Origin of the sequence: Kitasatospora sp. NPDC002965, assembly GCF_040611255.1 — a bacterium.
Taxonomy (GTDB): Bacteria; Actinomycetota; Actinomycetes; order Streptomycetales; family Streptomycetaceae; genus Kitasatospora.
This window is the reverse complement of sequence record NZ_JBEXNT010000077.1, coordinates 1-44,539: the sequence shown is the minus strand read 5'-3', so window position 1 is coordinate 44,539 and position 44,539 is coordinate 1. Positions and strand designations below refer to the sequence as shown.

General features: G+C 74.4%; 42 protein-coding genes. 28 read left to right on the top strand and 14 right to left on the bottom strand.

Going from position 1 to position 44,539, the window contains the following annotated elements; all coding sequences use genetic code 11:
- Nucleotides 1-130: 130 nt before the first annotated feature.
- Nucleotides 131-751 carry a hypothetical protein gene (locus ABZY91_RS26330; protein WP_355405497.1) on the top strand — a complete coding sequence of 207 codons (621 nt, stop codon included), beginning with the start codon at nucleotides 131-133 and terminating at the stop codon, nucleotides 749-751.
- A 117-nt stretch (nucleotides 752-868) separates the two neighbouring features.
- On the opposite strand, the gene ABZY91_RS26325 is transcribed toward ABZY91_RS26330, so the two are convergent.
- Both ABZY91_RS26325 and ABZY91_RS26320 read right to left on the bottom strand, forming a co-directional pair.
- Entirely contained in the window at nucleotides 869-1,792 is a 924-nt protein-coding gene (locus ABZY91_RS26325) for an aminoacyl--tRNA ligase-related protein (protein WP_355405496.1), read from the bottom strand.
- Nucleotides 1,793-1,947: 155 nt separating this feature from the next.
- Nucleotides 1,948-3,636, bottom strand: coding sequence for a condensation domain-containing protein (locus ABZY91_RS26320; protein WP_355405495.1), 1,689 nt, complete (start codon nucleotides 3,634-3,636; stop codon nucleotides 1,948-1,950).
- Nucleotides 3,637-3,859: 223 nt separating this feature from the next.
- Here ABZY91_RS26320 and sbnA point away from each other — a divergent pair, with 223 nt between their 5' ends.
- The 11 genes from sbnA to acpS all read left to right on the top strand — a co-directional run bounded on the left by sbnA (nucleotide 3,860) and on the right by acpS (nucleotide 15,253).
- Nucleotides 3,860-4,855: a 2,3-diaminopropionate biosynthesis protein SbnA gene (gene sbnA / locus ABZY91_RS26315; RefSeq protein ID WP_355405494.1), complete on the top strand. Its 996-nt coding sequence runs from the start codon at nucleotides 3,860-3,862 to the stop codon at nucleotides 4,853-4,855.
- 3 nt (nucleotides 4,856-4,858) lie between these two features.
- On the top strand, nucleotides 4,859-5,908 hold the full coding sequence (sbnB, locus tag ABZY91_RS26310; RefSeq protein WP_329952622.1) for a 2,3-diaminopropionate biosynthesis protein SbnB: 1,050 nt from the start codon (nucleotides 4,859-4,861) through the stop codon (nucleotides 5,906-5,908).
- A gap of 41 nt (nucleotides 5,909-5,949) precedes the next feature.
- Nucleotides 5,950-6,897, top strand: a complete 948-nt coding sequence (locus ABZY91_RS26305) for an ornithine carbamoyltransferase (protein ID WP_355405493.1) — start codon at nucleotides 5,950-5,952, stop codon at nucleotides 6,895-6,897.
- 68 nt (nucleotides 6,898-6,965) lie between these two features.
- Nucleotides 6,966-7,907: a 3-oxoacyl-[acyl-carrier-protein] synthase III C-terminal domain-containing protein gene (locus tag ABZY91_RS26300; RefSeq protein WP_329884319.1), complete on the top strand. Its 942-nt coding sequence runs from the start codon at nucleotides 6,966-6,968 to the stop codon at nucleotides 7,905-7,907.
- Nucleotide 7,908: 1 nt separating this feature from the next.
- Entirely contained in the window at nucleotides 7,909-9,300 is a 1,392-nt protein-coding gene (locus tag ABZY91_RS26295) for an ATP-grasp domain-containing protein (RefSeq protein ID WP_329884317.1), read from the top strand.
- Nucleotides 9,297-10,577: a type III PLP-dependent enzyme gene (locus tag ABZY91_RS26290; RefSeq protein ID WP_329884315.1), complete on the top strand. Its 1,281-nt coding sequence runs from the start codon at nucleotides 9,297-9,299 to the stop codon at nucleotides 10,575-10,577. The genes ABZY91_RS26295 and ABZY91_RS26290 overlap by 4 nt, the downstream gene beginning before the upstream one ends.
- Nucleotides 10,578-10,735: 158 nt before the next feature.
- Nucleotides 10,736-11,011: an acyl carrier protein gene (locus ABZY91_RS26285; RefSeq protein ID WP_329884313.1), complete on the top strand. Its 276-nt coding sequence runs from the start codon at nucleotides 10,736-10,738 to the stop codon at nucleotides 11,009-11,011.
- A gap of 3 nt (nucleotides 11,012-11,014) precedes the next feature.
- On the top strand, nucleotides 11,015-11,923 hold the full coding sequence (locus tag ABZY91_RS26280; protein ID WP_355405492.1) for a hypothetical protein: 909 nt from the start codon (nucleotides 11,015-11,017) through the stop codon (nucleotides 11,921-11,923).
- Nucleotides 11,920-12,576 carry an acyl-CoA dehydrogenase family protein gene (locus ABZY91_RS26275; protein WP_355405491.1) on the top strand — a complete coding sequence of 219 codons (657 nt, stop codon included), beginning with the start codon at nucleotides 11,920-11,922 and terminating at the stop codon, nucleotides 12,574-12,576. Before ABZY91_RS26280 ends, ABZY91_RS26275 begins: the two co-directional genes overlap by 4 nt.
- Nucleotides 12,573-13,730 (top strand): acyl-CoA dehydrogenase family protein, encoded by a 1,158-nt coding sequence (locus ABZY91_RS26270; RefSeq protein WP_355405490.1) that lies wholly within the window; start codon nucleotides 12,573-12,575, stop codon nucleotides 13,728-13,730. The genes ABZY91_RS26275 and ABZY91_RS26270 overlap by 4 nt, the downstream gene beginning before the upstream one ends.
- Nucleotides 13,727-15,253 carry a holo-ACP synthase gene (gene acpS, locus ABZY91_RS26265; protein WP_355405489.1) on the top strand — a complete coding sequence of 509 codons (1,527 nt, stop codon included), beginning with the start codon at nucleotides 13,727-13,729 and terminating at the stop codon, nucleotides 15,251-15,253. The genes ABZY91_RS26270 and acpS overlap by 4 nt, the downstream gene beginning before the upstream one ends.
- Before the next feature lie 48 nt (nucleotides 15,254-15,301).
- Here the strand turns inward: acpS and ABZY91_RS26260 are convergent, their stop codons facing one another.
- Nucleotides 15,302-16,303, bottom strand: a complete 1,002-nt coding sequence (locus tag ABZY91_RS26260) for an adenosine deaminase (protein ID WP_355405488.1) — start codon at nucleotides 16,301-16,303, stop codon at nucleotides 15,302-15,304.
- A gap of 255 nt (nucleotides 16,304-16,558) precedes the next feature.
- Between ABZY91_RS26260 and ABZY91_RS26255 the strand changes: the two genes are divergently transcribed.
- The 5 genes from ABZY91_RS26255 to ABZY91_RS26235 all read left to right on the top strand — a co-directional run bounded on the left by ABZY91_RS26255 (nucleotide 16,559) and on the right by ABZY91_RS26235 (nucleotide 22,772).
- Complete coding sequence (locus tag ABZY91_RS26255) at nucleotides 16,559-16,840, top strand: DUF6158 family protein (protein WP_329884301.1); 282 nt, start codon at nucleotides 16,559-16,561, stop codon at nucleotides 16,838-16,840.
- 145 nt (nucleotides 16,841-16,985) lie between these two features.
- Nucleotides 16,986-18,374 carry an NADP-dependent succinic semialdehyde dehydrogenase gene (locus ABZY91_RS26250; RefSeq protein WP_355405487.1) on the top strand — a complete coding sequence of 463 codons (1,389 nt, stop codon included), beginning with the start codon at nucleotides 16,986-16,988 and terminating at the stop codon, nucleotides 18,372-18,374.
- A 352-nt stretch (nucleotides 18,375-18,726) separates the two neighbouring features.
- Nucleotides 18,727-19,185, top strand: a complete 459-nt coding sequence (locus ABZY91_RS26245) for an RICIN domain-containing protein (RefSeq protein WP_329884297.1) — start codon at nucleotides 18,727-18,729, stop codon at nucleotides 19,183-19,185.
- Between the two features lie 320 nt (nucleotides 19,186-19,505).
- On the top strand, nucleotides 19,506-20,894 hold the full coding sequence (locus ABZY91_RS26240; RefSeq protein ID WP_329952613.1) for a DUF2079 domain-containing protein: 1,389 nt from the start codon (nucleotides 19,506-19,508) through the stop codon (nucleotides 20,892-20,894).
- Between the two features lie 132 nt (nucleotides 20,895-21,026).
- Nucleotides 21,027-22,772, top strand: a complete 1,746-nt coding sequence (locus tag ABZY91_RS26235) for a DUF2079 domain-containing protein (RefSeq protein ID WP_355405486.1) — start codon at nucleotides 21,027-21,029, stop codon at nucleotides 22,770-22,772.
- Nucleotides 22,773-22,906: 134 nt separating this feature from the next.
- Here the strand turns inward: ABZY91_RS26235 and ABZY91_RS26230 are convergent, their stop codons facing one another.
- Both ABZY91_RS26230 and ABZY91_RS26225 read right to left on the bottom strand, forming a co-directional pair.
- Entirely contained in the window at nucleotides 22,907-23,188 is a 282-nt protein-coding gene (locus ABZY91_RS26230; RefSeq protein ID WP_329884291.1) for a hypothetical protein, read from the bottom strand.
- Nucleotides 23,189-23,216: 28 nt separating this feature from the next.
- Nucleotides 23,217-24,236 (bottom strand): Ku protein, encoded by a 1,020-nt coding sequence (locus ABZY91_RS26225; protein WP_355405485.1) that lies wholly within the window; start codon nucleotides 24,234-24,236, stop codon nucleotides 23,217-23,219.
- 231 nt (nucleotides 24,237-24,467) lie between these two features.
- On the opposite strand from ABZY91_RS26225, the gene ABZY91_RS26220 reads away from it, so the two are divergent.
- Entirely contained in the window at nucleotides 24,468-24,680 is a 213-nt protein-coding gene (locus ABZY91_RS26220) for a hypothetical protein (RefSeq protein ID WP_355405484.1), read from the top strand.
- Nucleotides 24,681-24,877: 197 nt separating this feature from the next.
- On the top strand, nucleotides 24,878-27,112 hold the full coding sequence (locus ABZY91_RS26215; protein WP_355405483.1) for an MMPL family transporter: 2,235 nt from the start codon (nucleotides 24,878-24,880) through the stop codon (nucleotides 27,110-27,112).
- Nucleotides 27,113-27,163: 51 nt separating this feature from the next.
- On the opposite strand, the gene ABZY91_RS26210 is transcribed toward ABZY91_RS26215, so the two are convergent.
- Nucleotides 27,164-28,477 (bottom strand): metallophosphoesterase, encoded by a 1,314-nt coding sequence (locus ABZY91_RS26210; protein WP_355405498.1) that lies wholly within the window; start codon nucleotides 28,475-28,477, stop codon nucleotides 27,164-27,166.
- 287 nt (nucleotides 28,478-28,764) lie between these two features.
- Here ABZY91_RS26210 and ABZY91_RS26205 point away from each other — a divergent pair, with 287 nt between their 5' ends.
- The 3 genes from ABZY91_RS26205 to ABZY91_RS26195 all read left to right on the top strand — a co-directional run bounded on the left by ABZY91_RS26205 (nucleotide 28,765) and on the right by ABZY91_RS26195 (nucleotide 32,714).
- Nucleotides 28,765-30,225, top strand: a complete 1,461-nt coding sequence (locus tag ABZY91_RS26205; RefSeq protein ID WP_355405482.1) for an amino acid permease — start codon at nucleotides 28,765-28,767, stop codon at nucleotides 30,223-30,225.
- Between the two features lie 204 nt (nucleotides 30,226-30,429).
- The gene (locus tag ABZY91_RS26200; RefSeq protein WP_329884281.1) at nucleotides 30,430-31,323 is read left to right on the top strand and encodes an EI24 domain-containing protein; all 894 of its coding nucleotides are present in this window, start codon (nucleotides 30,430-30,432) and stop codon (nucleotides 31,321-31,323) included.
- A gap of 704 nt (nucleotides 31,324-32,027) precedes the next feature.
- A complete protein-coding gene (locus ABZY91_RS26195; RefSeq protein ID WP_355405480.1) occupies nucleotides 32,028-32,714 on the top strand; it encodes a transglycosylase SLT domain-containing protein in 687 nt (228 codons plus the stop codon).
- A gap of 120 nt (nucleotides 32,715-32,834) precedes the next feature.
- Here ABZY91_RS26195 and ABZY91_RS26190 read toward each other — a convergent pair whose 3' ends face one another.
- On the bottom strand, nucleotides 32,835-32,960 hold the full coding sequence (locus ABZY91_RS26190; RefSeq protein WP_355405479.1) for a hypothetical protein: 126 nt from the start codon (nucleotides 32,958-32,960) through the stop codon (nucleotides 32,835-32,837).
- 14 nt (nucleotides 32,961-32,974) lie between these two features.
- Nucleotides 32,975-33,124, bottom strand: a complete 150-nt coding sequence (locus ABZY91_RS26185; RefSeq protein WP_355405478.1) for a hypothetical protein — start codon at nucleotides 33,122-33,124, stop codon at nucleotides 32,975-32,977.
- Between the two features lie 5 nt (nucleotides 33,125-33,129).
- Here ABZY91_RS26185 and ABZY91_RS26180 point away from each other — a divergent pair, with 5 nt between their 5' ends.
- The 5 genes from ABZY91_RS26180 (at nucleotide 33,130) to ABZY91_RS26160 (ending at nucleotide 39,035) form a co-directional block, all read left to right on the top strand.
- Nucleotides 33,130-33,495 carry a hypothetical protein gene (locus ABZY91_RS26180; protein WP_355405477.1) on the top strand — a complete coding sequence of 122 codons (366 nt, stop codon included), beginning with the start codon at nucleotides 33,130-33,132 and terminating at the stop codon, nucleotides 33,493-33,495.
- A 68-nt stretch (nucleotides 33,496-33,563) separates the two neighbouring features.
- Nucleotides 33,564-34,205 carry a GNAT family N-acetyltransferase gene (locus ABZY91_RS26175; protein ID WP_329952605.1) on the top strand — a complete coding sequence of 214 codons (642 nt, stop codon included), beginning with the start codon at nucleotides 33,564-33,566 and terminating at the stop codon, nucleotides 34,203-34,205.
- A 61-nt stretch (nucleotides 34,206-34,266) separates the two neighbouring features.
- Nucleotides 34,267-35,310 (top strand): glycosyltransferase, encoded by a 1,044-nt coding sequence (locus ABZY91_RS26170; RefSeq protein ID WP_355405476.1) that lies wholly within the window; start codon nucleotides 34,267-34,269, stop codon nucleotides 35,308-35,310.
- A gap of 257 nt (nucleotides 35,311-35,567) precedes the next feature.
- The gene (locus tag ABZY91_RS26165) at nucleotides 35,568-38,510 is read left to right on the top strand and encodes an FAD-binding and (Fe-S)-binding domain-containing protein (RefSeq protein ID WP_355405475.1); all 2,943 of its coding nucleotides are present in this window, start codon (nucleotides 35,568-35,570) and stop codon (nucleotides 38,508-38,510) included.
- A gap of 114 nt (nucleotides 38,511-38,624) precedes the next feature.
- Nucleotides 38,625-39,035: a PaaI family thioesterase gene (locus tag ABZY91_RS26160; protein WP_355405474.1), complete on the top strand. Its 411-nt coding sequence runs from the start codon at nucleotides 38,625-38,627 to the stop codon at nucleotides 39,033-39,035.
- Nucleotides 39,036-39,065: 30 nt separating this feature from the next.
- Here ABZY91_RS26160 and ABZY91_RS26155 read toward each other — a convergent pair whose 3' ends face one another.
- The 3 genes from ABZY91_RS26155 to ABZY91_RS26145 form a co-directional block, all read right to left on the bottom strand.
- Nucleotides 39,066-40,073, bottom strand: a complete 1,008-nt coding sequence (locus tag ABZY91_RS26155) for an MBL fold metallo-hydrolase (RefSeq protein ID WP_355405473.1) — start codon at nucleotides 40,071-40,073, stop codon at nucleotides 39,066-39,068.
- Between the two features lie 163 nt (nucleotides 40,074-40,236).
- Nucleotides 40,237-40,704 (bottom strand): CBS domain-containing protein, encoded by a 468-nt coding sequence (locus ABZY91_RS26150; protein WP_355405472.1) that lies wholly within the window; start codon nucleotides 40,702-40,704, stop codon nucleotides 40,237-40,239.
- Nucleotides 40,705-40,804: 100 nt separating this feature from the next.
- The gene (locus tag ABZY91_RS26145) at nucleotides 40,805-41,770 is read right to left on the bottom strand and encodes a slipin family protein (RefSeq protein ID WP_355405471.1); all 966 of its coding nucleotides are present in this window, start codon (nucleotides 41,768-41,770) and stop codon (nucleotides 40,805-40,807) included.
- 133 nt (nucleotides 41,771-41,903) lie between these two features.
- Here ABZY91_RS26145 and ABZY91_RS26140 point away from each other — a divergent pair, with 133 nt between their 5' ends.
- Complete coding sequence (locus tag ABZY91_RS26140; protein WP_329952599.1) at nucleotides 41,904-42,719, top strand: uracil-DNA glycosylase; 816 nt, start codon at nucleotides 41,904-41,906, stop codon at nucleotides 42,717-42,719.
- Nucleotides 42,720-42,792: 73 nt separating this feature from the next.
- Here the strand turns inward: ABZY91_RS26140 and ABZY91_RS26135 are convergent, their stop codons facing one another.
- The 3 genes from ABZY91_RS26135 to ABZY91_RS26125 all read right to left on the bottom strand — a co-directional run.
- Nucleotides 42,793-43,677: a CHAD domain-containing protein gene (locus tag ABZY91_RS26135; RefSeq protein ID WP_355405470.1), complete on the bottom strand. Its 885-nt coding sequence runs from the start codon at nucleotides 43,675-43,677 to the stop codon at nucleotides 42,793-42,795.
- A 195-nt stretch (nucleotides 43,678-43,872) separates the two neighbouring features.
- The gene (locus ABZY91_RS26130) at nucleotides 43,873-44,259 is read right to left on the bottom strand and encodes a hypothetical protein (RefSeq protein ID WP_329952597.1); all 387 of its coding nucleotides are present in this window, start codon (nucleotides 44,257-44,259) and stop codon (nucleotides 43,873-43,875) included.
- A 99-nt stretch (nucleotides 44,260-44,358) separates the two neighbouring features.
- Nucleotides 44,359-44,539 (bottom strand): hypothetical protein (locus ABZY91_RS26125; RefSeq protein ID WP_355405469.1); only part of this gene is annotated, 181 nt, incomplete at its 5' end.

The following is a 44,539-nucleotide window of genomic DNA, read 5'->3' as shown; positions in this document are numbered from 1 at the left end:
GCGTAGGCGCCGAGCCGGTTGGCGTACGCCTCGCAGTCCCGCTCCTGGCTGCCCGAGACGTGCGCCTGGAGGAAGGCGGCGGCCAGCCGGTCGCGCCGCCACCCGGGAGCTCCAGGCCACCCGCCCCGGCGTGCACATCCTCATCACGACGCGCCGCCGGCTCACCGAACGGCTGGGCGCCAACCGGGACATCCAGCCGCTGCCGCTGGAGCAGGCGCCCGGCGAGCCGCTCTCCGCGGCGCCGGCCGTCGAGCTGTTCCTGCGGCACGTCGGCACGGAGTCCCGGGCCGCCGCCGAGCTGGAGAAGGACCTGCCGCTCATCGCCGAGCTGTGCCGGCGGCTCGGCGGCCTGCCGCGCTACATCGAGTTCGCCGCCGAGTGCCTGCGCGCCGTCCCGATCCGCCTGATGCTCTCGTACGGGCCCACGCCGGAGATGCTCTGGTCCAACGACCACGCGCTGCTGCGCCACCAGCGGTCGGTGACCGACTCCATCCGGTGGAGCATCGACCTGCTCAGCGACGACCACCGGGTCCTGCTGGAGCGGATCGCCGCCCTGCCCGCACGGCGGTTCGTCCTCGACGAGGTCACCGCCGAGTACGACCGGCTGGGCCGGGGCACGTCACCGAACCCGCTCACCCTGGTCTCGGACCTGCTGGACACCTCGCTGCTGCTGCCCGAGCCGGCCCACCACTACCACTACCGGCTGGCCCCGTTCGTCGCCGAGGTCCTGCAGCGCGGCGGCCGGGCCTGAGCTCCCCCCGGGCCCGCCGGTTCCTCCGGGGCCCGGTTCCACGAGGCCCGCGACCTGCACCGGGGCCCGGTGGTCCGGCGGTACGCCGCCCGACCACCGGGCCCTTCCGGTGCCGGCTCAGCCGAAGTCGGGCCAGTCGTCGAGGTTGTCGCCGTGCGCGTGGATCAGCGCGGAGAGGGTCCGTTCGAGGCCGAAGGCCATGCAGGAGCTGTGCGCCGGCCCCTCCCCCGCGAAGTCGATCGCGAACCGCTCGCCCAGGTGCTCCTTGTGGCAGTTGGCGGAGGCGATCGCGGTGCCCGGGTCACCGTCGCGGACCGGCGCGTGGAACTCGTACTTGAGGTTCTGCTGGAGCTGGCTGGAGCGCATGAACCGGTCTCCGGGGCCGAAGAACGGGTCGCTGGCGACCTCGACGGCGACCTTCAGGCCGAGCCGGGCGAACAGCGCCTCGCAGCGGGCGATCCAGGCGTCCCGCCACTCCCACGCCTCGTCCTGGCCGGCGACCACGACGAACTCGCGCATCCGGAAGGCCCGGAAGCGGCCGTACTCGCTGGTCGCCTCGTGGCGGTAGCAGTGGCCGACCGCGTCGAAGAAGCGGGCCTCCTCGATGGTGCCGTCCGCGATCTGCGGATAGACGCTGTAGCAGACGGCCGGCGCCAGCACGACGTCCGTCTCCGCCCGCGATCCGGGCGCCCGGTCGGCGGCCCGGCCCTCCTCGGACGCCCCGCCGACCCGCAGGGCGTGCACGGTGCCGAGCAGTTGCGGGAAGGACTCGGCGTACTCGGCGCGGTCGATGTTCGCGCGGGGGACGACCGGCGGGTACCAGGCCGGGCCCGACGAGGCCGAGGGGTCGACCGCGGTCAGCTCCGTCTGGAGCCGGGTCAGTACCGACTCGAACTTCGCGGTGAAGCCCAGCAGTCCGGGTACCCCGGTGGGCAGCACCCAGCCGGCCGCGGTCAGCTGCTCCAGCCGGTCCGGCGCGCCGCCGTCGGGGCCCTCGGTGCCGGGTGCGCCGAGCCCGTGCCCGGCGGTCGTGGTTGCCATCGTGAGAGTCACGCTCCTTTGGGAATGCGCGGGGTGCGCGGAATGCGCGGGGTGCACCGGGTGCGCGCGGTGCGCGGGGTGCGCCGTGCGGCGGGGTCGTGCCCGGTGGTGCGGTGACGTGCGGTGACGTGCAGGGTCGTGGGGCGCCGAGGCGCCTACCAGCCGGCCTTTCCGGCGATCACCTCGTAGGCGCGGTCCAGGCCGGCCATCAGCTCGGGGATCTCGTTCACGTGGAGGGCGACGTCGAAGGCCTTCTCCAGCTCGACGGTGTACTCGACGGCGAGCAGGGAGTCGACTCCCAGGTCGGCCTCGAAGGAGTCGGCCGCCTCGACCGCCTCGGGCGCCACGGAGAACACCGCGACCGCGACGTCACGGATCCGCGCGATGCGCTCGGCACGTGCGGTGCCGCTGCTCGTGCTCTTCATCGTTCCACTCTCGCTTCCGGGGATCGGTGGCCGCCGCCGGTCCTCCGGCAGCCCGCGCAGATCGCGCAGGGCGGCGGGAAGGGTGCCTGCGACGGCCGAGCGCAGCAGGGCCAGGTAGTCCGCGGCCAGCTGCCTGGCGGTGTGCTCGGTGAACAGGGAGGTGTTGTACTTGAGCTTCGCCTGCACGGTCGCGGCCCGCCGGGTCACCTGGAGGGTCAGCTCGAACTGGCCGTGCTGCTGCGGCAGGTAGTACTCCGCGACGCGGAGCCCGGCGTGCTCCACGTACCGGCCCGGTTCGAGCGCGGCCGCGATGGGGTCCGCCTCGGCGGGCTCGTTGAGGACGAACAGCACCGGGACCAGCCCGGGCCGGCCGGGGTCGCGCGGCAGGTCCACGATCCGGGGCAGCAGCGCGAACGGGTAGTCGCGGTGCATCAGGCCCCGCCACAGTCCGGCGGCGGTACCGCGCAGGACGGCGTCGAAGGAGTCGTCGGGGTCGAGCCGCGCCCGGAGCGGCAGGGTGTTGACGAAGTAGCCGATCGCCTCGCGCCCGTCCTCGCCCCTGCGCTGGGTCACCGGGTAGCCGAGGAGGAAGTCGGTCTGCCCGCCGAACCGGTAGAGCAGGACCTCGAAGACCGAGACCAGGAAGGCGAAGGTGGTCACGTTGCGCGCGGCCACCGCCTCGCCCAGGCCGGCCACCAGGTCGGGCGGCAGGGCGAGATCGGTCTCCGCGCCCTCGGACCGGTAGACGGCGGGCCTCGGCAGGTCGGCGGGCAGCGCGGTGTGCCGCGCCACGCCGTCGAGTTCGCGCTGCCAGTACTGCCGGGCCCGGTCCGCCCGCGGGGACTCCAGGTACGCGCGCTGCTGCCGCGCGAACTCCTCGAACACGGCTCCGTCGTCCGGGGCGGTGTGTTCGGCACCCGCCGCGAGCGCCGCGTACCGCGAGAGGACCTCGCGGCAGATCAGCAACTGGGAGACGTTGTCCGCGACGATGTGGTGGGCCACGGCGATCAGCACGTCCGGGCCGCCGCGGGGGCGCAGCAGGGCGACGCGGACCGGCGGCTCCCGGTCGAGGCGGAACGGGCGGCGCGTCAGCTCCAGGGCGTGCTGCCGCAGTTCCTCCGGGCCGAGGTCGAGTTCGTGCACCTCCAGGAGGGTGTCCGCCCGCGCGGCCGCTCCCCCGTGGCGGCGGATCCGGCCGACCGCGTCGGAGCGGAACACCGAGTCGAGCAGCCGGTGGCCGGAGACCGTCGCGCGGACGGCCGACTCCAGCACCGCGACGTCCACCGGGAAGTCCAGGCTCAGGGCCGCGGTGACGTTGTAGGCGGCGCAGTCCGGTTCGAGATTCTGTATCAGCCAGAGTGCCTCCTGGCCGAGGGTCAGCTCACCGCCGGACGCGAGCGTGGAATTCCTCCGAATCATGGCTCAAGTACGGCACGGGCCCGTGGCATGCGACAAGGAATCGGAACGGCAACTTTCCTGCCTGTCGGAAGCTGCCGGGCAGTTGCCTGTCCCCCCGTGGGGGCGACTCCTACGCTTTGGTCGTGCTGCCCGTGGTGATCGGGCTGCCCGCAGATTCGGGAAAACGGGCGACAGGCGAATTCACGGACCGGCCTTGAATTATCCGATTGGGGGTTGACGAGCATTGATCTATGAAAACGCGTACGAGATGATCCAGGACAATGTCTTCCTGCATCTCGGCGGCGCGGCCAAGAATATCGATCTCTATCTGAAGATAGAGGGTCTCAATCCCGCCGGGTCGATCAAGCTGAAGACCGCGCTGAGCATGGTCGAGGACGCCGAGCGGCGCGGGGTCGTCCGCGCCGGGTGCAGTCTCATCGAGTCCTCCTCCGGCAGCCTCGGCATCGCGCTCGCGATGGTGTCCGCCGCCAAGGGGTACCGCTTCCTCTGCGTCACCGACCCCAACACCCCGGCGCTGAGCACCGAGATCATCCGGGCCCTCGGGTCCGAGGTGGTCGAGGTGAACCGGCCGGACGCCGGCGGCGGCTACCTGGGCGGCCGGATCGCCTACATCCACGAACGGCTGGCGGTGGACCCGGGGCTCGTCTGGCTCAACCAGTACGCGAACCCGGCGAACTGGGCCGTCCACGACCGGTGCACGGCCGCGGCGATCACCGCCGAGATCCCGGACATCGACTACCTGTTCGTCGGCACCGGCACCTCCGGCACGCTGATGGGCTGCATCCAGCACTTCCGCCGGCACTCGCCGGGCACCCGGATCATCGCGGTGGACGCGGTCGGCTCGGTCAACTTCGACAGCGTGCCGGCGCCGCGCCACATCCCCGGGATCGGGGCGAGCCGGCGGCCGGAGATCTTCCGCCCGGAGCTCGTCGACGACGTGGTCCTGGTCTCCGAGGCCGAGACCGTCCGGACCTGCCGCTGGCTGGCCCGGCGGTACGGGCTGTTCGGCGGCGGTTCGACCGGGTCGGTGGTGCGGGCCGTGCTGCGGCGGGCGCCCGGGCTTCCGGAGGGCTCCCGCGTGGTGGCCATCTCGCCGGACCTCGGCGAGCGCTACGCGCGCACCATCTACGACGACTCCTGGGTGGCCGACAAGTTCGGCCCGGACTGCCTCCATGATCCGGCGGACGACCTGTCCGAGCTGACGACGGTGAGGAACTGACCGATGTTCACCTTCCAGGTGATGGGCGGGAAGAGCATCCGCGCCATCATCGAGACGTCCCGACCCGAGATCTTCGCCCGGGTCCGGGAGACCTATCTGGCGCACCACCGCGGCGCGACGATCAACCCGAACAGCTACTTCCTGCGGTTCCCCGAGAAGCCCGACGCGCGGATCATCGCCCTGCCGGCGGCGCTGCGCGGGAGCGGCGGTCCGCAGGACGGACCGGGCGACGGCGCGGCAGGCCCGACCGACGGCGTGGCCGGCATCAAGTGGATCGGCAGCTTCCCCGGCAACGTCGCCCGCAACATCCCGCGGGCCTCGGCCGTCCTGCTGCTCAACGACCTGGAGACCGGCTACCCCTTCGCGTGCCTGGAGGCGGCGCAGATCAGCGCGGCGCGCACCGCGGCCTCGGCCGTGCTCGGCGCCGAGCAGCTGCACGGCTCGCGCACCGCGGGCCGGCTCGCGGTCGTCGGCGCGGGCGTCATCTCCCGCAACATCCTGGAGTTCTTCCACGCGCTCGGCTGGTCCTTCGACCGGGTCGCGGTCCACGACCGGGTCGAGGAGTACGCGCGGAAGTCCGCCGGCCACGCCGAGGCGCTCGGCTACCGGGCCTCCGCGCACACCACCCTGGCCGAGGCCGTGGACGGCGCCGACGTGGTGGTCCTGGCGACGACCGCCGCCGCCCCGTACATCGTGGAGCCGGGCGCCCTGGCCCCCGGCCAGACCGTGCTCAACATCTCGCTGCGCGACATCGGCCCCGAGCTGGTCGCCGCCTCGCACAACGTCCTCGACGACGTCGAGCACTGCCTCAACGCCGGGACCTCGCCGCACCTGGCGGTGGAGAAGTTCGGGCACCGCGACTTCATCGACGGCACGATCGCCCAGCTCGTCCTCGGCGAGCTGCCGCTCGGCCGGGACAGGCCGCGGATCTTCTCGCCGTTCGGACTCGGCGCGCTCGACCTCGCGGTCGGCCACGAGGTGCTGCGGATCGGCCGGGAGGACGGACGGGTCCAGGACGTGCCGGACTTCTTCGCCGAGGTCGAACGATGGTGAGCGACGGCCGCCCTGCGGCCCGGACGGAGGACGGCCCGACCATGACGAAGCGCACCGGCAGGCACCTGATCTCACTCGACGACCTGTCCGACGCGGACCTGCGGGCGGTCGTCGACCGCGGCGCGCAGTTGTCCCGCCGGGCGGCGGCCGGGGAGGGCGTGGGGAACACCGCGCTCGCCGGCGACGTCGTCGGCGTCTACTTCCGCAAGACCTCGACCCGCACCCGCACCGCGTTCTCGGCCGGCGCGCTGCGGCTCGGCGCGGGGCTGGTCACCTACGGCCCGGACGACCTCCAGCTCAACACCGGGGAGACCACCGAGGACACCGGCCGGGTGATGTCCCGGATGCTGGACGTCCTGGTGGCCCGCACCGCCGGCGACCCCGCCGAGATGCGCGCCTGGGCGTCCCAGCGCCGGATGTCGGTCGTCAACGCGATGAGCGCCGAGGAGCACCCGACCCAGGGGCTGACCGACCTGACCACGCTCGCCGTGCGGTTCGGCGCGGTGGACGGGCTGAGCGTGCTGTACGTCGGCGAGGGGAACAACTCGGCCGCGGCGCTCGCCCTGGGGCTGAGCCGCTACCGGGGCGTGCGGCTGGAGCTGCGCACCCCGCCCGGCTACGGCCTGTCCGGCGCCGTGCTCGAACGCGCCCGGGAGCTGGCCGCCGGGCACGGGTCCACGGTGACCGAGCGGCACGACCTCGACGACGGCCCCGCCGACTTCGACGCGGTGTACACCACGCGCTGGCAGACCACCGGGACCAGCAAGCCCGACCCGGACTGGCGGCAGGTGTTCGCGCCCTTCCAGGTGACGGCGGAGCTGATGGCCCGTTCGCCGAAGGCCGTGTTCCTGCACGACCTGCCCGCCCACCGCGGCGAGGAGGTCACCGCCGAGGTGCTGGACGGCCCGGTGAGCATCGCCTTCGACCAGGCCGAGAACAAGCTCCACAGTGCCATGGCCGTCCTGGAGTGGTGCCGTGACGCCGGCTGAGACCCGTCGGGCGGCGGCCGGCCGGGGCACCCGGACGCCGGGGACCGGAGCGTGGGGAGGGGGACGCCGTGCTGTACCTGCGTAAGGTCGTCCCCTTCATCCCCGAGCACAGCACCGCCGTCGCGGACCTGCGCGCGTCGCTGGAGGTCTCCGAGGCGGAGATCCGGCTGCTCACCAGGTTCCTGGGGCTGGAGCGGATCGTCACCGCCGAGGGCCTGTCGACCCTCGACATGCTGCTCACGATCGGCCAGGAGGTCCTGGCCGGCGAGGACCGCTCGCTGGTCCGGCACCTGGTCCACGCGCACACCGTCCAGCACGTCGCCCCGCCCGGCCTGCGCTGGATGGACGTGCTGCGGGAGAAGCTCGACCTCGGCGGGGCGGGCGCGTTCTCGATGTCCCACCAGGGCTGTGCGATCTCCCTCGCCGCGCTGCCGGTCGTCGAGGCCCTGCTCGCGGCCGAGCCGGCCGGGAGCACCGCGCTGGTCCTGCTCGGCGAGAAGGGCCTCTCCCCCGTGATGCAGCACATCCCGGGGACGTCCGTCCTCGGGGACGCCACCGCCGGGGTGCTGGCCGCGCTGGACGGGCCGGGGGACGCGGTCCTGAGCGTGGCGCACCGCACCCTCGGCGAGTTCCACCAGGCCGGGAACATGGACGAGGAACTCCAGCGCCGCTACCGCCTGGCGTACACGCCCACCCTGGCCGAGATCATGCAGGAGGCGGTGCACGCCGCCGGTCTCGGACTCGACGACATCGACCTCGTCCTGCCGCACAACGTCAACCGGTACTCGTGGAGCACGACGGCGCGGATCCTGGACCTCCCGCTGGAGCGGATCTACCTGGAGAACGTCCCGCGGACCGGCCACTGCTTCTGTGCGGACCCCTTCATGAACCTCTCGACGGCGCGCGCCGAGAACGCGGTGCGACCGGGCGAGACCGTGCTCATGGTCTCCGCCGGCCAGGGCGGGACCTTCGCCGCCGCGGTCGTCGGGACCGCAGCCAGAGAGGAGTGACATGACTGCCGCACACGACCCGGCACCCGCCGGCGGTTTCACCGCCCGGTTGAAGAGCGCGCTGGTCGGGGATCCGACCGCCCGTTTCGTGTACCTGAACAACTTCGAGGTCGAACGCGTCTGGGGCGTGGGCGAGCCGAGGCTGCCCGGCACCGGCCTGTCGTTCTCCTCGGCGACGGTCAACCGGATCGAGGAGGTCGGCGTCCTGCTGGCCGACGAGCACGACGTGGTGGTGCTGAAGGAGGCCGTCGACCCCGGCTACGCCGCCTACCTGCGCGCCCTGGGCGCGGCCGAGGGGGTCCATCTGACGGTGGACCTCAACCGGCCGGAGCGGTCGGTCACCGAGGACGCCCTGGACTCGCCCCGGCTGCTGGAGTCCCTGCGCGCGCTCGCCGACGGCCGCACCTACCTGATGCCGCTGGGCATCTCGGAGGAGGAGGAGCGCCTCGCGCTGGCCGCGGGCCTGCCGCTGGCCGGTCCGACCGCCGCCGTCTGCAAGCACGTCAACGGCAAGATCTTCAGTCGCGAGCTGGTGGACGCCTCCGGGCTGACCGCCGTCCCGGGCTCGGTCTGCCGGACCCTGGGCGAGCTGGAGGAGGCGCTCGACACCCACCTGGTCGAGGGCGGCTCCCGCGTGGTGGTCAAGGAGTCGCTCGGCGTCTCCGGGCGCGGCATGGTCGTGCTCGACGAACCGAAGCGGGCCGAACAGCTGCTGCGGATGATCGCCCGCCGGGCCGGGACCGACCGACGCGTCTCGGTGGTCGTGGAACGCTGGATCGAGAAGCAGGCCGACCTGAACTACCAGTTCGTCGTCGGCCGGGGCGGCGAGGTCCGGTTCGAGACCGTGAAGACCGCGCTGACCGAGAACGGCGTCCACCGCGGACACGTCTTCCCGCCGGCGCTGCGGACCGACCAGGTCGACGAGCTGCGGACGGCCGCCGAGGTGATCGGCAAGGAGCTCGCGGCGGCCGGGTACTTCGGGCTGGCCGGCGTGGACGCGCTGCTCGCCGCGGACGGCACGCTCTACCCCTGCCTGGAGATCAACGCCCGGTTCAACATGGCGACCTACCAGAACCGGATCGCCGAACGCCTCATCCGGGACGGGCAGTTCGCGCTCGCCACCACCTTCGACCTGCAGCCGGCCCGGGTGCACGGCTTCGACGAGGTGCGGGCCGCCCTCGGCGAGCTGCTCCTCGACGGCGCGGACCACGCGGCCGACGGCGCGCGCGGCGTACTGATCAACAACTTCGCGACCCTGAACGCGACCCTCCTGGCCGGCGGCAAGCCCTACGGCCGCCTCTACGCGGTCTGCGTCGGCGACGACGAGCAGGACGTGCGGCGCACCCGGGAGCGGACGGAGACCCTGCTGAAGGAAATGGTGGCCAAGCCGTGAGCGACGAGATCGACTGGAGCGGCATCGCCGCGGAGTACGGAACCCCGACGTACGTGTACGACGGCGACTGGCTGGTCGCCAACCTCGCCGCCCTGCGGGCGGCGCTGCACCCCTCGCTGGAGGTCTTCTTCTCGCTCAAGTCCAACCCCAACCGGGGCGTCTACGACGTCCTGCACTCGGCGGGCGCCCGCGCCGAGGTCTCCTCCCTCGCCGAGCTGCGGCTGGTGCTGGAGGCCGGGACCGACCCGTTCGACGTGGTCTTCCTGGGGCCCGGCAAGAGCGAGCAGGAGGTCGACGCCTGCGTCGGGGCCGGGATCTACGCGATCGTCTGCGAGTCCCTCGCCGAGCTCGACCTGATCGACCGGACGGCGCAGGCGCACGGCGTGCGCCAGCGGGTGCTGCTCCGCGTCAACCCGGCCTTCGCCATCGCCGGTTCACGGCTGACCATGGGCGGCAAGCCCCGCCAGTTCGGCATCGACGAGGCCGCCGTCCTCGCCGCAGGACCGGCCCTGTCGGAGTACCGGCACGCCGACGTGGCCGGCGTCCAGGTCTACCTGGGCACGCGCATCCTCGACGCCGAGGTGGTCGTCAAGAACACCACCTACATCCTGGACCTCGCGGAGCGGATCGCGCAGGCCACCGGGATCCGGCTGGACGCGGTGGACATCGGCGGCGGGCTGGGCGCGGCCTACTTCGAGGGCGAGCACGAACTCGACGCGGCCGCACTGGCGAAGGACCTCAACCCGCTGCTGGACCGGTTCGCCTCGGCGCACCCGGACACCCGGCTGATCATGGAGTCCGGCCGGTACCTGACGGCGCTCGGCGGCACCTACCTGATGCGGGTGCGCTACACCAAGCAGTCCATGGGCGAGAACTTCGCGGTCGCGGACGGCGGCACCCACCACCACATGGCCGCCGTGGGCATCGGGTCGTTCGTCAAGCGCAACTTCCCGATCGGGCTGCTCTCCCGGACGGCCGACCCGGCCGAGGAGACCGGTCCGTGGAACATCGCGGGTCCGCTCTGCACGCCGAACGACACCATCGCCAAGGCCGTGACCCTGCCCGAGCTGCGGCCCGGCGACCTCGTCGGGGTGCTGAAGTCGGGCGCGTACGGGCCCTCGGCCTCGCCCGTGTACTTCCTCAGCCACGGCTACCCCGCCGAGGTCGTGGTGCTGCGCGGCCGTTCGTACCTGGTGCGTCACCGGGACTCGGTCGAGGACATCCTCGCCAAGCAGGCGACCGACCCCGAGCTGGGCCGGGCCGGCCGGCTCGACTGACCCGGCGTCACGGACACCGGCACCGGCGGGGCGCGGCACCGCACCGCGGACACCCCGGACGCCTCACGGCACCGCACAACGCCTCACGACACCGCACGACACCGCGCAACGCCTCACGACGCGACACCGAAGCACATCACGAAGGAGCTGAGACGATCTTGACCACCGACGACATCACCACGACCGACGCACTCCGGGACGCGCTCGCCGCCGTCCTGAAGAAGGACCTGCCCGAACTCACCCCGGACACCCGGCTCTTCAGCGACCTGGCCCTCGACTCCACCAGCGTGATCGAGCTGCTGATGGCCCTGGAGGACACGCTGGGCCTGCAGATCGACCCGGACGAGCTGACCCCGGAGGTCTTCGAGACGGTCGGCGCACTGACCGAGTACATCGACGCGAACCTGTCCGCCGGGCAAGAGCCGGCGCACTGACCGATGCCGGAGACGACGTGGGGCGGGCCGCGCACGGCCGCCCGCCCGGCCGGCCCCGCGGCCCTGCGGCTGAGCCGGCCGACCGCCCGGGCCTTCCCCGGGCGGCGGCCGGCCCGGCTGGCCGGGACCGAGCTGAGGTTCATGACGGACTTCCTCGCCTCCTTCGGCGAGGAACCCGACCACGAGCGCCACGCGCGGGGCGGTGGCAACAGCTTCACCGACATGGCGCGGGAGCTGCTCGACGGCCTGGAGCACCCGCTGCCCCCGTTGGACAGGCTCGTGCTCGCGTACCACCTGCCCGACCTGAGCGTCGTCGAGGTGGCGGGCTGCTACCTGGCCGAGCGGTGCCCGGGCGGCCCCGAGGTCTTCTCGGTGGCCGGCCAGGGTGTGGGGGCCCCCTTCACGGCGCTGCGGATCCTCGCCGGCCTGCGTCGGACCGGCGGCCTGGCCGAGGGCGCCGTACTCGTCCTGGACCAGTCCACGCTGCCCTACGCCGACCCCGACACCCGGCCCGGCGACGACTGCGCGGTGCTGGTGCACACGGCCGGCCCGGACGCGTCGGCCGGCGGACCTGCGGGGGACGGAACGGCGGGGGAAGGAACGGCGCCCGGCGACGCGGAGCTCGACTTCGTGACCGAGCGGTCCGTCGACCCGAACACGGCGCTGGGCGAACTGGCCCGGCAGGTGCCCGGGGTCAGGATCGTGGCCGGCCGGATGCTCGCCGACCGGCTCGACCCGGCCCTGCGGGCCTCGTGCGACCTGGTGGAGGGGGCGGCCGACCGCCTCTGCACCAGCGCCTGGGCGGCCCTCGCCGAGCACTGGACGCCGGACCGGTACACCGTGATCGCCGACTACGACCCGCACTCCGGCCGGCTGTTCCAGGCCGGGCTGCGCCCGGGAGCCGCCGCGTGAACCGGACTTCCACCGACCTGGCCCGCTACCGGGACCTCGGCCGCGAGGGCGGCCTGGCCGCCGGACTGGCCGCCGTACTCGAAGGCGTCGACGCGGCGGCGACGGCCCCCGGCGGCGTCGCCGTCCTGCCGGCCGTCCTGCCGGCCGGGACGGACGGCCCCGGCGGCACCGAGGTGCTGCCCCACCCGTTCGCGGCCCTCGACGGGCTCGCCCTGGTCCGCTTCGCGGCGGACACCCCGGGCGCCGCGCCCGGCCCCGGGCTGACCGGCCGTACCGCCGCCGCCCTGACCGCCGTCCGGATCGGGGTGCTCTCCGGGCTGCTCGACGCGGCCGTGGAGCGGCTGTCGGCCCGGCGTTTCGGCGGCGTCCCGCTGATCGACCACCAGTTCGTCGGCGGATCGCTGGCCGACGTGGCCACCGAGGCCGAGCTGGCCTGGTCCGGGGCCGTCCGGGAGGCCGCCGCCGACCAGGACGCCCCGGCCGGAGCGGTCTGGGCCCGCCACGAGCGGCTGACCGAGGCCGGCTGGGCGGCCACCCGCCTGTTCGGCGCCGAGGGCTACCTCACCGATCATCCGGCGCGCAGCCTCCACCTGTCCGCGCTCACCGCGGACCTCTGGCTGGCCCGGCCGAGCACCGCGGAAGGAGACCGGTGACCGTGGTCGAACTCGACGAACGGCTCAGGGCGCTGCGCGGCGCCGCAGCCGAGACGGCGGGCGAGCTGCGCGCGCACGCGATGGCCCTCGACGCGGACCCGCACGGAACGGGACCGCACCTCAAGACCGCCGCCTTCGACCTGATCCGCCGGTGCACCACCCCGGAACGGTTCGGCGGCGAACCCCTGCGCGTCGGACCCTTCGGCTACTCCACCGGGTCGTCCCTGGACACCCTCGTCTGGATGGTCGAACTCGCCCACGGCGACGCGGGGATGGTGCTGGCCGCCCCCGGGCCCAGCCTCACCGGGATCCTGGTCGACCAGCTCGGCGACGACGGGCAGCAGGAGTGGTTCCACCGCGCGGTGGCCGACGGCGCCACCTGGGCGTTCTTCGCGGTGACCGAGCCGGGCCGGGGCAGCGACGCCGCCGGGATGGAGACCGCGCTGAGGCGCGAGGACCCCGGCCTGTACCGGCTGCACGGCACGAAGAAGTACATCGGCAACGGCGCCCGCGGCGCGGTCGGCGTGGTCTTCGCCCGGACCGGGAGCGGGCCGCTGTCGATCCGGGCCGCGCTGGTCGAGGCCGCCGACCCCGGCTTCGACGGGCGGGCGCTGCCCATGGTGGGCCTGCGCGGCGCGGCCCTCGCCGAGATCCGGCTCGACGGCGTCGCCGTGCCGGAGGAACGCCTGCTGGCCCGGCACCTGCCGCCCACCCGGCGCGGTCTGTGGGGGGCCGTGCGGGTGTTCAACACGGTCCGCCCCCAGGTGGCCGCGCTCGCCGTCGGGACCGGGCTGGCCTGCGTGGACCTCGTCCGCGCCGAGCGGCCGGGCGCACCGGGCCTCGACGAGGTCGCGGCCCGGCTGGAGGCCTGCCGCGACCTCGTCTACCGGGCCGGGGCCGCCCTGGACCGGGACCGGGACGACGGCCGGCTCCCCAGTCAGGCCAAGATCGCCGCGGTGGCCGCCGCCCGGGAGGCCGCCCGCTGGGCGGTCCGCTCGCTCGGCCCGGCCGCCCAGGCCGACCACCCCCTGCTGGAGAAGTGGACCCGCGACGTGAACGCCTTCGAGTTCATGGAGGGCACCAGCGACATCCAGCGCCTGCACGTCGCGCGCGCCCTCGTCCGCGGGGGCGGCCGGACGGGCGGGCAGCCATGAGGATCGGCATCGACCTGCTGGAGATCGCCCGGTTCGCCCAGATCGCCGCCCACCCCGGCGGACGGCGGATGGTCTTCTCCGCGACCGAGCTCGCCCGCGCGGACGGGCTCACCGGCCCGCGCCGCGAGGAGTACCTGGCCGGCCGGTTCTGCGCCAAGGAGGCCACCGCCAAGGCCCTCGGCCGCGGGCTCGGCCAGGGGCTGGGCTGGCGGGAGATCGAGGTCCTCGCCGACGCCCACGGGGCGCCGGAGGTCCGGCTCAGCGGCGGCGCCAGGACGGTCGCCGAACAGGCCGGGATCGACCGCATCGACCTGTCGCTCAGTCACCAGGGCGGCCTGGTGGTGTGCGTGGCCTTCGCGCTGGGGGGGGGGGGGCCGGGCGCCGCCGCGCAAGGAGGCGCCGGGGGGGCGGGCCGCCCGGGCGGCCGGCCCGCCGTCCTGACCCCGAGGAATGGACCGATGGACCTCAGCCTCTTCTTCTTCGCCGACACCGCCACCGACGGGGACCGGTACCAGCTGCTGCTGGAGAGCGCCCGCTTCGCCGACACCCACGGCTTCCGTGCGGTGTGGACCCCCGAGCGGCACTTCCACCGCCTGGGCGGGCAGTTCCCCAACCCCTCACTGACGAGCGCCGCGCTGGCCGCGGTGACCGAGCGGGTGGGGATCAGGGCCGGCAGCGTGGTCGCCCCCCTGCACCACCCGATCCGGATCGCCGAGGAGTGGTCCGCCGTCGACAACCTCTCCGGCGGCCGGGTGGGCGTCTCGTTCGCCTCCGGCTGGCACGTCCGGGACTTCGTGCTCCAGCCGGAGAACTTCCAGGACCGCAAGAACATCATGGTCGAGACGGCCCGCACGGTGCAGCGGCTGTGGCGCGGCGAGGAGGTCGAGTTCGACGGCGCCGAGGGCGAGCGGCGCGCCGTCCGGCTCTTCCCGCGCCCGGTGCAGCCCGAGCTGCCGATCTGGATCACGGCCGCCGGCTCCCCGCAGACCTTCCGGATCGCGGGGCGGCTGGGCGCGGGCGTGCTGACCCACCAGCTCGGCCAGGAGCACGACGCGCTGGAGCGCAACATCGCCACCTACCGGGAGGCCCTGGCCGAGGAGGGCCACGACCCGGCGAGCGGCCACGTCGTACTGATGCTGCACACCATGCTCGGCGAGGACCGCGAGCGCATCCGCGAGCTGGTCCGCGAGCCGCTCACCGACTTCCTCCGCAGCTCGATGGACCTCCAGTCCTCGGGCCCGGCCGCCCCGGGGGCGGACGGCTTCTCGGTGGACCGGATACCGACCCGGGACCGGGACTTCCTGCTCACCCGGTCCTTCGACCGCCTCTTCTCCGACGTCGGCCTGTTCGGCACCGTCGACGACGGCGCGGACGTGGTGCGCCGGCTCTCGGCGATGGGCGTCGACGAGATCGCCTGCCTCATCGACTTCGGCGTGGACCAGCAGGAGGTCCTGAAGTCCCTCCACCACCTGGACGCGCTGCGCGCCCGGGTCGCCGGACCGGGCGGCGCGGCCGGGCACTGAGCCCGTCTCCCGGGCGGCGCCGCCCCGGACCTCCCCGGGGAGGTCGGGTCAGGCGTCGCCGTCCGGGAACTCGTACGCCGCCACCTCGGCCAGCAGCTCCGCCCGCCGCTCCTCCGTCAGGAAGGCCGCCCGGAAGGAGTTGGCGGCGAGCAGCCGCAGGGTCTCCCGGTCGAGGTGCAGGGCCTCGGCCAGGGCCTCGTAGGTGTCGCCGACGTAGCCGCCGAAGTAGGCGGGGTCGTCGGAGTTGACCGTGGCCAGCAGCCCGGCGTCGAGGATCGCCGGGAGCGGGTGGTCGGCGAGGGTGTCGATGCAGCGGAGGCGGACGTTGGAGAGCGGGCAGAGGGTGAGCGGGATCCGCTCGCGCACCAGGCGGTCGACCAGCTCCGGGTCCTCCAGGCAGCGCAGGCCGTGGTCGATCCGCTCGACGCCGAGCACGTCCAGGGCCTCGGTGATGTAGGCGGCGGGGCCCTCCTCCCCGGCGTGCGCGACCCGGTGCAGTCCGGCCTCGGCCGCGAGCCGGTAGACCTCGCGGAACTTGGCGGGCGGGTGGCCGACCTCGGCGGAGTCCAGCCCGATGCCGGTGATCCGCCCGCCGAACCAGGGGCGGGCGGCCTCGAAGGTCTCCAGCGCGGACTCGGCGGACTCGTCCCGCAGGAAGCACATGATCAGCCTGGTGCTGATGCCGTGGCGCTCGGCACTCCGGTCCAGCGCCCGTCCGAGGCCGTCCACCACCACGGCGAGCGGGACGCCCCGGGCGGTGTGCGCCTGCGGGTCGAAGAAGATCTCCGCGTGCCGGACGCCCTGGGCCGCGGCCCGGGCCAGGTAGGCCTCGGCGAGGTCGGCGAAGTCCTCCTCGGTCCGCAGCACGGCCATCAGCGCGTAGTAGAGGTCGAGGAAGGACTGCAGGTCGCTGAACGCGTAGGCACGGCGCAGCTCCTCGGTGTCCGCGTACGGCAGGGTGACGCCGTTGCGGGCCGCGAGCGCGAAGGCGAGCTCGGGCTCCAGGGTGCCTTCGATGTGCAGGTGGAGTTCGGCCTTGGGGAGTGACATCAGTGCCTGTTCAGGGTGAGTGGTAAGCATGCGAAGGTTTCATCCTACGATCCGACCACCCCTCTTCGGGCAGCCGGTCACCCCTGGCCGGCCGCCCCGGCGGGGAGGTCCCGGACCGTCCGGATCGGCGACGCGAGCAGGACGCCGCCGCAGAGCACCGGAGGAGCCGTCGCGCAACCCCCCGCCCACGGGTGTACCGGGCCCCGCGGCGGGGCACCGGCTAGGCGGGGGGCTTCCGCCGAGGAGGTTGACCACATGCAGCACCCCGACACCCCGCACCCCAGGCCGGAGGGCATCTCCCCGCACGCCCTGGGCAACGACACGCTGCTGCACGAGCTGGAACAGCTGCACCGGACCCGCCACGAGACGTTCCTGTACGGCTCGGAGGATGCGCTGAAGCGGCACACCCTGCGGACCGGGCAGCTGGAGGCGGAGTACCTGCACCGCTTCCCGAACCGCCTGATCACGGCCGGCCGGACCAGGGCCGGCGCCCGCGCGCGGGAGGCGGCGGCCCGGGTGGAGTCGCTGCCGGACTGAGCCCGCCGGCGCCGCGGCGACCACCGCGGGCCGACCGCCCGGCGGGACACGCCGGGCGGTCATGGCGCGTCCGCACGGGGGGTGTCGGCGAGGGTGAGGGGCAGACCCCGGAACCACCCGCCCACGCACCCCTGGGAGTGCCCCCGTGCCCATCGCAAGCGTGAACCCCGCGACCGGCGAGACCCTGGAGACCTTCGAGCCGCTGGACGCCGCCGGCGTGGAGCGCCGGCTGGCCCGCGCCGAGGAGGCGTTCCGCAGCTACCGCACCAGCTCCTTCCCGTACCGGGCCGACCTGCTCCGGCGGGCCGCCGACCTGCTCGACCAGGACCTCGAAGCGGTGGCCCGGACCATGACGGAGGAGATGGGCAAGCCGCTCACCGCCGCCCGCGCCGAGGCCTCGAAGTGCGCGAAGGCGATGCGCTGGTACGCCGAGCACGCGGAGGCGCTGCTCGCCGACGAGCACCCGGACCCGGCCGACGTGGCCGACTCCGGCGCCGCCCGCGCCTACGTCCGGTACCGGCCGCTGGGCGCGGTACTGGCGGTGATGCCGTGGAACTTCCCGCTCTGGCAGGTGGTCCGGTTCGCCGCACCGGCCCTGATGGCGGGCAACGTCGGCCTGCTCAAGCACGCGTCCAACGTGCCGCGCACGGCGGTCGCCCTGGAGGAGCTGTTCCGCCGGGCCGGGTTCCCGGAGGGCTGCTTCCAGACCCTGCTGATCGGCTCTGGTGCGGTGGAGGGCGTGATCCGCGACCCCCGGGTGGCGGCGGTGACCCTCACCGGCAGCGAGCCGGCCGGGCGGGCGGTCGCGGCCACCGCGGCCGACGAGGTGAAGAAGGCGGTGCTGGAGCTGGGCGGCAGCGACCCGTTCGTGGTGCTCCCGAGCGCCGACCTGGACGCGGCGATCGCCACCGCCGTCCGGGCCCGGGCGCAGAACAACGGCCAGTCCTGCATCGCCGCCAAGCGTTTCATCGCGCACGCCGACGTCTACGAGCGGTTCACCGCCGGCTTCACCGCGGCGATGCGGGCCCTGCGGGTGGGCGACCCGATGGACGAGGCCACCGAGGTCGGCCCGCTGGCCAGCCGGCAGGGCCGGGACGAGCTGGCCGACCTGGTCGAGGACGCGCGGGCGCGCGGTGCCCGGGTGGAGTGCGGCGGGCGTCGCCCGGAGGGCCTGGACGCCGGCTGGTTCTACGAGCCGACGGTGCTGACCGGCATCACCCCGGCGATGCGGATCCACCAGGAGGAGACCTTCGGCCCGGTCGCCACCGTCTACCGGGCCGCCGACCTGGACGAGGCGCTGGCCCTGGCCAACGACACCCCGTTCGGGCTGAGCTCCAACGTCTGGACCGAGGACCCGGCCGAGCAGGAGCGGTTCGTCCGGGACATCCAGGCCGGCGGGGTGTTCTTCAACGGCATGACGGCCTCGCACCCCGCGCTGCCGTTCGGCGGGGTCAAGCGCTCGGGCTTCGGCCGGGAGCTGTCCGGCCACGGCATCCGGGAGTTCTGCAACGTCACGACCGTCTGGGTGGCCTGAGGTCCCGGCACGGCCGGCCGGGGCCCCGCCCCGGCCGGATCCGGCCAAGTTCCCGCGCGGCGGCCCGGGGCGCCGCAGCGCCGGTTTTGCGGCTTTCACGTCCCTTGTCTGACATTGCCATGACATCCTCCCCCGGGGCCCCCTGTTCAGCACGGACCCGCCGAATATCGATTTCCACCCGCCCGCGAACCGGCGGGAATTGTTCCGTTCATACTCCGGAAATCCGGACCACCCAATTCCGAGTGGCCGAACCCGGGTATTACCGGAGATCCGGAAAACCTGCAAAGGGGAATCCTTGGATAAGTTCGATGTCGACCGGCCGGAGGGCCGGTCGGCATCGAAAGGAAATGCGATGAAGCTCGCCAAGCGCACCGCTGCCCTTGTCGCCTCGACGGCGATCCTGGCCGGAGGGATGACGGTCCTGGTCTCCGGCCAGGCCAGCGCCGCCTCCGGCTACGTCACGCTCACGAACCTCGCCACCAGCCGCGTCCTCGACAGCAACGGCGCCGGCAACGTCTACACCCTGGCCGCCAACGGCGGCTCCTACCAGGTCTGGTACGCCAACGACCTGGGCGGATCGACCTACACCCTGCGGAACCTCGCCACGGGGCTCTGCCTCGACAGCAACGGCGCCGGAAACGCCTACACCCTCGGCTGCAACGGCGGCAACTACCAGAAGTGGGTGAAGAGCTGGGCCGGAAACGGTTACGCCTACCAGAACGTCGCCACCGGGCTCTACCTGGACAGCAACGTCAACGGGAACGTCTACACCCTGGGCGGCAACGGCGGCTCGTACCAGAAGTGGAACTGATCGAGCATCAGCCGGTCACCGGCTGAACGGCAGCACGACCTGACGACGGGTCATCGATGAAACGCCCTCCCCGACGCCTCAATCGCCGGGGAGGGCACCTCCATGTTACGGTGCCCGCCCGGGGGCCGACACGCCCGACGGCGTTCGCTCGTGGCTGAACCCGCCCGCCGCCTCGAACAGCTGGCGAGAATCGGCCGCACAGACCACTCGACCCGGAACGACGGGGATGTTAAGTGACCATTAGTACACTCACCGCAGCACTCCATCGAAGGACGGAGGGTGACGAACCATCGGTCGCATCATCCCCCGCCGATCGGCGGGTGCGATTCATCCCCTGGGCGGTCGCCCTCGCCCTATTCCTGGTCTATTCCTTCTTTACCGTCCGCCGCCACGACCTTCTCCTCACCAGCGGGTACGACCTCGGTATCTTCGAGCAGGGCGTCCGCGGCTACGCCGAGGGACGCGGACCGATCGTCGAGCTGAAGGGCCCCGGGTTCAACCTCCTCGGCGACCACTTCTCGCCGATCCTGGCCGTCCTCGCCCCGTTCTACTGGATCTGGCCCTCCGCCAAGGTCCTGCTGCTGGGTCAGTCCGCGTTGCTCGCCGTCGCCGCCGTGCCGATCAGTCGCTGGGCGCTGCGCAGCATCGGGCCCGCCGCCGCCCTGATCACCGGCTTCGGCTACGGGGCCTCCTGGGGCCTGGCCTCGGCGCTCGGCTTCGACTTCCACGAGATCAGCTTCGCCGTCCCGCTGGTCGCCTTCTCGGTGGCGGCGCTCGGCGAGCAGCGGTGGGCGGCGGCGTTCGCCTGGGCCGCGCCGCTGGTCCTGGTCAAGGAGGACCTCGGCATCACCGTCGCCGCCGTCGGCGGGTACATCCTCTGGCGCGGCAACCGCCGGATCGGTGCGGCCGCCGTCGCCTTCGGCGTGGCCGCCTCGCTGCTCGAACTGCTGGTGCTGCTGCCCGCGATGAGCCCCGGCGGCAGCTTCGCCTACTGGGACAACCTGAGCGGCGGCTCGGGCGGCCGCAACCTGCTCACCCTCCCGCTCGACCTCATCACCCCGGGCGAGAAGGTCCGGACCGTGCTGCTGCTGCTCGCCCCGACCATGCTGCTGGCCGTCCGGTCCCCGCTGTTGCTGGTCGCGCTCCCCACCCTCGGCTGGCGGCTGCTCTCCAACAACCCCGCCTACTGGGGCACCGGCTACCACTACAGCGCCGTCCTGATGCCGATCGTGTTCCTCGCCTTCGTGGACGTCCTGGTGAAGGCCCGCGCCAACCCCGGGGTGCTGCACCGGCGGGCCGCCCGGGCCGCGCTGCCGGTCAGCCTCGCGGTCACGCTCGTCCTGCTGCCCGGCTTCGCGTTCAGCCAGCTCTTCGGCCTCGAACTCTGGCGCACCCCGGCGCGGGTCGAGGCCGCCCGGTCGGTCCTGGCCGCCGTCCCGGACGGCGCCCGGGTCTCCGCGTCCAACCGGCTGGTGCCCCAGCTGACCAACCGCTGCGAGGTCATCGTGTTCGGCTGGCCGCAGAGCTGGTCGACCGCCGAGTGGATCGTGGTGGACGAGGGCCGGCCGATGGGCTGGCCGCTGTCGCCCGACCGCGAACGCGAGGAGGTCGCCCTCGCCAAGCAGGGCGGCTACCACGTCGTCCGCAGCGAGCACGGCATCACCCTGCTCCGGCGGACCGCCACCGAGCAGGCCGGGACCACCGGCTGACCGGCCGTCGGACGGGACCGGCCCGCGGTCCCGTCCGACGCACAGTCCGGCCCGGCCCCGGGCCGGCCCCACTGGGCAGGCCCGGCCGGACCCGGCCCACCTGCCTCCGACTCCGACCACTTCAGGGATCACGTGCCAGTCGAAACCGGACTCACCCCGTCCACCCGTACGATCCGGCCGCTGCTGCCGCGCGCCTCCCGCCCGCCCGCGCCACGGACCGCCGCGCTCTCCGGACGCCGGACGGCCGTCCTGACGTTCCTCTGCTTAGCGGTCACCGCGGCCTGCGGGCTGCAGCAGTGGTCGGCGGTCCAACTGGGCGGCTTCGACCTGGGGATCTTCCACCAGGGTGTCGCGGCCTACGCGCACTTCGGTCTCCCGGTCGCGCCGGTCAAGAGCTACCACCACGAGTTCCCGCCCGAGTTCTCGCTCCTGGGCGACCACTTCTCACCGGTGCTGGCGGCGCTCGCCCCGCTCTACTGGATCTGGGAGGACCCGCGCACCCTGATCCTCGGTCAGGCGCTCCTCCTCGCCGCCGGCGTCCCGCTGATCCGCCGCATCGCCGTGCACTGCTTCCGGCTCCCCTCCCCCGGACCGGCCGACGCGTCGGCACCGGCCGCCGGACCCGGCGGGGACGCCTCCGCGACCGCCCGCGACGAGGACCCCGGCGCGACCCGCGCGACCCGCGCCGCCCGCCTGGCAGCCGACCTCGCCGGTCTGGTGTACGGGCTGGGCTGGCCGCTGCTCGCCGCCGGCCGGGGCGGCTTCCACGAAGTCGCCTTCGCCGTCCCGCTCACCCTGCTGATGCTCGAACGCGGCCTCGCCCGCCGGTACGGGACCGCGGCCCTCGCCGCCGCGCTGCTCTGCGCCACCAAGGAGGACCTCGGCCTGCTGGTCGGCGTCTACGGCCTGGTCCTGCTCTGGCGCAACCGCCCGCGCGGCGACCGGCAGGGCGAGCGGGCCGGCGACCGGCGGGGCCTGCTGTACGGCGCCGGGCTGCTGGTCGGCGGCCCGCTCGCCTCGGCGCTCGCCATCGTGTGGCTCATCCCCGCGATGGGCGGGCAGCCGGACTACTACTGGGTCTACGGCCCGATCGGCCCGGACGCCGGGACGGCGCTGACCAACGTGCTCGGCGACCCGCTGCTGCTGCTCCGGGTCGCCACCAACGCGACCCTCAAGCCGCTGCTGGTGCTCTGGCTGTTCGGCACCCTGTTCCTGCTCCCGCTGCGCTCGGCGACCACGCTCTGCCTGCTGCCGCTGCTCGCCGAGCGGGTCCTCTCCGACAACGCCAACCACTGGTCGATCGCCCACCACTACGACGCCTTCCTCTGGCCGGTGCTGCTCACCGCCACCCTGGAGGCGCTCGGCCGCCTGCACGCCCGGGGCGGCCTGCGGCGGCGGGCCGGTACCGGTCTCGGCCTCGCCGTGGTGGCCGTCTCGCTGGCCAGCAGCGTGATGCTGGGCGGGATCAGCCTGCTGACGCCGGCCGGCTGGCGGCCCTCGGCGAGCAACGCGGCGCTGGTCCGCGGCGCCGGGCAGATCCCCGACGGCGCCCGGGTCGAGGCCGACAACCAGGTGGTGCCCCGGCTGGTCGGCCGGACCGACACCGTCCTCGTCGACGGCGTGCCGCGCGGCCGGGAGTACGTCCTGATCCGGTCCGACACCCGGACCTTCCCGTTCCAGTCGGACGTGGAGCAGGCCGAGCGGATCGCGCTGCTACTCGCCCACGGCTACCGGCAGGTCTGGGCCGAACAGGGCGTGGTGCTGCTGCACCGCGAGAGCGACGAGCCGGTCCCCGGCGCCCGGGTGCCCGACGGGGACAGCACGCCGGTGAAGGAGCTCGTGCCGTCGGACGTCGGCCACAACCTGTTCAAGGGCTGACCCGCACCCGCGGCGGCCTCCCCCGCCCGGGACTCCCCCGCCCCGGCCTCCCCCGTCCGGAACTCCCCAGCCCGGGACTCCCCCGCACGGGGCGGTTCCCCGCGATCACGGGCGGGGGACCGCCCCGGCGGACGTCAGGTGGCCATCCGGTGCCGGCCCCGGCCGGGCGTCCGCCAGCGGGCCACCACGCCGACCAGGGCGATCACGGTCACCCCCCAGATGACGCTGAAGACGATCAGCCAGGGCAGCGACGTGACCTGGGCGCCGACGGCGCCGAGGCCGAGCGAGAGGCCGACCAGGAGGACCACGGCCGTCGGGCTGAGGCCGAGCAGGCCGTGCCAGGCGCGGTGGGCCAGGCTCGGGTGGGCCGGAGCTTCCGGGCCGGTGTCGAGAGCCTTGTAGGTGAGCAGGTCCATCGGGGATCACCTCCGGGGTGGCGGGAGGTCACGAGGCCTTCCGTGGGGTGGTGGACTTTCGGGTCGTGGTCTTCTTGGCGGCGGACTTCTTCGTGGCCGAGGCGGTGCCCTTCCGCGCCGCCGCGGCGGTGGGCTTGGCGGGAGTCGCCTTCTTCGCACCCGCGGCGCGCTTGCGCGGGGCAGGCTTCTCCTCGAAGGTCTCATCGGTACTGTCGGCCCCGTCGGCGCTGACGTCGGCCTCCGCCGGCCGCCCGCCCGCCCGGTCGGGGTGCGCCCCCTTGGCCTGCCGGAGGCTGCTTCGCAGCGCCTCCATCAGGTCGATCACGTTGTCCGGCGCCTCCCCCGGCTCCTCCTCGTGCGGCACCTCGACCCCCTGCAGCCGGGCCTCGATGACCTGCTGGAGCGCCTTCTGGTAGTCGTCGTGGAGCTGGCCGAGGTCGAAGTCCTCGGAGAGGGTCTCCATCAGCGAACGCGCCATCTTCAGTTCCTGCGGCCGGACGGTGACCTCCTCCTCCGGGGCGATGCCGGCGGCCGGGCGGACCTCGTCGGGCCAGATGCAGGTCTGGAGGACCAGCGTGCCGTCGTGCACGCGCAGCACGGCCGGGGACTCCCTGGTCCGCAGCGCGATCTTGGTGACGGCGATCTGTCCGGACTCGACCAGCGCGTCCCGGAGCAGCGCGTACGGCTTGGCGGCGGCCTTGTCGGCGACACCGACGTAGTACGCCTTGGAGAACATCAGCGGGTCGATCTCGGCCGCGTCCACGAAGGCCAGCACGTCGATGATCTTCTTGCTGGGCAGCGGCAGGTCCGCGAGGTCCTCGTCCGTGAGGGTGACGGTCCGGCCGTCCGGGGACTCGTAGCCCTTGGCGATCTCCGCGTACGGGACCTCCTTCGCCTCCTGCTCGCAGTACCGCTTCATCCGGACCCGGCCGCCGTCCTTCGCGTGCACCTGGTGCAGGGGGACGTCGTGCTCCTGGGTGGCGGAGTACAGGTGGACGGGGATGGAGACCAGGCCGAAGCTGATCGTCCCCTTCCAGGTGGTCTGCATGGGGTCGCTCCTTCCCGGAGCCGTCCCGGTGGTTCCCGCTGCCGGGGCGTCGCGCCCGGAATCTCCACTCTGCCCGGGTTCGTCCCGATCGGCCACAGGATCGCCCCGCGGCCCGGGCACGCGGCCCGGGCACGCGGGCCGGCGGGCCGTGCGCCCGGGGCGGCTCCGCGCCCGGCATCCCCTCCACCCGCGTCCGGGCGGACAATGACGGCGGGACGGAGGTGGTGCCCGATGCGGAGGACCGGAGCGGTCCCGCCGCCCGACGCGACCAGGTACCGGGTGACCTACGCGGTCGCCGGCACGGACGGCGTACGGCAGACGGAGGTCACCGTCGTGCCCGGGTACTCGCAGGAGAGCGACATCCCGGCGGTGCTGGCCGCGCGCCTCACCGGGAACCCCGCCGACGCCCGGCTCGTCACCGTCCTGGCCCTGCGGGCCGACTGACCCCGACCGGCCCGGACCGACACCCGGACCGGCCCCGGCCGACACCCCGACAGGCACCCGGACCGCCCGAAGGGAGCAGCGGGCCGCCCTTCCCCGGGCCCGGCGCACCTGCGCGACCTAGGGTTTGTCGCATCCGGCCCGCCCCGCTGCCGCTCTTCGGCGGCCACCGCGCGGCGGACCCACCCCCGGGAGAGCCCATGACGCCGCCCAGCCGGGCCGCCACCCCCAGCGCACCCCCCGAGTCCCGCCGCGGCCTGCTCCGCCGGACCGGCGAGTGGTGCGCCCGGCACTCCGTGCTCGTGATCGTCCTCTGGCTGGCGGTCCTGGCGTGTGTCCAGATCGCCAACCGGACCGTGGGCGGCACCTACTCCGACGACTTCTCGCTGCCGGGCACCCAGGCCGCGCAGGGGAAGAACGTGCTCCAGGCGCACGAGCCCGCGGCCGCCGGCACCGCCGCCCAGGTCGTCCTGCACGACGCCCAGCCGCTGGCCGGCTTCGAGTCGCCGCTCTCCCAGTCGCTCACCGCGCTCCAGCAGCTGCCGCACGTGCTGTCCGTGCAGAGCCCGCTGCCCCCGGCCGGACAGGCCGCGCCGCCGGGCGGACCGCTGTCGACGGACGGCCTCACGGGGTACATCACCGTCCGGTTCGACGCCAACCCGACGACGCTCGGCGAGAGTTACCTCGACGAGGTGGACACCGCCGTCGCGCCGCTGCGGGCCGCCGGGGTGCAGGTGGAGTACGGCGGCCCGCTCGGCGAGCTGGCCCGCCCCGCCCCGGACGACCGGACCAGCGAGGCGATCGGCTTCGCGGTCGCGATCGTCGTGCTGCTGATCGGCTTCGGCAGCGTCATCGCGGCCGGTCTCCCGCTGGTCACGGCGCTGATCGGCGCGGTGGTCGGCCTGGGTGTGCTCGGGCTGCTGGCGGCCCTCTCCACGTTCGCGACGGTCGCTCCGACGCTGGCCACGATGATCGGGCTGGGCGTCGGCATCGACTACGCGTTGTTCCTGCTCACCCGGCACCGGCAGAACCTGATGGACGGCCACGATCCGGTGGCCTCGGCCGGGCAGGCGGTCGCCACCAGCGGGCGGGCCGTCCTGGTCTCCGGCTGCACGGTCGTCATCGCCCTGACCGGGCTCTCGGTCTCCGGGGTCTCCTTCATCGCCAAGCTGGGTGTCGCGGCTGCGGTGACCGTGGTCTCGGCGGTGCTCGGCGCGCTGACCCTGCTGCCCGCCCTGATGGGGCTGATCGGGCGGCGGATGGACCGCTACCACGTGCGGCGACCGGTCGCCGAGACCGGGGCCGCGCCGGGCGAGGAGATCACCGGGAGCTGGCACCGCTACGCCCGGCGGGTGGAGCGGCGGCCGTGGTGGTTCCTGACCGGGGGCGTGATCGTGATCGCGATCCTGGCGATCCCGTTGTTCTCCATCCAGTTGGGGCACATCGACGACGGCGCCGACCCGACCTCGTTCACCGACCGGCGGGCCTTCGACCTGATGTCGGAGGCCTTCGGCCCGGGCTCCAACGGGCCGCTCACGCTGGTGGTGGACCAGAGCGCGGTGCCGGCCGGGAACCGGTCCGGGGTGCAGAGCGCCGTGCAGCAGGCGCTGACCGGACTGCCGGGCGCGGCCAGCGTCGGCCCGCTCCAGCCCAGCCCGGACGGCGTGATCCTGGTGTCCACCGTGATCCCGGCGGAGGCGCCCCAGGAGCAGAGCACCACCGAGCTGGTCAACCGGCTCGCCGACACGGTGCTCCCGCAGTCCGTGGCCGGCACCGGCGCCGAGACGTACGTGACCGGGACGACCGCCGCGCAGGTGGACTTCCTGGACATCGTGTCGAGCCGGCTGCCGTGGATCATCGCGGTGGTGGTGGGGCTCGCGTTCCTGATCATCCTGATCGTGTTCCGCGGGCTGCTGGTCGCGGTGAAGGCCGCCGTGCTCAACCTGATCTCGATCGCGGCGTCGTACGGGGTCCTGGTGGCCGTCTTCCAGTGGGGGTGGGGCGGTCCGGCGCTCGGCGTCTCGGGCACCGTGCCGATCGAGAGCTACGTGCCGATGATGATGTTCGCGATCGTCTTCGGCCTGAGCATGGACTACGAGATCTTCCTGCTCTCCCGGGTGCACGAGGCCTGGCTGCGGACCGGCGACAGCCGGGCGGGCGTGGCGCACGCGCTGGAGATCACGGCGCGGGTGATCAGCTGTGCGGCGCTGATCATGGTCAGCGTGTTCGCCGCGTTCATCGTCAGCGACAACATCGTGATCAAGATGATGGGCCTGGGCCTGGCGGTGAGCGTCCTGATCGACGCCACGATCGTCCGGCTGCTGCTGGTACCGGCGGTCATGACGCTGCTCGGCCCGGCCGCGTGGTGGACGCCCCGCTTCCTCGACCGGATCCTCCCCCACATCGACACCGAGGGCGAGAGCGAGCGGGTCTGACCGGCGCGACCCGGACCGCGTGGATCGGACCGTGCCGCGCCGGGCCCGCGCTCAGGCCCGGAGCGAGGCGAGGGTGACGACGGTGATGTCGGACGGCGCGCCCACCCGGACCGGCGGGCCCCAGGCACCGGCGCCACGGGTGACGTAGAGCTGGGTGTCGCCGTACCGCTCCAGCCCGGCGACCGTGGGGTTGGCGAGCTCGGCCAGGAAGTTGCCCGGCCAGAGCTGCCCTCCGTGGGTGTGCCCGGAGAGCTGGAGGTCGACGCCGTGCCGGACCGCGTCGTGGATGGTGACCGGCTGGTGCGACAGCAGGACGGAGGTACGGGCCCGGTCGCGGTCGCCGAGCGCCTTGCCGAAGTCCGGACCGTCGCCCTCCTTCTCGCCGGCGATGTCGTTGACCCCCGCCAGGTCGAAGCCGCCCAGCTCCACCCTGGCGTTCTGCAGCGGGTGGACGCCCAGCTCGCGGACGAAGTCCACCCAGGGGGCCGCGCCGGAGAAGTACTCGTGGTTGCCGGTGACGAAGTACGCGCCGTCGCGGGCCCGCAGCTGCGCCAAGGGCTCGGCGTCCCGGCCGAGTTCGGCGACGCTGCCGTCCACCAGGTCGCCCACGATCGCGATCAGGTCGGGCTGCGCCCCGTTGATGGTGTCCACGATCCGCTGGGTGTGGGCACGGCCGAGGATGGGCCCGAGGTGGATGTCGCTGACCACCGCGATCCGGTAGCCGTCCGCCCGGGCGGGCAGCTTGGCCAGCGGCACGGTCACGTGCTTGAGCCCGGGTCCGCGCAGGACCCCGTAGGCGCCGGTGCCGACCACGGCCGCCGCCGCGCCGGAGGCGCCGAGCGCGACCGCCCGGGCCACGAAGAGTCGCCGCTCGGGCGAGGGGGCGAAGGACGTCGACGGCACGCCGGCCCCGCTCCCCGGAGCCTCCGGGACCTCCCGGGCCCCCTGAACCTCCCGGGGCGCTTCCGCAACCGTCCGGTCCGCCGGGTCCGCCGGGTCCGCAGGGTCGGCAACCGGTGCCGGTTCGGCCACCCGCCCGGCCTCCGCCCGGCGCGCCGGCAGGCGCAGCAGCAGCGGACGCACGGCCTCGCCGACACCGAGCGCCAGCAGCAGGTACAGCAGCACCGCCAGCCAGAGGTACCCGGGCCAGGCCAGCCACCGCTCCACGGCCATCGGGAGCGCCCGCCCGCCGATCACCGCCCCCAGGGCGAGCAGCGGCAGGACGACGGCGAGCACCGTGCCGGCCCGGCGCCACCGCCCGCCCGGCACGGAGACGTCACGCACCAGGCGGCGCCAGAGGTACCAGTGCGCGAGGGCCAGGACGGCCAGCAGGAGGAGGATGCCGAACACCACGAGGACGATCATCACGCGGCCAGTATGAACGGCCGCCCGACGGACCCCGCAGGCGGGCCGCCGGCAGTCCCGCCCCACCCCCGGCGACCTGGCACTGTGTCAGATTTGAGCTTTCACCGCCCCCTCTTCACCCCCTCTGACCTGCTGTTTCATGTCCGCTGAGCGAACATTTTCCGGGGCCTTGTTCCGATACTCGGAGGTAGAAGTTAGGTTGCACCGCAATGCGCGGATCCGTCCCCCACCCTCCGGCGTACGAGTCGAGGGTCAGGCCGCGCTGGAAAGGCACAGGGCACCCTCAGATGAGTGCGGAAACCACCACCTCGACCGGATCGCCCCCGGTCGACGCCTCCGCGAACGGCACCACCCCGCAGCAGCAGCCCGGTCACGGTGGCGACGGCCACCTGAAGGCCGGACTCAAGAACCGCCACCTGTCGATGATCGCCATCGGCGGCGTCATCGGCGCCGGCCTCTTCGTCGGCTCGGGCGCGGGCATCGCCGCCACCGGCCCCGGCATCCTGCTCTCCTACGCGCTGGCCGGAGTCCTGGTCGTGCTGGTCATGCGGATGCTCGGCGAGATGGCCGCGGCCGACCCGCAGAGCGGCTCCTTCTCGGCGTACGCGGACCGGGCGCTCGGCCGCTGGGCCGGGTTCTCGATCGGCTGGCTGTACTGGTTCTTCTGGGTCGTGGTGCTGGCCGTCGAGGCCACCGCCGGCGCGAAGATCCTCAACAGCTGGATGCCCGGCGTCCCCCAGTGGGCGTTCGCGCTGATCGTCATGGCCGTCCTCACCGCGACCAACCTCGCCTCGGTCGCCTCCTACGGCGAGTTCGAGTTCTGGTTCGCCGGGATCAAGGTGGTGGCGATCGCCGCCTTCCTGGTCGTCGGCACGCTGGCGGTGTTCGGCCTGCTGCCCGGCACCCAGGCCGTCGGCACCGAGAACCTGGTCGGCCACGGAGGCTTCCTGCCACACGGTGTGGGTGCGGTCTTCACCGGCATGCTCACCGTCGTCTTCGCCTTCATGGGCAGCGAGATCGTCACCCTGGCCGCCGGCGAGTCCGAGGACCCGGAGAAGGCGGTCAGCAAGGCCACCAACAGCGTGATCTGGCGCATCGGCGTGTTCTACCTGGGCTCGATCCTGCTCGTGGTGACCCTGCTGCCGTGGGACTCCGCCTCGGTCAAGGGCAGCCCGTACGTGGCGGTGCTGGAGCACATCGGCATCCCGGGCGCCGGCCGGGTGATGGACGTGATCGTGCTGACCGCCGTGCTCTCCTGCCTGAACTCGGGCATGTACACCGCCTCCCGGATGGCCTTCTCGCTCGGGCAGCGCGGCGACGCGCCGAAGGCCTTCGCCTCGGTGACCAAGCGCGGTGTGCCGCAGGTGGCGATCCTGTCCTCGGTGGTGTTCGGCTTCGTCGCCGTCTTCTTCAACTACACCTCCCCCGACACCGTCTTCTCCTTCCTGCTCAACTCCTCGGGTGCGGTGGCGCTCTTCGTCTGGCTGGTGATCTGCTTCTCCCAGCTGCGGATGCGCCGGATCATCGAGCGCGAGATGCCCGAGCGGCTGACCGTCCGGATGTGGCTGTACCCGTACCTCACCTGGACCGCGATCGGCATGATCGGCTTCGTGATGGCGTACATGTTCACCGATTCCGACGGCCGGAAGCAGATGTACCTGTCGCTGGTCGCCGCGGCCATCGTGCTGACGGCGTCGGCCGTGGTGGGCCGCCGGCGGCGGGCCGCGGCGGTGACCTCGGCCTCCTGAGCCGAGCACGCCGCCCGCGAACCACCGGGCCCGGGAGCCGTTGCGGAGGCTCCCGGGCCCGGTGTCGCGTTCCCGCCCGCCCCCTCGCCGTCCGCCCCGTCCGCCCCGTCCGGCGGGCCGGCCCCGGGCGGGCCCCGCGCTCCGTTCCGTTCCGTGACGGGACGGATATGACCCGCTGACGTACCAGCACCTACCCTTCCCCTCATGCGAGATCTTGCAGCGGGGATGGGGTACCTGGCCAAGGGCCAGAAGTGGGTGGGCCGACACGGCCGCTGGTGGGCGTTCGGGATGATCCCGGCGCTGATCACCCTGGTCGGTTACGTCGTGGCGCTGTTCTTCCTCGGCGGCTGGGCCGGCGACATCGCCGACTGGGCCACCCCGTTCGCCGACGACTGGGGCTCGCCCTGGCAGGGCATGCTGCGCACCGCGCTCGCCGCGATCGTCTTCGTCGGCGGCCTGATGCTCTCCGTCCTCACCTTCACCGCAGTCACACTGCTGGTCGGCCAGCCCTTCTACGAGGCGCTCTGCGAGAAGGTCGACGAGACCGAGGGCGGCGCTCCGGCCGCGCCCGACACGCCGCTCTGGCGCGAGCTGGTGATCTCGGCCCGGGACAGCCTCTACGTGCTGGTCCGGGCGGCCGGCTTCGGCGTGGTGCTGTTCGCCTGCGGGTTCATCCCGGTGATCGGGCAGACGGTGGTCCCCGTCCTGGGCTTCCTGGTCTCCGGGTTCTTCCTCGCGGTCGAGCTGACCTCGGTCGGCCTCCAGCGGCGCGGGGTGCCGCAGCGCGAGCGGATCCGGCTGCTGCGCGCCCGGCTCGGCCTCGCCTTCGGCTTCGGCGTGCCGCTGGTCCTGGCGTTCCTGGTGCCGCTGGTGACGGTGATCGCCATGCCGGGGGCGGTGGCCGGTGCCACCCTCCTGGCCCGTGACCTGGTGCCGGTCGAGGAGCAGGAGGAGCCGGCGGACGAGGACGGCGAGGAGGACGCCTCCGCCGACGTCCCCGACCTGCCGGGGTACGACGCGCAGGGTCCCGTGCCCGGCAACCCGTACGCGAGCGCTCCGCCGCTGCCGGCCGAGCCGAACCCCTACCGGAGCACCTGACCGGACGGGAAGGCCCGGCGGGCGGTGCCGTCCGGCCCGGCGGGGGCGCACCCGCCCGCCCGGGAGACCCGGCGGCGGGCCGGACCGGTGACCGCGGCGTCACCCTGCGTCGACCGCCGCCCGGTCCGGCTGTGAGGCCGCCCACACGGGTTCGCCGGTCTACTGCCGCCGATAGTGGACACCGCCCGGTCGACCGCGTCCGACGGGCCCCGGACCCGCCGTTTCCGGCGGACCGGCGGGGCGGGGCCGCCCACTCCCGGGGGGAGGAACGCAGGCGGCGACCGGATCGGAGCCGTTCGTTCGTCGGCGACCCAGTAGCCCCGCCCAGGAATTCACGAAAACGGACAAATCACCACGAAGCGCCCGCCCCCGGTCGGGCGCTTCGGCGTTTCCACCCCGCACATCCACGACCGGGCGTAGTAGCCCGCGGCATTGCCGCCCGTCCCGGGCTCTGCCAAGAATGGTCCGTCGCCAGGCAGCGCGGACCGGTCCCCCCGCCGCGCGCCCCGCCCGCCCCGCACTCCGCCGGGGCATCAGGCCGTCCGGTACGCCACCGCGGACCCCGCTCACCCGAGCCGGCCCGTACGGCGCCCGGCGCCCGTGCCACCGCCCGAACGGCGCCCCGGCACACCCGACGGCCACCGACGGCCACCGACGGCCACCGACGGCCCTGACGGCCCCCCGACGGAAAAGGATTGTTCGCTTTGCAGCTCAGCCATGCCCGCCGCAACTCGCTGATCACCGGTGTCGCCACCCTCGTGGTGGCGGGTGCGGCCACCGCCGCCCTCGCCATCCCGCAGACCGGCACCGCCGTCGCGGAGGCCGCCGCCCCGGTGGCCGCCGTCTCGGTGGACGGACAGCCGGTCGCCGACCAGGCGCAGGCCGACGCCGAGGCCCGGGCCGCAGCGGACGCACAGGCACAGGCACAGGCCGAGTCCGACGCCGCTGCTGCCGCCGCCGCACAGGCGCAGGCCGAGGCCCAGGCCCAGGCGGACGCCCAGGCGCAGGCGCAGGCCCAGGCGGACGCCAAGGCCAAGGCCGACGCCGAGGCCGCCGCCTCCCGCTCGCAGGAGCGCGCCGCGCTGAACAGCAAGCCCGTCCCCTCCGGAAGCCCGCGCGAGATCGCCGCCCGGATCGTCCCGGCCGGCCAGCTCCAGTGCTTCAGCAACATCGTGGCCCGCGAGAGCAGCTGGAACGTCACCGCCACCAACGCGTCCTCCGGCGCCTACGGCCTGGTCCAGGCGCTGCCCGCCTCCAAGATGGCCTCGGCCGGCTCCGACTGGCGCACCAACCCGGCCACCCAGATCAAGTGGGGCCTGGACTACATGAACTCCCGCTACGGCAGCCCGTGCGGCGCCTGGTCCTTCTGGCAGTCGCACCACTGGTACTGAGCCGGCCCGGCAACACCGGCACACCCCGAGCCCGCAGGCGTCCCGCCTGCGGGCTCGGCCGCGTCCGGGGGCCGGCCGCCTCGGGCGGACCCCGCCACCCGGCCGCTCACCTCGGCCGGGTCACCCCCGGGCGCTCCCGCCCGGCCCCGCCACCGGGCGCCCCCACAGGACGTGCCGCAGCGTCGGCAGGTAGGCCCGCGCCATTTCATCGGTCGGCATCGAGGCGAGCGGCTGGAGCTTCGGCACGTACCGCGCCACGATCAGGCCGCCGGCTGCGCGCCGAACGCGCACGCCCGGCGGCGGGCGTCCGCACCGCCGATCCGGGCCGCGACCCGGTCCCCCATCTCGCGCTGGAGCACCTCGCCGACGAGCAGCGCCACCGCCGGGTCCTGCACCGCGCCGCCGATCATGGGCCATGACGCCCGCGACCACCGCCATCACGGACGCCCTCCCGGCGTCCTTCCAGAACCTCGGCTCGGCGATGAACGACCTGTCCCGTGAGCTGGGCGGCGCGCTCGGCATCGCCGTCCTCGGCAGCGTGCTCGGCGCCGTCTACCGGAGCCGGGTGGACGTCACCGCCCCGCCCCCGCAGCTCGCGGATGCGGCCCGCTCCTCGCCGGCCGCCGCCTCCCGGCTCGGCGGTCCGGTCGCCGACCAGGCGCGGACGGCGTTCGTCGAGGCCATGCGGGTCACCCTGCCGACCGGGGCAGGCGTGGTCGCGCCGGCCGCGGTCGCGGTGGCGCTGCTGCTGCGCCGGCAGCGGGCCGGCACGGCATCCTGACCGGTTCCGGCCCCCTTTCGCCCGAAATTCGCTCGCCGCACCCGGTCGGCGCCCGGAAGAGTGACGGTGTGGACCGTGTGACGCTCTCGGACGGTGTCGTCACCCTCACGCCCTTCCGGGTGGAGGACATCGACGCGCATCTGGCCGGGGAGGACGAGCAGCTGGTGCGCTGGCTCAACGGCGCACCGAGCACCAGGGCCGCCACCGAGGCGTACGTACGGCGCTGCACCGCGCAGTGGGCGTCCGGAGGGCCCGCGCGCGCCTTCGGGATCCGCACCGGGCCCGGGCCGACCCTCGCCGGCACGATCGACCTGCGGTTCGCCCTGCCCGACCTCGGTCCGGACCAGGTCAACATCGCCTACGGCCTCTACCCGCAGTGGCGCGGTCGCGGGCTGGCGACCCGCGCCGTCCACCTGGTCTGCGGCTACGCGGCGGGCGAGGGGGCCGCACAGGGCGTGATCCGGGTCGACCCGGAGAACGGCGCCTCGGCCGCCGTCGCCCGGCGGGCGGGTTTCCGCCGCGCCGGGGAGGCACCGGTGACCGGGCGGGACGGTCACCGGCTGGACTGGTACCTCCGCGACCTGGCGACCGGGCCGGTGCCCGGCCCTGGAGTCGGCCCGGGAGTCGGCCCGGGGCGCGTCCTGACGTGGACGCGCCCGGAGGAGCCGGTGAAGATATGGCGCACGCCCGTACGATTTGACGGGTATTGATCAGAATGATGCGCCGTCAGGGCTTTGCCACCGTTCGCAGACGCTCCTACGCTCCGGCCCCATGCCCTCACCCCTGATCAGCGTCGTGCTCCCCGCCCACGACCAGCAGAAACAGTTGGCGGACTGCCTGGACTCGCTGCTCGCCCAGTCGTTCCGCGACTTCGAGGTCCTCCTCGTCGCGGACCGCTCCCCCGAGTCCGCGACCGTCCTCGCCGACACCTACGCGGCCCGGCACCCGCAGGTCTCCGTGCTCCGCCTCGACGCGGCGGTCGGGGTCGGGACCGCCCGCAACGCCGGTGCGGCCCGCGCCCGGGGCGCGTACCTGCTCTTCCTGGACGCCGACCACCACGTCCCCCCGGACGCCCTCCGGGCCCTCGCCGACCGCCTCGACCGGACCGGCCCGGTCGACCTGCTGCTGTTCGGACACACCCGGCGGCACGCGGGCCGGGACTGGCCCGGCGGCGCCGAGGCGCAGCTGGCCGCGGCCGGCCCCGACGTCCTCGGCCCGCTGGACCGCCCGGAACTGCTGGGCGCGCCCGCCCTGGCCTGGGACCGGCTGCTGCGCCGCGCGCACTGGCAGGAGCAGGGCCTGGCCTTCCCCGACGGCATGTACGAGGAGATCCCGCTGGTCCACCGGGCGATGCTGACGGCCGCGCGGATCGCCGTGCTCCCGCAGCACTGCGTGCAGCTGCGCCGCCGGGAGACCGTCCACCCGACCGGCTCGCCGGGCAGCAGCCGCTTCGACCTCTTCGACCAGTACGAGCGCTCCTTCGCCCTGCTGGACGAGCTGCTGGAGGAGGGTCCTGACGCGCCCGCGGGGAGCGGCGGTCCCGGGCCGGACGCCGTCCGGGACGCCCTGTTCACCCGGATGATCCGGCACTACCTGTTCGTCTTCGACCTCGCCGGATGCGTCTCCCGGGCCGAGCGGCCGCAGTTCTTCCACCGCGCGGCCGAGCACCACCGCCGGTTCCAGCCGCCCGGCCACCGGCGGCCCGCCGGCCGGGAGGGCGTCAAGTTCTCGCTGCTGGCCGGCGGGGCCTACCCGGCCTTCGAGGTCGCCAAGCTGTCGCACATCGCCCGCGGCACCCTCACCGGCCGGCGCTAGAGCTCTTCTGGCAACCCGCGTCGAGCGCCCGGCGGGAATGGTCAGACAAGCTCCAGGCCCTCCGGGTCCCGTCCCCGGACGTGCGCGGGCCAGGCGCGCGCGGGCCGGACGTGCGCGGGCCGGACGTGCACCCCGGCCGCCGTCGGCGGCCGGGGCGGCGGTCCACCGGAGTGGGCGGTACCGCACGGCCGGGCCCGGCTGCGATGATCGGCGGGACCGCCGCCCCGCCCCCCGACCTCCGCCCGGGAGGACCGCCCGTGAGCCGCCCGTCCCCCACCCCCGGTGCCGACCTGGCCCGCGAACTGGCCGCCGTCCTGCGCGGCGAGGTCCGGTTCGGTGCGGCCGAACGGACCGTCTACAGCCACGACGCCTCCAACTACCGCCACCTGCCGCTCGGCGTGGTCAAGCCCGCCGACCTGGACGACGTGCGCACCGCGCTCGCGCTCTGCCGCGCCCACGGGGTGCCGGTGGTGCCGCGCGGGGCCGGGACGAGCGTCGGCGGGCAGGCGATCGGCCCGGGCGCCGTGGTCATCGACTTCCGCCGCCACCTCGGCGCGGTCCACGCCGTGGACCCGGAGCGCCGGACCGCCCGGGTCGAACCGGGCACGGTGCTGGACGACCTCCAGCGGGCCGCCCGCCCGTACGGGCTGCGGTTCGGCCCGGACCCCTCCACCCACAGCCGGTGCACGCTCGGCGGCATGATCGGCAACGACTCCTGCGGCGCGCACTCGGTGACCTGGGGCCGGACGGCCGACAACGTCGAGTCGCTGGACCTGCTGCTCGCCGACGGCACCGAACTCACCGTCGGCGGCGCCCTCGGCACGGCGGATCGCGCCGCCCTCCGTGCCCTGCCCGGCCCGGTCGGCCGGCTCCACACCCGGCTCCAGGAGTTCACCGAACGGAACCTGGCCGCCATCCGCCAGGGCATGCCCGACCTGCCGCGCCGCACCTCCGGCTACCCGCTGGACGCCCTCCTGCCCGAGCGCGGCCACCGGCTGGCCCGCGCGCTGACCGGCACCGAGGGCACCTGCGCCCTGCTGCTCGGTGCCACCGTCCGGCTGGTCGAGGAACCGCCCGCCCGCGTGCTGGTGGTCGCCGGGTACCCGGACGAGACCGCCGCCGCCGACGCCGTCCCCGCCCTGCTGCCGCTGCGCCCGCTCACCGTCGAGGGCATGGCCGCCGACCTGGTCGCCGCACTGCTCGCCGCCGGCCCGCGCCCGCCCGCCCTCGACCGGCTGCCGGACGGCGCCTGCTGGCTCTTCCTGGAGGCCGGCGGCACGACGCCCGCCGAGGCCCTGGACGCCGCGCGCGGGCTCGCCGACGCGGTGCGGCGCGAACGGACCGCGACCGTCTCCGTGGTCACCGACCCGGCCGAGCGGAAGCAGCTCTGGGGGGTGCGCGAGGCCGGCGCCGGGATCGTCACCCGGCTCCCGCGCGAAGCGGCCGACGGTGCCGGCGGCGGGCAGGGCGGGCAGGGCGGTCAGGGCGGGGGGAGCGAGGCCTGGCCCGGCTGGGAGGACTCGGCCGTCCCGCCGGAGCGGCTCGGCGACTACCTGCGCGACCTGCGCGCGCTGCTGCGCCGGCACGGCCTGCGCGGCATCCCGTACGGGCACTTCGGCGAGGGCTGCGTCCACCTGCGGATCGACTTCCCGCTCACCGAGCCCCGGCGGTTGCCGGTCTTCCGGGAGTTCATGGAGCAGGCTGCCGACCTGGTGGTCTCGTACGGCGGTTCGCTCTCCGGCGAGCACGGCGACGGACAGGCCCGCGCCGAACTGCTGCCGCGCATGTACCCGCCCGGGATCATCGCCCTGTTCGGCGAGTTCAAGCGGATCTGGGACCCCGAGAACCTGCTCAACCCGGGCGCCCTGGTCGACCCGCGCCCGCTCGACGCCGACCTGCGGTTCGACGGTCCGCTGCGCACCCTGCCGCTCGCCCTCCCGTTCGAGCAGGACGGCGGCAGCCTGGCCAAGGCGGTGCACCGGTGCGTCGGCGTCGCCAAGTGCGTGGACCCGACCACCGGGGTGATGTGCCCGAGCTACATGGCCACCGGCGAGGAACGGCACTCGACCCGCGGCCGGGCCCGGCTGCTCGCCGAGATGCTGCGCGGCGAAGCCGTCCCGGACGGCTGGCGGTCGGCGGAGGTGCGCGAGGCGCTGGACCTCTGCCTGGGCTGCAAGGGCTGTGCGAGCGACTGCCCGGTCCACGTCGACATGGCGACCTACCGGACCGAGTTCCTGTACCAGCACTACCGGCACCGGCTGCGGCCCGCCTCGCACTACGCGATGGGGCGGCTGCCGCTCTGGCTGCGGGCCGCCGCACTGGCCCCCGGCCTGGCCAACCTGGTCGCGCGCTCGCCCGCCGCCGGCCCGCTGAAGCGGCTCGGCGGCGTGGACCGGCGTCGGGTGCTGCCCGTCCTGCCCCCGGAGACCTTCACCCGCTGGTACCGGCGGCACCGGGCCGAGCACCCCACCCCGCCGGGCTCGCGGCCGGTGCTGCTCTGGCCGGACACCTTCTCCAACCACCTCCAGCCCGACGTGCTGCGCGCCGCCGTCGAGGTGCTGGAGCACCTGGGCTTCGACGCGCGGCTGCCGGCCGGCCCGGTCTGCTGCGGCCTGACCCGGTACTCCACCGGCCAACTCCCCGGCGCCCGGCGGGTGATGCGGCGCAGCCTGGCCGCACTCGCCGCCACCGGCCTGCCCGCCGACACCCCGGTGATCGGGATGGATCCGAGCTGCACCGCGACGCTGCGCGAGGACCTGCCCCGCCTGCTCGGCGCCGACGGCCGCCCGGTGGCCGAACGGACCCGCACCTTCGCCGAGTTCGTCGACGAGTTCGCCCCGGACGCACCTCTGCCGCAGCTGCCGGTGGAGGCCGTCACCCAGACCCACTGCCACCAGCACGCGGTGCTCGGCACCGCCGCGGACCGCCGGATCGAGGCGCGGATGGGCGTCGACAACCGGGTGCTGGACTCCGGCTGCTGCGGGCTGGCGGGCAACTTCGGCTTCGAGCGCGGCCACTACGAGGTGTCGGTGGCGATCGCCGAACGGGTGCTGCTGCCGGAGGTACGGGCGGCCTCGCCGGAGACGGTGGTACTGGCCGACGGCTTCAGCTGCCGCACCCAGATCGCCCAACTCGCCCAGGGGCGGCAGGCCGTGCACCTGGCGGAGCTGATGCAGCGGGCCCTGCGCGCACAGGGCTGACCCCGGCCGGAGCGGCCGTCCACGGCGCGCCGCGCCGGGGACGGCCGCCGCACCACGGCCCGGCACCGCGCGCGGACCGCTGACAGCGCGGCCCCCGCCGCCGACAATGGCGGGATGACGATCACCACCGCCGAGGCGGACCGGATCCTCGCCGACAACTTCGCCCCCTGGGTGCAGGAGCTCGGCCTCTCGGTGACCGACACCGGCGAGCGCCACGCCGTCCTCCGACTGCCCTGGTCCGACCGGCTGGCCCGGGAGGGCGGCGCGCTCTCCGGCCAGGCGCTGATGGCCGCCGCCGACACCGCGGGCGTGATCGCCCTGTCGGCGGCCCGCGGCGGCTTCGGACCGGCGACGACCGTCCAGCAGTCCACCGGCTTCCAGCGCGCGGTGACCGGGCGGGACGTCCTGGTGCACGCCCGGATCACCAAGCTGGGCCGCCGGATCGCGTTCCTCGACGTCACCCTGACCGCCGAGGGCGAGGAGGAGCCCGCCGCGCACGCCACCGCCGTGTACGCGCTGGGCTGACCACGACGACCCGGCCCCGCGGCACCGCGCCTACCGGAAGGTGCGCGGTGTCAGGTAGTCCGGCACCACCACCCGGCTGCGCGGCGAGGCCTGCCGGACCTGGGCGACGAACGCGCCCAGGTCCGCGTCCGGCCGGACGGGGTTGACCAGCTCGGTCTCGAACCTGTCCCAGTGCACCGGCACCACCGTGCGCGGCCGTCCCAGCGCCTCCAGCAGCCGGGGCACGTACCGGTGGGTCGAGGCACTGCTCGGCACCGCCACCATCGCGATGTCCGGCCGCAAGCCGGCCAGCTCCCGCTCGGCGAAGTCACTGGCCCCCATCAGGAAGGCCGACGGCCCACCGGCGAAGGAGAGTTGGAAGGCCAACGTGTCGCCCTCCGGCAGATCGCCGACGGTCGCGGGCGGCTGCGCCGGCGCCGAGTGCAGGGTGCCCGGAGCGAAGTACTGCCGGCGGCCGTTGCGGCTGTGCCGGGCGGAGACCGCCTCCACGACCAGGCCGTCGCCGAAGTCCAGGACCTCGCCGCCCCGGACCACCACCAGCTGCCCGGCCGGCACACCCCAGGCGCGCAGCAGGTGGTAGGTGGTCTCGGTGCCGACCACCGTCGCCCCCGTGGTGAGGGCGATGTGCGGGACGTCGTTGATGTGGTCCCAGTGGCTGTGGCTGACCAGCACCAGCTCCGGGCGCCCGGCGTGCTCGTCGACCAGCCGGGTGTTCACCGTCAGCGCGGTCGCCTCGCTGAACGTCCCGTCGTACAGGCCGGTGTGGAAGCGCGTCAGGTACGGGTCGAAGAGGACGGTGCGGCGGCCGTGGTCGACCCGCCAGCCGGCCGTGCCGAGCCACCGGTACACGGTGTCGGTGGCTGTGGCTGTGGCGGAGGGGGACGCCGCGGACTCCGGGACGGGCCGGTCGTCGGCGACGGTCGTGGCTGTGGTGGTCGCGGCTGCGGCGGGACCGGTGGTGGCCGCCGTGACCAGGCCGGCGCCGGCCACGGCGGCCGTGCCCAGGAACGCGCGCCGGGCGAGTCCGGAGTGCTGCATGCGGGAGGGTCCTCTCCACGGGTACCGCACGGCCCTCGGGCCACGGGTACGGACGGTGAAACCGGGCGGCACCCGTACGCCGAGTGCCACCCGATCGATCACCACGCCCCGGGCAGGGGGTTCCGGACCGCCCGTCGCGGAGATTTCCCGAAAACGCTCCTCCTCAGGCGCCCTGCGGCGTCTCCAGTACCTCCTTCGAGCGCGCCGGCTCCTCGGCGCAGACCGCCGCCACGAACTCGGCCAGCCGCGCCTGCGGCAGGCTGCGCGCGATGTCCGCCTCGCTGATCATGCCGACCAGCTCGTGCTCCGGGTGGTTGATCACCGGCAGCCGGCGGACCCGGTACTGCTCCATCACCCGCAGCACCTGTTCGGCGTCCTCGTCCGCCTCCACGGTCAGGGGCCGCCCCTGGGCCAGCTCCCCCGCCGTCACCGCCGCCGGGTCGAGCCCCTCGGCGACGCACTTGAGCACGATGTCCCGATCGGTCACGATGCCCAGCAGCTTCTGCCGCTCCCCGCAGATGGGCAACGCCCCGACGCCGCGTTCCTTCATGATCCGGGCCGCCGTGGCGAGCGTCTCGTGCTCGCGCACGCACTCGGCCCCCTGGTGCATGATGTCGCCCGCGCTGGTCATGATCGGCCTCCTGACGTGCCTGGCACTCCCACCACTCCATCGTGGTCCGGCCTCGGTGCCCCCGCCACCGGGCCCCTCACCGGGACCGCCCCGGTCCTCGCTACGCCTCCCCGGCCGCGCCGTCCCGGATCGCCGGCGGATCCGGCAGTGGGTCCGGTACCGGGTCCGGCGGCGGTTCCAGCGGCGTGCGCTCCAGGAGTTCGTCCAGCGGCGGCAGTTCGAGCTGCTCCGCGCCGTCGACCTGCGCCGTCGGAGCCGCACCGCCCTCCGGCCGTTCCCGCCCCGGCTGCCCGCCCCGGGCCGCGTGCCGGGTCTCGGTCGCACTGTCCAGGAACCGCAGCAGCTCCACCGGGAACGGCAGGACCAGCGTCGAGTTCTTCTCCGCCGCCACCTCCACCACCGTCTGCAACAGCCGGAGTTGCAGCGCCGCCGGGGTCGCGCTCATCACCGCCGCGGCCTCCGAGAGCCGCGCCGACGCCTGGAACTCGCCGTCCGCCGTGATGATCCTCGCCCGCCGCTCCCGCTCGGCCTCCGCCTGCCGGGACATCGAGCGCTTCATCGACTCGGGCAGGGCGACGTCCTTGATCTCCACCCGGTCGATCTCGATCCCCCAGCCGAGCGCCGGGCTGTCGATCATCAACTCCAGTCCCTGGTTGATCGGTTCGCGGTTGGCCAGCAGATCGTCCAGCTCGCTCTTGCCGATGATCGACCGGAGCGAGGTCTGTGCCACCTGGGAGATCGCGAAGTTGTAGTCCTGCACGTTCACGATCGCCTTCGCCGGATCCTCCACCCGGAAGTAGACGACCGCGTCCACCCGGACGGTGACGTTGTCCCGCGTGATGCCCTCCTGCGCCGGGATCGGCAGGGTCACGATCTGCACGTTCACCTTCCGCAGCCGGTCCGCCACCGGCATCAGGACCACCAGACCCGGCTCCCGCACCTCCGCGCGCACCCGGCCGAAGCGGAACACCACACCCCGCTGGTACTGCTGCACGACCCGGACGCTCAGGCCCGCCCAGAGCCCCAGCAGGAGGACGACCGCCAACACCGCATCGAGAACCAGCATCGCGGCCTCCTCGCGCGCACCTGCGCTCTCCGGCGGTCGCCGACCCCGGCCGGGCCGGGACACACCGCCGGAGCGGCTCGTCTCCACGCTACGCCTGCCGGACGCCCGCCGGAACGCGCCTACGATCGTTCCCATGCCCCAGTCCCCCGGCAGCGTCCCCGGCCCCGCCACCGGCAACGACCCGGCCACCGACCCGGACCACCCGCGCCATCCCGCCGAGGCCGCCGCCCGCGCCGACGGGCTCACCGCCCTCGACCGCGTCGTCACCGGCTGCCGCGCCTGCCCCCGCCTGGTCGAGTGGCGCGAGGAGACCGCCCGCACCAAGCGCCGCGCCTACCTCGACTGGGACTACTGGGCCCGTCCGATCCCCGGCTTCGGCCCGCCCGACGCCCCGCTCCTGCTGGTCGGTCTCGCGCCCGCCGCGCACGGCGCCAACCGCACCGGCCGCATCTTCACCGGCGACCCCTCCGGCGACCTGCTGTACGCCGCCCTCCACCGCCTCGGTCTGGCCGACCGCGCCGAGTCCGTCCGCCACGGCGACGGCCTGCGGCTGAACGGCGTCCGGATCACCGACCCGGTCCGCTGCGCCCCGCCCGACAACAAGCCCACCACCGCCGAACGCGACACCTGCCGCCCCTGGATCACCCGCGAGCTGGAGCTGCTCCGGCCCACCGTGCGCACCGTCGTGGCCCTCGGCGGCTTCGCCTGGCAGGCCCTGCTGCCCGCGCTCACCGCCGCCGGCTGGAGCGTCCCGCGCCCCCGGCCGGTCTTCGGCCACGGCGCCCACGTGACCCTGGCGGCCCGGGACGGCGGAGCCCCGCTGGAGCTGTACGGGTGCTACCACGTCAGCCCGCGCAACACGAACACCGGCCGGCTCACCGTGCCCATGCTCCGCGACCTGCTCCGCACCGCCGCCCGCACGGCCGGGCTCGCCCCCGCCGAGGAGTGACCCCGCGCCGCACCCGCACTCCCGGCGGCGCCGTGAGCTCGTCCGCCCACCGACCCGTGAGCCCGTGAGCCCGTCAGCCGAAGCGGGCCAGCTTCGGCCGCGCCGCCCGCGCCCACACCTCCGGCAGCGCCCGCCGCGCGCGCTCCGCCGCCGCCAGCTGCTGCCCGTACAGCACGCCGTAGGCGAACGGCTCGCCCGTCTCGCCGGCCCTGCTCCGCAGCGCGGTCGCCGCCACCACCGCGTCCTGGTGCTCCCCCAGCACCTCCTGGACGGCCTTCATCCGCTCGACGTACCGCTCCGCCGGCCTCCCGACCAGCGGGACCGCCGTCTCACCCGCGTACCGGGCCCGCTTCGCCGCCTTCCGCGCCTCGTGCAACGCCCGGGCCCGGGACTCCGCCGTGTCCGGGCCGCCGCCGGCCAGCGCCGACCGCACCCGCTCCGCCGTCCGGCGCTGCTCCCGGGCGGCCACCCGGGCCAGCTCCGGTCCGGCCGCCCGGTCCGCCCGCGGGCGCAGCGGCGGATCGGCGAGCAGCTCCGCCAGCCCGCGCGCCAGGGCCTTCCGACGCGGGCTGTCCAGGGCGGCGACGACCTCCGGCCGGACCCGCCGGTACTCGGCCTGCCCCCACCGCTCCAGCTCCGCCGCGACGCGCTCCGGCCCGCACTCGGGCGGCAGCGTGCGGGCCCGTTCGGCCAACCGCAGGCCCAGCACCTCGCGGTCCCGGGCCTGCCCCAGGGCCGCCGCCAGCCACCGCAACTCGGCCACCAGCTCGTCGGTGGCGCCCGGCGCCAGCAGCCGCCGGTACGTCCGGAACGCACTGCGGAGCCGTCGGCAGGCGACCCGCATCCGGTGCACCGCGTCCGGCTCGTCCGCCCGCACCGCCTCGTCCAACCCGGCCAGTACCGCGGCCTGCGCCCCGATCCGCCCGAGCACGACGTCTCCCGCGGTGGCATCGGCCATCCGCCTCACCCCCTCCTGGGGCGTCTCTGACGGCTCCCGTCGGGCGGGTCGACGCCCGGTCCCGCCGTCGGGGCCCCGAACGCCTTCCAGGCTAGCCCGCCCTCGCGTCCCCGGCAGGACGCGTTCGCGCCACCTCCGGGCGGCAGGAGGCCGCGCACCGGACCGGAGACGGGCACCGGACCGAGCCGCCGCCCGCTACGGGCGGAGCTGGATCGCCAGCGACGCCGTGTAGCCGACCAGGGCGGCGAAGAAGCAGACCGCGGTGGTGTAGCGGACGGTGAAGGGGAGCCCGGCCAGCGCCGGGAAGAGGAGCACGGCGATGCCCGCGGCCGCGTCCGCGACGTAGAGGCCGCGCGGCGGCAGCACGCCGGTGCTGTGGGCCGCCCAGCCGGTGGCGACCAGGAAGCCGGTGATCAGGAGGAAACCGGACAGCAGGCCGGAGCCGATGCTGTAGAGGACGGGATGGGGCTCGGGCGGGTCCTCGCCCTCGGGGACGGCCGGACGCAGCCGGTGGGCGACGGCCAGCGCGGTGACGGCGAGGGTCACGGCCGCGGCGGCGCTGAGCATCGGGACGGGGTTCATCGGCGGCTCCGGGAGACGGTGACGTGATGGCCGAGGGCTGCGGCGAGCGCGGCCGGGAGGAGCACGGTGAGCACCAGGACGGCGGTCCACACGACGGGGTCAAGACCCGGCGCCGGGGCGTCGGGCGGCGGTGGCGCTGCGGCGACCGCGGCGGTCACCGCCGGGCCGGGTGCGGACGGCGGGGCGGACGGCGGCGCGGGCGGCGTCGGAAGCGCCGGCGGGGCGGATGCAGGGGGAGGGGCCGGCGGCGGCGCGGGCGGGGGGGCTGGTCCCGTCGGCG

What these genes read in the sequence shown, in the direction of transcription:
- ABZY91_RS26130 (WP_329952597.1), bottom strand. Translation starts at nt 44,259, where the DNA reads ATGAACCCCGTCCCGATGCTCAGCGCCGCCGCGGCCGTGACCCTCGCC.
- ABZY91_RS26255 (WP_329884301.1), top strand. Translation starts at nt 16,559, where the DNA reads ATGCAGCACCCCGACACCCCGCACCCCAGGCCGGAGGGCATCTCCCCG.
- acpS (WP_355405489.1), top strand. Translation starts at nt 13,727, where the DNA reads ATGAGGATCGGCATCGACCTGCTGGAGATCGCCCGGTTCGCCCAGATC.
- ABZY91_RS26295 (WP_329884317.1), top strand. Translation starts at nt 7,909, where the DNA reads ATGACTGCCGCACACGACCCGGCACCCGCCGGCGGTTTCACCGCCCGG.
- ABZY91_RS26280 (WP_355405492.1), top strand. Translation starts at nt 11,015, where the DNA reads ATGCCGGAGACGACGTGGGGCGGGCCGCGCACGGCCGCCCGCCCGGCC.
- ABZY91_RS26215 (WP_355405483.1), top strand. Translation starts at nt 24,878, where the DNA reads ATGACGCCGCCCAGCCGGGCCGCCACCCCCAGCGCACCCCCCGAGTCC.
- ABZY91_RS26220 (WP_355405484.1), top strand. Translation starts at nt 24,468, where the DNA reads ATGCGGAGGACCGGAGCGGTCCCGCCGCCCGACGCGACCAGGTACCGG.
- ABZY91_RS26210 (WP_355405498.1), bottom strand. Translation starts at nt 28,477, where the DNA reads ATGATCGTCCTCGTGGTGTTCGGCATCCTCCTCCTGCTGGCCGTCCTG.
- ABZY91_RS26185 (WP_355405478.1), bottom strand. Translation starts at nt 33,124, where the DNA reads ATGATCGGCGGCGCGGTGCAGGACCCGGCGGTGGCGCTGCTCGTCGGC.
- ABZY91_RS26180 (WP_355405477.1), top strand. Translation starts at nt 33,130, where the DNA reads ATGACGCCCGCGACCACCGCCATCACGGACGCCCTCCCGGCGTCCTTC.
- ABZY91_RS26150 (WP_355405472.1), bottom strand. Translation starts at nt 40,704, where the DNA reads ATGACCAGCGCGGGCGACATCATGCACCAGGGGGCCGAGTGCGTGCGC.
- ABZY91_RS26205 (WP_355405482.1), top strand. Translation starts at nt 28,765, where the DNA reads ATGAGTGCGGAAACCACCACCTCGACCGGATCGCCCCCGGTCGACGCC.
- ABZY91_RS26225 (WP_355405485.1), bottom strand. Translation starts at nt 24,236, where the DNA reads ATGCAGACCACCTGGAAGGGGACGATCAGCTTCGGCCTGGTCTCCATC.
- ABZY91_RS26230 (WP_329884291.1), bottom strand. Translation starts at nt 23,188, where the DNA reads ATGGACCTGCTCACCTACAAGGCTCTCGACACCGGCCCGGAAGCTCCG.
- ABZY91_RS26320 (WP_355405495.1), bottom strand. Translation starts at nt 3,636, where the DNA reads ATGATTCGGAGGAATTCCACGCTCGCGTCCGGCGGTGAGCTGACCCTC.
- ABZY91_RS26170 (WP_355405476.1), top strand. Translation starts at nt 34,267, where the DNA reads ATGCCCTCACCCCTGATCAGCGTCGTGCTCCCCGCCCACGACCAGCAG.
- ABZY91_RS26145 (WP_355405471.1), bottom strand. Translation starts at nt 41,770, where the DNA reads ATGCTGGTTCTCGATGCGGTGTTGGCGGTCGTCCTCCTGCTGGGGCTC.
- ABZY91_RS26305 (WP_355405493.1), top strand. Translation starts at nt 5,950, where the DNA reads ATGACGAAGCGCACCGGCAGGCACCTGATCTCACTCGACGACCTGTCC.
- ABZY91_RS26160 (WP_355405474.1), top strand. Translation starts at nt 38,625, where the DNA reads ATGACGATCACCACCGCCGAGGCGGACCGGATCCTCGCCGACAACTTC.
- ABZY91_RS26325 (WP_355405496.1), bottom strand. Translation starts at nt 1,792, where the DNA reads ATGGCAACCACGACCGCCGGGCACGGGCTCGGCGCACCCGGCACCGAG.
- ABZY91_RS26260 (WP_355405488.1), bottom strand. Translation starts at nt 16,303, where the DNA reads ATGTCACTCCCCAAGGCCGAACTCCACCTGCACATCGAAGGCACCCTG.
- ABZY91_RS26155 (WP_355405473.1), bottom strand. Translation starts at nt 40,073, where the DNA reads ATGCAGCACTCCGGACTCGCCCGGCGCGCGTTCCTGGGCACGGCCGCC.
- ABZY91_RS26245 (WP_329884297.1), top strand. Translation starts at nt 18,727, where the DNA reads ATGAAGCTCGCCAAGCGCACCGCTGCCCTTGTCGCCTCGACGGCGATC.
- ABZY91_RS26140 (WP_329952599.1), top strand. Translation starts at nt 41,904, where the DNA reads ATGCCCCAGTCCCCCGGCAGCGTCCCCGGCCCCGCCACCGGCAACGAC.
- ABZY91_RS26200 (WP_329884281.1), top strand. Translation starts at nt 30,430, where the DNA reads ATGCGAGATCTTGCAGCGGGGATGGGGTACCTGGCCAAGGGCCAGAAG.
- sbnB (WP_329952622.1), top strand. Translation starts at nt 4,859, where the DNA reads ATGTTCACCTTCCAGGTGATGGGCGGGAAGAGCATCCGCGCCATCATC.
- ABZY91_RS26135 (WP_355405470.1), bottom strand. Translation starts at nt 43,677, where the DNA reads ATGGCCGATGCCACCGCGGGAGACGTCGTGCTCGGGCGGATCGGGGCG.